The organism is Streptomyces sp. NPDC058326, assembly GCF_042879855.1.
Taxonomy (GTDB): Bacteria; Actinomycetota; Actinomycetes; order Streptomycetales; family Streptomycetaceae; genus Streptomyces.
This window is the reverse complement of record NZ_JBHVZO010000026.1, coordinates 1-45922: the sequence shown is the minus strand read 5'-3', so window position 1 is coordinate 45922 and position 45922 is coordinate 1. Positions and strand designations below refer to the sequence as shown.

The window sequence follows — 45922 nt, the reverse complement described above, 5'->3', positions numbered from 1 at the left end:
CGACCGCCGGCTCGGCCGACAGCAGGGTCACCTGCCCGTCCGGTGCCGGCGGCGTGCCGCCCCCGCCGGGGGGGGGGCCCCCCCGTCCGCTGCCTCACTCACCCGCGTACCGAAGCGTCAGGACGCTTCCGGTGCCGCGGGAGCCTCCTGGGCCCGAGGGGTCCCCGGCGACTCGGGAGACCCGGAGGCCTCCGGGTCGCTCGACCCGTGCCCCTGCCCCTCCCCCGCGACCTCGCCCTCCGAAGCCGGCCGCTCGCGCTGCCCGACCCCGCGGCCCGCCGGGCCGACGCCCGTCGAGGTGTCCATCCGGCGGTCCAGGATCTCCAGGGCCCGCCGGGCCATGCCGTTCGAGCGGACCATGCCGCCGAGCGTCGCCGAGCCCCGGGTGATGTCCGCGAACGCGTTCCAGGCGGGCCGCAGGCCCGTGATCGTCGCGTGCAGCAGTCCCGGCCGCCGCTCGAAGAGAGCCAGCATCCGCCGCCCGACAGCCATCTCGACACCGAGCCCGGCCTTGATGGCGAAGGCGTAGTTGAGGGCCTGGCGCCGGGCGTCGACCGCGTCGCCGGCCTCGGCGACCCGTACCGCCCACTCGCCCGCGAGACGGCCCGAGCGGAGCGCGTACGAGATCCCCTCACGCGTCCACGGCTCCAGGAGGCCCGCCGCGTCACCGCAGACGAGGACCCGGCCGCGGGAAAGCGGCGAGTCGTCGGTGCGGCAGCGCGTCAGATGACCGGAGGAGATCGTGGGCTCGAAGCCGGACAGGCCGAGCCGGGCGACGAAGTCCTCCATGTACCGCTTGGTGGCGGCGCCCTCGCCGCGCGCCGAGATGACACCGACGGTCAGCGTGTCGCCCTTGGGGAAGACCCATCCGTAACTTCCGGGCATCGGGCCCCAGTCGATGAGGACGCGGCCCTTCCAGTCCTCGGCGACGGACGGCGGGACCGGGATCTCCGCCTCGAGGCCCAGGTCGACCTGTCCGAGCTTCACCCCTACATGGGCCCCTATGCGACTCGCGCTGCCGTCGGCACCGATGACCGCGCGGGCCAGCACCGTCTCGCCGTCGGCGAGGACGACGGCGACGGTCCGCCGGTCGGGGACGGCCGGGCCGTGCTGCTCCACCCGGGTCACCGTGGCACCGGTCCGCAGTTCGGCGCCGGCCTTCTGGGCGTGCTCGACGAGCTGCGCGTCGAACTCCGGGCGGTTGATGAGCCCGAAGAGCATCCGGCGCGAGCGGCGGGTACGGGCGAAGCGTCCCTGCAGGGAGAAGGTGACGGCGTGCACCCGGTCCTGGAGGGGAAGTTCGAAACCGGGCGGCAGCGAGTCGCGGGACGGGCCGATGATGCCGCCGCCGCACGTCTTGTAGCGGGGCAGCTCGGACTTCTCCAGGAGCAGCACCCGGCGCCCTGCGACGGCCGCCGCGTAGGCCGCGCTCGCGCCGGCGGGACCCGCGCCGACGACCACGACGTCCCAGACGTCCGCCTCCCCGTCCGCCTCCGCCGAGTTCCCGTGCCCGTCGGCCTCCGCCGGGTTCCCGTCCGCGTCCGCCGTCGCGTCCTGGTCCGCTGCCCCGTCCACACCGATGCCCTCAGGAGCCGCGCCTTCGGGCGCGGTGTTCTCCGGACCGGCGTTCTCTGCGTGCTCGCTGCTCACGATGTGCTTCTGCTCCTGATCCGACCGGTGGTCTGCTCCTGACGCATCCTACGGCGCGGTAGCCAGGGCCCCGCGCCGTAGGATCGGCGGTGCGTTCGTCGTACCACGACATACGCCGATCGCCGTCCCAACGTCGTAACGTCGCACCCATCAGGAGCGTGCCCATGACCTCGAATCCGATCGCCGAGACCGTCCGGTCCCTGATGCCCCGGGCCAAGGCCGAGCTCACCGAGCTGGTGGCCTTCGAGTCGGTGGCGGACGAGGCGGTGGCGCCCCGCAGCGAGTGCGAGGCGGCGGCGAACTGGGTCGCGGACGCCCTGCGCGCCGAGGACTTCCAGGACGTGGCGCTGCTCGACACCCCGGACGGCTCCCAGGCGGTGTACGGCATACTGCCCGGCCCGGCCGGAGCGCCGACCGTCCTCCTCTACGCGCACTACGACGTGCAGCCGAAGCTGGACGAGTCCGCGTGGCTCACCCCGCCGTTCGAGCTGACCGAGCGCGACGGGCGCTGGTACGGGCGCGGCACCGCCGACTGCAAGGGCGGCTTCATCATGCACCTGCTCGCGCTGCGCGCCCTGAAGGCGAACGGCGGGGTCCCCGTGACGGTCAAGGTGATCGTCGAGGGCTCGGAGGAGCAGGGCACCGGCGGTCTCGAGCGGTACGCCGAACAGCACCCCGAGCTGCTCGTCTCCGACGCGATCGTGATCGGCGACGCGGGCAACTTCCGGGTGGGCCTTCCGACGGTGACCGCGACCCTCCGCGGCATGACGATGATCAGGGTCCGGATCGACACCCTGGGGGGCAACCTGCACTCCGGACAGTTCGGCGGCGCCGCGCCGGACGCGCTGGCCGCGCTGATCCGCGTACTGGACTCGCTGCGCGGCCCGGACGGCTCCACCGTCATCGACGGCCTGCCGTGCGACAAGGTGTGGGAGGGCCTGCAGTACCCGGAGGAGGACTTCCGTCAGGACGCCAAGGTCCTCTCGGGCGTCGGCCTGCCGGGCAACGGCACGGTCGCCGACCGGATCTGGGCCCGGCCGGCCGTCACCGTGATCGGCATCGACTGCCACCCGGTGGCCGGTGCGACCCCCTCCATCCCGTCGTCGGCCCGCGCCCAGATCAGCCTGCGGGTGCCGCCGGGCCAGGACGCGGCCGAGGCGACGAAGCTGCTCTTCGCGCACATCGAGAAGCACACGCCGTGGAACGCCCGTGTCTCCCTGGAGCAGGTCGGTCAGGGCCAGCCGTTCCAGGCGGACACGTCGAGCCCTGCGTACGCGTCGATGGCCGAGGCGATGCGGATCGCGTACCCCGGTGAGGAGATGCAGACGGCGGGCATGGGCGGTTCGATCCCGCTGTGCAACACGCTGGCCGAGCTGTACCCGCGGTCGGAGATCCTGCTGATCGGTCTGAGCGAGCCGGAGGCGCAGATCCACGCGCCCAACGAGTCCGTCTCGCCCGAGGAGCTGGAGCGGCTGTCGGTCGCCGAGGCGCACTTCCTGGTCAACTACGCACGCTCGAAGCAGGTCTGACCGGGGGTCGGGTTCAGCGCTCGGCGAAGCTCGCCGAGAGCGTAGAAGCATACGGCGGACCTGCGGGGATGCGTAGGTTCGCCGTATGGAACTCCTCCCGGTCACCCCACGGCTGCACCTCCTCGACTTCTCCATCGGCCAGGCCTACCTCTGGCGGGACGAGGAGGAGCTGACCCTGATCGACGCCGGCTGGACCGGCACGGCGGCCGGGACAGCGGCGGCGATACGAGCAGCGGGCCTGGACCCCGGCCGGCTGCGCCGCATCGTGCTGACCCACTGCCACCGGGACCATGTGGGCTCGGCGCAGGAGCTGGCCGACCGGCACGGCGCCGAGATCCTGGCGCACCGGCTCGACGCTCCGGTGATCCGGGGCGAGGCGCCGGTGCCCGAACCGGACCTCCTCGACTGGGAGGTCCCGCTGTTCGAGAACGGCCTGACCGTGCCGGACGCGCCGCCGACGCGGGTGGACCGGGAGGTCGAGGACGGCGAGGAACTCGGTTTCGGCGACGGCGCGCGGGTGGTCCACACGCCGGGGCACACGCCGGGCTCGCTCGCCGTGCATCTTCCGCGCCACGGCGTGCTGTTCACCGGGGACACGGTGGCGTCGGTCCAGGGCGTGACCTTCGGCGTGTTCCATGTCGACCGCGCGCTCGCCCTGGAGTCGATGCGGCGCCTCGCGAAGCTGGCCCCGTCGGTGCTGTGCTGCGGACACGGCGCTCCGGTGACCGCGGACACGGCGGCCCTGTTCGCCGCCGCGGCGGAGCGGTGACGCCGTCCACGGTGCCACGCGCGAGGGCAGCCGGGGCGCGGCGGCTCGACGGGGCGGCGCCCGTCAGCCCACCGGGACTCCGGCCTCCAGGTTGAGGACCGTCCCGCGTTCCCGGGCGCGCAGGGCCCAGCGGAGGCGGTGGTAGCGGACGGGCGGCAGGAGCTCTGCGGCCTCCTCCTCGGTGACGAAGCGCCAGCCGCGCAGTTCGGCGCCGGGGAGGCGGAGGCGCGCGGTGTCCTCGGCGCCGAGCCTGCCGCCGTCGAAGAGGAGCCGCAGTCCGCCGCGGCCGGGGTGCTGGGGGCGTTCCCAGTCGACGAGCAGGAGGCGGGGTACGGCGTCGAGTTCGAGGCCTGTCTCCTCGGCGACCTCGCGCATCCCGGCGCGGGCCGGGGGTTCGCCCGGTTCGACGACGCCGCCGGGGAACTCCCAGCCCGGCTTGTAGGTGGGGTCGACGAGCAGGAAGCGGTCCTGTTCGTCGAAGAGCAGGACGCCCGCGGCGAGGGTCTCCCCGGTCGGTTCGGGGGTCTGGACGATGCCGCGGGGGGTGACGAGACCGTCCCGGACGGCGTCGGCGACGGATCGGGCGGCCTCGGCGACGGTGAGCGCCGAGGTGTCGACGCGGTACGCGTCGGCGGCGAGCCAGCCGAGGGCGGCGCGGTACGGAGCGAGGTGCCCGTGGCACCACTCCCGGACACGTGCGTCCACCTCGGGGTCGCCGAACTCCGAACGGCCGTCGATACGCCCCCGCAGGATCGTTTCCTCCGGGGCGAGCAGGACATGGCACACCTCGATGCGGCGCGCCGCGAGCCCTCCGAAGATCTCGTCGCGGTACTCCTGCCGCAGCAGGGTCATGGGGACCACGAGCACGCCACCCACCTCGGCGAGCAGGGCGGCGGCGGTGTCGACGACCAGGCGCCGCCAGATCGGCAGGTCCTGGTAGTCCTCGACCTCGGCGAGCCGCTTGGCCGGGAGGAGTCGTCTCATGGCCGTGCCGATGAGCTCGGGGTCGTACAGCGTGCTGTTCGGGATCAGATCGACCAGCTCACGCGCGGTGCTGGACTTCCCCGCGCCGAACGCACCGTTGATCCAGACGATCACGTCTTCCCCCTCTTCGGTAGCCCCCAGTGGCTTGCCCGCAACACCCTGCCACGGAAACCCACGAACACATGTCTCGGCATGTGCGTGACACTTCCGCGCGAGCGTCGTTGAGAACGGCAAGCACGAGGGGGTGCGGAGTTGAGTCGTACGGTTCTCGAACGTTTTCCGGCCGGCGGCCCGCGGGGCAGCTTGCCGGCGGAGGAGTTCGCCGTCGCGCGGCGCGGCGAGGGAGTGCCGGCCCGGGTCGTCATGGACCTGGAGTCCGACACGTTCCTGGTGATCGTGGAGCAGCGGACGCCGGAGCGGCTCCGGAGGGAGTGACGGGCCGAAGAGACGCCCGCCGCCCGGAAGGCCGGCACTCGGCGGCCTTCGGCCCGACCGGACCCTGACCGACCACCGGATCCTGACCGACCATCGGATCCTGACCGACCACCGGTTCGTGACCGACGTGGTCCCGGCCCGACCGGATCCTGGCCCGACCGGGTCCTCCGTACCGTCACCCGCCGGCGTCCCCCGTACGGCCGCCGTGGCCGGGCTCGGAGTGGCGCTCGTGGCCGCGTCCCCCACCGGCAACCGCACCCATGTGGAACTGGACCGATGGGTCCCGGTCCTCGTGGCCTGCGCCGTCGCCGTGGTGGTGCCGGCCGCCGCCGGACTGCGCCGACCGCCTGGACGGGCAAGGGCCGGCTGCCTCGGCGCCGCGACGGCGGTCTGTTACGCACTCACCGCGGCCCTCATGAAGACGTCCATGCACATCCTCGGCGACGGCGGCATCGGCGCCTTCCTGACGGCCTGGCAGACCTATGCCTTCTGCGCGGCGGGGACCGGAGCCGTCCTGCTGCTCGAACACGCCATGCAGGGCGGACCGCTCGTCGCCTCCCAGCCCGCCCTGGCCCTCGGCGACGCCGGCGTGGGCCTGGCCCTCGGCGTCCTGCTGTACGAGGAGCACGTACGGGCGGGCTGGTGGCTGTTGCCCCAAGTGGCGGGCGTCGCGCTCATCGTCCTCGGGGTGTTCGCGCTGGCCCGCGAGGGGGCCGGCGCGTCCTGACCCCGCCGTCCACCGCCAAGGGCAGAGGACGCCCTCGGGGTCGGTCCGGCTGGAGGGTGGCCTCCACCAGGGCGAGTGGTGACCGGACCCGGAGGAGCATGCTTCCTCCGGGGTGTCCGGGTCCGTCGGCGGCGGGCCCCTGGGGGGCCGCCGTGGTGCTCATTCCGGGCGGTTGAAGCGTCGCGCTGCCCACAGCAGGGCGAGGGTGCCACTGATGACGAGCAGGCCCGCTTCGAGCGGGAGGGGCGGTTGCCGGCCGGCCCATTCGATGCCGGTGGCGGCCTGCTGGTCGGGGGCCCGAAGGGTGATGCAGCGGCGGAGGAGGTCCACCGCGTAGGCGAGGGGGTTCACGCCGGCGAGGGCGTGGGCCCAGCCGGGGAGCGACTGCAGGGGGAAGAAGCCTCCGGAGAGGAACAGCAGCGGCATCATGATCAGGCCGAGGAGGGTGTGGAACGTCTCGGGCCTGCGGAGGGTGACGGCCAGGGCCAGGGACAGGGAGGTGATGGTGAACGACGCCAGGATCATGCCGCCGAGGAGCAGGAGCAGGAGGACCGGATCGTAGGGGAGCCCGACCGTGCCGGCGAGGCTGAGCAGGACGGCCCCTTGGACCGTGGCGGTCAGGGTGCCGCCCGCGCAGTTGCCGAGCAGGAGGGTGGAGCGGCTGACGGGGGCCATGAGGAGCTCGCGGAGGTAGCCGCTCTGCCGGTCGGTGATCAGGCGGATGCCGACCATGATGGCCGGTGCCTGCACCGTCATCATCAACATGCCGGGGAAGAGATACGTCTGGTAGCCGACGCCCAGGGAGGAACGGGGGATGAGGGCGGCAAGTCCGCCCCCGAGGATGAGGAGGTAGAGCACCGGCTGGAGCATCATCAGCGCGGTGTGGGCGCGTTGGCCGGCCAGGCGCAGCATGTCGCGGTGGATCAGGGCGTGGATCGCGCGCAGTTCCCGCCGCAGGCGTGCGGGACGTCCGTCGTCGGACGGGCCGAAAGCGTCCGCGGTGCCAGGGGTCTCAGGGGCGCCAGGGGCCTTCAGGGTGACTGAGGTCATCGGACGCCCCCCGTCTCTGACGTGGTTTCGGTCTCGCACGGGGCCGGGACGGCCGGTGCGTGGCCGCGCTCGGTGGCGTCGAGGCTGCGGCCGGTGTGGTGGAAGAAGACGTCGTCGAGCGTGGGCGGGGCCGCGGAGGCGGCGTGGACGGCGATGCCTTGGCGCTCCAGTGCCGCGCAGAGGCGCGGGATCCAGGTGCTGCCGTCCGGAATCCGCAAGGAGATGCCGGCCGGGTCCACGGTGACGGCGCGGTCGGGCTGGACGACGGCGCGCACGACCCGTTCCGCCGTCGTGTCGTCGCTGGTTCGCAGGACGACCCGGTCGTCTCCGATCGCGGCCTTCAGCGCGTGGGGCATGCCCTGGGCCACCACGCGACCGCCGTCGATGATGGCGATGCGGTCACAGTTCTCCGCTTCCTCCAGGTAGTGGGTGGTGACGAAGAGGGTGCTGCCGTGCCGGTCGCGCAGGGCTCGGAGGTGATCCCAGACCTGGACGCGGGCGTGGGGGTCGAGGCCGGTGGTCGGCTCGTCGAGGAACAGCACGCGGGGGGAGTGCAGCAGGGCGCGGGCGATCTCCAGGCGGCGCCGCATACCGCCCGACAGGGTGCGTACGGGGGCGCTCCTCCGGTCGGTCAGCCCGGCCGTCTCCAGTAGCTCCGCGGCGCGCAGGCGGGCGTGTCGGCGGGGCAGCCCGTAGAGGCGGGCGTGGATGCGGAGGTTCTGTTCGGCTGTCAGCTCCGCGTCCACAGCGCTGTTCTGGAAGAGCATGCCGACGTGTCGGCGTACCTCGTGGGGTTGGGTGAGCACGTCCGCGCCGGCGACCGTGGCGTGACCGGCGGTGGGGCGGGCCAGGGCGCACAGCATGGCGATGGTGGTCGACTTCCCGGCTCCGTTCGGGCCGAGGAAGGCGAACGTCTCGCCCTGCGACACGTCCAGGTCCAGGCCCCGTACCGCGTGGGTCGTGGTGCCCTGCGGACCCGGGTAGCTCTTGGCCAGGCCACGCATGCTGATGGCGTACCCCGGCTCGGGTCCGCGCCGCGCGGCGGGCGGGCTGGGGACGGCGGTGGTCATGGGGGCTGCCGGGGCAAGGTCGTCGCCGGCGGGTAGCTGCATGGTTCTGGTCCTCGTCTGGGGGTACGCCCTCCGCGGCGGGCGGCCCTGCCTCGTACAGGACGGTGAGATCCGGCCGGCGGCTTCCCGGGTTCAGCCGCCGACCGGATGGTGGTGCCTGAGTTACGCGCAGCTGATGCCGATGCAGATCGTGTTGAGGAGGGTCAGCAGACCCACGCAGTCACACGTCGCGGCGTACGGCGCTCCGTCCACGCCGACGGGGTCGGTCTCCGGAAGGGCGTGGAGACGGGCGAGCAGTTCGAGGTCCTTGTTCTCCATGGACGTGCTCCTTCTTGCGTTGAGCGGGCGGCAGACTTCCTGCCGCTCAGACCGGCGGCTGGACCATCCAGTGCCGGGGGTCGGTGTGGTGGGTCCGCAGGAGGAAGGCAAGGATTCCGGCGGATCCGTCGCTCCAGCTGGTCGAGACGTCCCCGTACTCGGTGGGGAAGACCACGTGGGCGTCGCGCTGGGCCCGCTCGCAGACGATGAGACGGGCCAGGTCGTCGGCCATGGCGCGGTGGACGGGATCACCCGTGGCGGCGGCCATGTCGAGGAGGAAGTCGCCGTTGCCCGCGAGCCCGTGGCACTGGGCGAGTGCGGCGCGGGAGGCGCGTTCGGTGACGGCGTGCGTGGCGCGGCGGCTGAGATCGCCGAACCTGTCGTCCCCGGTCGCCTGCCACAGGCGGACGAGGAAGGTCCCGATGCCCGCCGCGCCGTGGCACCAGTACGGGGCCGTGGGGACGTCAGAGGCCTGTGACGGCCACTGGGCCGTCTCGCCGACGCGTACGGCGGCGGACAGCAGGTGTTCGCCCACCTCCACGGCGAGCTCCCTGTGCTCCGCGCGCCGCGAGACGTCCGCGGCGGCGAGGAGGAAGCAGCCGATGCCGGCTGACCCATGGGCGAAGCCGAGGTAGCGCTTGCCGCTCTCCGGGGAAGCGGCTTCGCCGGGCACCGGCCAGCCCACCCCGTGCTGATCGCGCTGTGCGGCGGCGGCCAGCCGGTCGGCCGCGTCGACGGCCAGTTCTGCGAAGCGCGGATCACCGGTGCGGTGCCACAGGTGGAGGGCGGCCAGTCCGCTGCCCGCGCTGCCGTGGGTGATGTCGTGGTGGGGCGTCGCCTGCTGCGGGGCGAGGGCCAGGGCCAGCGCGCGGTCCATGAGTCCCTGGTCGTCGATGGCGCGTCCGGCGTCGTACAGGGCCCAGGCGGTGCCACGGCCGCCGAAGTGCAGACCCGGACGTGTGGAGCGGAGGTCGGTGCGGTCCGCGATCCAGTGGCCCGCGGTGGAGAGGAGGCCGGGCAGCCGGGCGTCACCGGTGAGCTCCCAGTACCGCGTCAGTACGGCGAGGACACCGGCCGCGCCCTGCTGCACGGTGCACGGGTCGGCCTCCCCGGCCATGGTGGACACGGGCCACAGCCGCCGCTCGTCCGCCGGATTCATCGAGTCGATGAGGTGCTCGACGATTCCGGAGACCGCTTCGTCCCGGCCGTCGCTCCGGTCATCGGCCGGCTCATCGGCCCGGTGGTCGCCGCGGCCGTCGCTCCGGCCGTTGTCCCGCGCCGCGCGGGGTGCGGCGTGGTTCTCCGCCCGCCCCGGGGCCGCCCTCCGAAGGGCCTCGCGGGCCCTGGCCGGGTCCCACCGCTCGGCGGGATCGTCCTTCATCAGCCCGAGAACCATCTCCGCCAGGCCGTCCGGCAGCCGAAGCGGCCCGGTACAGGCGGCAAGCCACGCGGCGAGCCGTTGCTCCGTGGCCCTGGTGTCGGGCTCCTCGGGCAACAGGTTGGGCACCTTGCCCGCCAGGACGAAGCACAGGGTGGCCCCGAGGCTGTAGTAGTCGCCCGTCGGACTGACAGGAGCGTCGGCCAGGCGCTCGGGGGGGCTGAATCCGGGGGTTCCCACCCGGGTCGGGAGGGCCGTCTCGTCTTCCAGGACGGCGAGTTCGAGGTCGATGAGGCGCAGCTCGCCGTCCGGGCGGACCATCACGTTGGCCGGGGTAAAGTCCCGCAGGACGCAGCCGCGGGCGTGCGCCGCCTCGACCAGGTCCACCAGGCGGCCGGCCTGCGCCAGCGCGTCGGCGCGGTAGCTCTCCCCTCCGACATCGCGGAAGTGCTCGGCGACCCAGGTCCGCAAGGTGACACCCGGCACTTCGTCCTGGGCCAGGAACAGGTGCCCGGCATGATCGAACAGCCCCAGCGGTTCCGGAGCCAGCCCCGTGCCCCTGAGCTTCTCCAGCGTCCGGGCCTCGGCGCGCAGCCAGTCGCGGACGTCGCAGCCGGAGGCGTCGGCCTCCACATGCGGCCGGGCTTCCTTGATCACCACGGGGGCGCTCGTACGAACGTCGCTGCCCCGGTAGACGCCGCCCTTGTTCGTGTGCCGGATCGCCTCCCGTACCGAGAACCGGCCACCGAGCAGCACGGGGCCGCTCGCCTTCTCCGCCGCGCGCGGCGCCTCGGGCACCGAGGCGGGGAAGGGGCAGACCGCCCAGGAGGGGGGACAGTACTGGCCGGTGCGCTTGTCCTCCACGGGATTGCCGTCGGGGTCCTCGATGAACCACACCAGCAGTCCGTCTTCCGACAGCCGGCGCCGGCCGACGAAGGCGCCGTAACGGTAGTGGACCAGAGAGTGCGGGGCGTAGGCCTGGTCGGAGAGGATCCGGGGGCCGGCGAGCCCTGCCGTGGCCCGGTGCAGATCCTGGGCGATCCGGGCCGCCTCGTCGTCGGAACGCGGGTAGACGGTGATGAACTTGCCCGAGCTTCCCCGGGGCGTGGCGCGGGAGTTGAGCGCGCTCACCTGGTCGAGCGACCGGGCGAACTTGAACGCCGACTCCTCCCGCAGCAGCACGTCCAGGGCCTTCTCGAGGACCGTCGGCGCGGAAGCCGCCGTCGCCGAGAGGTGCAGCTTCCACCCCTGCTCACGCCGCACGGCGGAGCGGGGCGTGACACGGCACCACATCTCGTCGGTGTCGGCCGTCCAGCGCGCATCCGTCCCCGTGGCGAGCAGCGCCTGACGGAGAAGGCCTTCCAGTTCGACTTCGGTAGCCTGGCTCGTCATCCATGTCCCTCTCAACGGTGTGACCGCTGATCGAGACGTTGCCCGGTGACATAACCGGACCAACACATACGCATCCGGATTCACTGGATTCGCCGAGCGCACAGCGCCCCTTGGCCCCTTCGCAGGTGCGCCCGGCGCGGACATGGGCGCACAAGACCCTGGGTGGGAGCGGGAGGACGTACCGCCGCATCCGGCTCCGCCGGGGCACCACGCTCAGGGTGCCTCGCCCGCGCTCGCGGCCGCCGCCGCGCCCAGGAGGCCGGCGTCCGTGCCGGTGACGGCCGGGACGACGCGCAGGTTCCGGACGAAGGAGAGCGTGGCGTACGAGGCGAGGCTCCGGCGCAGCGGGGCGAAGAGGACGTCACCGGCGCCCGCGACCCCGCCGCCGACCACGGCGATGTCGATCTCCACGAGGGCCGCCGTCGCGGCGATGCCCGCCGCGAGCGCCTGGGCCGCCCGCTCGTACGAGGCGACGGCGATCGGGTCCCCCGCGTGGGCGGCCGCGGCCACGGCGGCGGCGGAGACGTCCCCGTCGGGGCCCGGACGCCAGCCGTTCTCCAGGGCTCGGCGGGCGATGTGCGGCCCGCTGGCGACGCGTTCCACGCAGCCGCGTCCCCCGCAGGCGCACGGCTCGCCGTCCATGTCCACCACGATGTGGCCGATGTGTCCGGCGTTGCCGGTGGGGCCAGGGTGGAGCCGGCCGTCGAGGACGAGGCCGCCGCCGACGCCCGTGGAGACCACGAGACAGAGGGCGTTGTCGTGGCCCCGGGCGGCTCCGAGCCAGTGTTCGGCGGCCGTCATGGCGACGCCGTCGCCGACCAGGGTGACCGGTCGTCCGCCCGTCGCCCGGTGGACCCGGTCGACGAGCGGGTAGTCGCGCCAGCCGGGCACGTTGACCGGGCTGACGGTCCCCCGGTGCGCGTCGACGGGGCCGGCGCTGCCGATGCCGACGGCCCCGGCGGCCTGCCAGAGGGGCGAGGAGGCGAGTCCGGCGAGGACCTCCTCGACGGCGCGCATCACCGTCTCGCCGTCCTCACGCGCGGGCGTGGGCCGCTGGGAGCGGACACGGATGCGGCCCTCGCCGTCGACCAGGGCGCCGGCGATCTTGGTGCCGCCGATGTCGAGGGCGACGACGAGACCGTCGGCGGGGCCCGGGGCGGGATCGGTCTGCATGAGCGCGGGGTCTCCAGTCGACGGTGGAGGGGACGAGGAGGAGGGTGAGGGGCGAGGGGCGGGGAAGCTGTGTTCCGTACAGTCTCCCGCCCCGTGACAACGTTGTCCAGGCCCTATGCTTCCCTCCAGAGGCACGACACCGATCTTGACGGAGGAACCGCACCCCGTGGCCGACATCGCCCGCCGCCCCGAGCACCGCTACGGCAACCGGCCCACGATGAAGGACGTCGCCGCACGCGCCGGCGTCGGGCTCAAGACGGTCTCCCGGGTCGTGAACGGCGAGCCGGGGGTCACTCCGGACACCGAGCGCCGGGTCCAGGAGGCCATCGAGGCCCTCGGGTTCCGCCGCAACGACAGCGCGCGCGTGCTGCGCAAGGGCAGGACCGCGACCGTCGGCCTCGTCCTCGAGGATCTCGCCGACCCGTTCTACGGACCGCTCAGCCGGGCGGTCGAGGAGGTCGCGCGGGCGCACGGCGCCCTGCTCATCAACGGCTCGAGCGCCGAGGACCCGGACCGCGAGCAGGAGCTGGCGCTCGCCCTGTGCGCGCGCCGCGTCGACGGTCTGATCGTGATCCCCGCAGGTGACGACCACCGGTATCTGGAGCCGGAGATGAGGGCGGGTGTCGCCACCGTCTTCGTCGACCGTCCCGCGGGGCTCATCGACGCCGACGCCGTCCTCTCCGACAGCTTCGGCGGGGCCCGCGACGGCGTGGCCCATCTGATCGCCCACGGGCACCGCCGCATCGGGTTCATCGGCGACCGGCCGCGTATCCACACGTCGGCCGAGCGCCTGCGGGGCTACCGCGCGGCCATGGAAGACGCGGGCCTTCCGGCCAGGGACGCCTGGGTCTCGCTGGGCTCCACGGACCCCGAGCGGGTAAGCACGGCGGTACGGGAGATGCTGACCGCGCCGGAGCCGGTGACGGCACTGTTCGCGGGGAACAACCGGGTCACGGTCACCGTGGTCCGGGCCCTCGCCGGCCTGCCGCGTCCGGTCGCACTGGTCGGCTTCGACGACATCGAGCTGGCCGATCTGCTCGGGGTCTCGGTCATCGCCCAGGACGCCGCCGCGCTCGGCAGGACGGCGGCGGAGCGCCTGTTCCGGCGCCTCGACGGGGCCGACGAGGCGCCGCGGCGGGTGGTGCTCGGCACGAGGCTCCTCGCCCGCGGGTCGGGAGAGATCGCGCCGCCGGGCGACTGAGCCCGGCCGGCGGCCTGAGGACCGGGGGACGGCGGCCGGCCACCGTCCCCCGGCCTTCCGCCTACTCCGCGGAGGCCGTCAGGTCGCCCCGGCGGGGGGCGGCGAAGCGGTCGAGTGCCGCGCGGTCCATGCCGGTGAGCGCGTCGACCTCGGCGGTGTCCAGGGCGCCGCAGTCGATGCCGCGCAGCAGGTAGGAGCTGAGGGCCTTGGCGGTGGCGGGCTCGTCCATGACGTCGCCGCCCGCGTGGTTGGCGTAGGCGGAGAGGCGCTTGGCGGCGGCCTCGAAGCCCTCGCGGTAGAACGCGAAGACGGCGGCGTAACGGGTGGGGATGTGGCCCGGGTGCATGTCCCAGCCCTGGTAGTAGGCGCGGGCCAGGGCCCGGCGGGTGAGGCCGTAGTGGAGCTTCCAGGCCTCGTGGACGTGCTGGGTGGAGCCGACGGGAAGGACGTTGGTGGAGCCGTCGGAGACCCGTACGCCCGTGCCGGCGGCGGCGACCTGCATGATCGCCTTGGCGTGGTCGGCGGCCGGGTGGTCGCTGGCCTGGTAGGCGGCGGAGACACCGAGGCAGGCGCTGTAGTCGAAGGTGCCGTAGTGCAGTCCGGTGGCGCGGCCCTCGGCGGCGCCGATCATGCGGGCGACGGCGGCGGTGCCGTCGGTGGCGAGGATGGACTGGCTGGTCTCGATCTGGATCTCGAAGCCGAGGCGTCCGGCGTCGAGTCCGTGGGCCTTCTCGAAGGCCTCCAGGAGGCGGACGAAGGCGGTGACCTGCTCGGGGTAGGTCACCTTGGGAAGGGTGAGGACGAGTCCGTCCGGGAGCCCGCCGTTCTCCAGGAGGCCGGTGAGGAAGACGTCGGTGGTGCGGATGCCCCGGTCGCGTACGGCGGCCTCCATGCACTTCATCCGGATGCCCATGTACGGGGCGGCGGTGCCCTTCGCGTACGCCTCCGAGATCAGCCGGGCGGCGCGGGCGGCGTCCTGGTCCTCGTCCTTGCCCGCGTACCCGTCCTCGAAGTCGACCCGGAGGTCCTCGATCGGCTCGCGCTCCAGCTTGGCCCGTACGCGGCCGTGGACGTCCTCGGCGAGGCCGTCGGAGAGGCCCAGGACAGCGGCGAAGGAGGCGGCGTCGGGGGCGTGCTCGTCGAGGGCGGCGAGGGCCTGGTCTCCCCAGGAGCGGATGGTTCCGGCGTCGAAGAGGTTGCCGGGGACGTAGACGGTGTGGACGGGCTGGCGGGTGCCGGGGTCTCCCGGGTAGCGGCGGTCCAGTTCGGCGTCCACCGATGCGAGGGAGGCGCTGATGCCCTCGCTGACCGCGCCGGCGAGGCTCGTCGACACCTTCTCCTGCTGACCCATCCCACATCCTCCTGTTTTCCGCTTCACGGAATCAACAATCCGTATGGCGAAGTTAGTAGTCCGTCGGGACCTGAGTCAATGGTTGTCCGAAACGGCTCGGGGCCGCACGGTGAGGGATCACCGTGCGGCCCCGGCCGCGACAGAACCGCAGGTCAGCCCTTGCGGCTCTTGACCTCTTCGGTGAGCTGCGGGACGACGTCGAAGAGGTCGCCCACCACGCCGTAGTCGACGAGGTCGAAGATCGGGGCCTCGGCGTCCTTGTTGATCGCGACGATCGTCTTCGAGGTCTGCATGCCCGCGCGGTGCTGGATCGCGCCGGAGATGCCGGAGGCGATGTACAGCTGCGGGGAGACCGACTTGCCGGTCTGGCCGACCTGGTTGGAGTGCGGGTACCAGCCGGCGTCGACGGCGGCGCGGGAGGCGCCGACGGCCGCGCCGAGGGAGTCGGCGAGCGCCTCGATGAGTCCGAAGTTCTCGGCGCCGTTGACGCCACGGCCGCCGGAGACCACGATCGCGGCCTCGGTCAGCTCCGGGCGGCCGGTGGACTCGCGCGGGGTGCGGGAGACGACCTTGGTGCCGTGCGCCTGCTCCGAGAAGGAGACGGCGAGCGCCTCGACGGCGCCGGCGGCCGGGGCGGCCTCGACGGGCGCCGAGTTCGGCTTGACCGTGATGACCGGGGTGCCCTTGGAGACACGGGACCTGGTGGTGAAGGAGGCGGCGAACGCGGACTGGGTCGCGACCGGGCCCTCGTCACCGGCCTCCAGGTCGATGGCGTCGGTGATGATGCCGGAGCCGATGCGGACCGCGAGACGGGCGGCGATCTCCTTGCCCTCGGCGGAGGACGGGACGAGCACGGCGGCCGGGGAGACGGCCTCGTACGCGGCCTGCAGGGCCTCGACCTTCGGGACGACGAGGTAGTCGGCGAACTCGGCGGCGTCGGCGGTGAGGACCTTCACGGCGCCGTGCTCGGCGAGCGCGGCGGCGGTGTCGGCGGCGCCGTTGCCGAGGGCCACGGCGACCGGGTCGCCGAGGCGGCGGGCGAGGGTCAGCAGCTCCAGGGTGGGCTTGCGGACGGCTCCGTCGACGTGGTCGACGTAGACGAGAATCTCAGCCATGGGACTTCAATCTCCTGCGAACGAAAGGGGCAGCGGTCGGGGAGGCTCGCGCGAGCCCTAGATGAACTTCTGGCTCGCGAGGAACTCGGCCAGCTGCTTGCCGCCCTCGCCCTCGTCCTTGACGATCGTGCCGGCGGTGCGCGCCGGACGCTCGGCGGCGGAGTCGACAGCGGTCCAGGAACCCTCCAGGCCCACTTCCTCGGCGTCGATCCCGAGGTCGTCGAGGTCCAGGGACTGCACCGGCTTCTTCTTGGCGGCCATGATGCCCTTGAAGGACGGGTAACGCGCCTCGCCCGACTGGTCCGTCACGGACACGACGGCGGGAAGCGACGCCTCCAGCTGCTCGGAGGCGGCGTCGCCGTCACGGCGGCCCTTCACGACACCGCCCTCGATCTTCACCTCGGAGAGCAGCGTGACCTGCGGGACGCCCAGACGCTCGGCCAGGATCGCCGGGAGGACACCCATGGTGCCGTCGGTGGAGGCCATACCGGCGATGACGACGTCGTAGCCGGTCTTCTCGATCGCCTTGGCGAGCACCAGCGAGGTACCCATGACGTCGGTGCCGTGCAGATCGTCGTCCTCGACGTGGACGGCCTTGTCGGCGCCCATGGAGAGCGCCTTGCGCAGCGCGTCCTTGGCGTCCTCGGGGCCGACCGTGAGCACGGTGACCTCGGCGTCGTCGGCCTCTTCGGCGATCTGCAGGGCCTGCTCGACGGCGTACTCGTCGAGCTCCGACAGCAGGCCGTCGACGTCGTCGCGGTCGACCGTCAGGTCGTCCGCGAACTTGCGGTCTCCGGTCGCGTCGGGCACGTACTTCACACAGACAACGATCCTCAAGCTCACGCCGGCTCTCCTACTGCATCGTCATAACTGGGCTGCCTTGTTGCTCGCAGCATAGGCGCCTGAAGGGCGGGTTTCCGGTCGGGGCACCGGAGGCCACGACCGAAATATTACTCGCCAGTACATCCATTCCGTTACCAGTAAGCAAGCGCTCAGGAATGTGATCTGCCCAACGCCGGAAGAGCGGCGCGCCCGGGAACTCTCAGTCGCGCAGCGCGGTGAAGCGGCCGTGGTGGTAGACGAGCGGCCGGCCCGCCCCGTCCGGATCTCCCGCGACCGCCTGCGCGATCACGATCCGGTGGTCCCCGGCAGGCACCCGGGCCACCACACGGCAGACCAGCCAGGCCAGCACGCCGTCGAGTACGGGCACGCCCTCGGGTCCGACGCTCCAGCGGGTCCCGGCGCCGAAGCGGTCCGCACCGCTGCGCGCGAAGGTGGCGGCGAGCTCCTGCTGGTGCTCGCCGAGTATGTGCACGCCGATGTGCTCGGCCTCGGCGATGACGGGCCAGCTGGACGAGGTCGTGCCCACGCCGAAGGAGACGAGCGGCGGGTCGGCGGCGACGGAGTTGAGCGAGGTGGCGGTGAAGCCGACGGGGCGCTCGCCGTGCGCGGTGACGACCGCGACGCCGGCGGCGTGCCGACGGAAAACGGAGCGGAGCAGATCGGGAGAGGCCTGCCGGGGGGCGCCGATCGTGGGAACCGTACGGAGCTCGGGCGAAACCGTCATCGAGTCGTCCTTCTGCGGGGGCAGCATGAGAAAGGTCCGGGGGCGGTCAGGCACCCGGACAGCGCGCGCTCGCGTTGCGGGCCAGGTCCACGTGGGCCCGGCCGTGGAGAAGGAGTTCTGGGATCACTCGGCCAGGGTGACGATCGTTGCCGCGTGCAGTCAAGTGCGTACCGGGATGTGGGAGAAGTGTCACGGCGTCAGACCGCGCGCCCCAGGGCGGCGATGACGTCGGCCCTGCGCGGCTGTCCGGCGGCCCGCCGGACGACGCGGCCCGTCCGGTCGAGGACGAGGACGGTGGGGGTCCGCGCGATGCCGAGTTCGCGTACGAGGTCGAGCCGGTCCTCGGCGTCGATCTCCACGTGTGCCACGCCCGGCACCATCGCGGCCACCTCGGCGAGGGTGCGGCGGGTGGCCCGGCAGGGCTGGCAGAAGGCGGTGGAGAACTGGACGAGGGTGGCCCGCTCCCCCAGCCCGGCGCCGAGCGCCTCCGGTCCGAGCACCTCGGTCACGCCTCTCCCCTTCCTCTCGTCATGGCACCCGTTTCCTCGCGGCATGCCGTCTCGTGCAGCGTCGCACGGGAGCGATCGATTCCCGCCACGGCCACCGCGAGTGACGAGAATCTCCCCGTACGAAGCCACATGGGGTGGTCACGGCGGCCCACATGGGGCACGATCGGCCCAAAGCCGAAAACCTACGGCTGCGTAACTTCGCGGGGAGACCCTCCCCAGGCACACGAAGAAGAGGTTCCTCTCCGATGGCAGAACTCGTCTATCGACCGGTCGTCGGCGCCGCGCGCACCCTGTTCAAGGCACTCGACCTGAAGATCGACACCCAGGGTTCCGAGAACATCCCGCGGACGGGCGGGGCGGTCCTGGTGAGCAATCACATCAGCTACCTCGACTTCATCTTCACGGGCCTCGCCGCGCTGCCCCAGAAGCGCCTGGTGCGCTTCATGGCGAAGGACTCCGTCTTCCGGCACAAGGTCGGCGGGCCCCTCATGCGCGGCATGAAGCACATCCCGGTGGACCGCGCGCAGGGCGAGCACGCCTACAAGCACGCGCTCGAGTCGCTGCGGGCCGGCGAGATCATCGGTGTCTTCCCCGAGGCGACCATCTCGCAGTCGTTCACGCTCAAGGGCTTCAAGACGGGTGCGGCGCGCCTCGCGCAGGAGGCGGGCGTCCCCCTGATCCCGATGGCGCTCTGGGGCACCCAGCGACTGTGGACGAAGGGCCGCCCCCGGAACTTCAAGCGGAGCCACATCCCGGTGACGATCCGCGTCGGTGAGCCCGTGGAGGCGCCCGCCGACCAGTACGCGGGCGCCATCACGCGGCGGCTGCGCGAGCGCGTCCAGGAGCTTCTGGAAGCGGCGCAGCGCGCCTACCCCGTGCGTCCCAAGGACGCGAGCGACACCTGGTGGGTGCCGGCGCACCTGGGGGGCACGGCTCCGACGCCGGCCCAGGTCAAGGAAGCCGGCTGACGGCAGGACACGAGCGGGGCCCGTGAGGGCCGGCCGCCCGTGAGGTCCCAGCCACCCCGCGAGGTTCCGGCGGCCCGTGAGGTTCCGACGAAGAATCGTTACTCCGGGTCCCGGACGGTGATCCGGGCCCCGGGGCTGAGCTTCTCCAGCGACTCGGCGAGCTCGGCGCCCGCCGTGCGGAGCTCGTCCCCGGTCATGGGGGCGAGCGACTCCAGGAGGAAGACCGCGTCGACGGTGTCGTCGCCGATGCGGGTACGGGGACCTTGCCGCCAGTTCCAGCGCCGGCAGGTCACGCCCTCCTCGTCGCACCAGACGACCTCGCCCGGCTCGGGGTGCTCGACCGTCTCCACGCCGCCCGCCACGGTGACGAAGGGCTCCTCTCCGGTCGCCCGGACGAGACGCATGACGCCCCGGATCCGGCCCAGGTCCTCGCCGCCGACGGGGACGAGGTGGGCGACGCTGATCGCGTTGTAGGCGTCGACGAGCCGGTTGATCCGGGGCAGCCCTCCGTCGGCGAGCGCGCGCCGGGCCAGCGCCTCGGCGGAGTTACGGGTACGGGAGGGCTTGGCGCCGAACGCGGTGTACGCGGCTCGCCAGGCGGCGATGTGCGGGTCCTGGTCCGGGGTCCGGCCGTCGAGGCGCTCGGCGAGCCGCCGGGCGGCCTCGTCGAGGAGCGCCGAACTGGCTTCGTCGCTGGGCCCGTTGACCAGGCCGTGCGCCTCGACGACGAGTGCGGTGAAGCCGGGTACGAGGGTGCGCACCTCGTCGGAGACGGTGAGCGTGAGGGTCATGGTCCGCCGTTCGCTGGGTACGGGGTCAGAGCTCCGCGGGGAGCGTCCGCCAGAGGGCCGGCCGGTCGGGTGCGGCGCGCAGCGCGTCGAGAACGGCCGGATGCGGTTCAGTGTAGAGCACCGGATAATCCACTTCATTGAACTCGGGCCGTACGGTCCAGGCCAGCCGCTCCTCCGCCAGGGAGAACTGGGCGTCGATGCCGGGCTTGTTGCCCCGTACGTCCTGACGGGCCCAGCCCCGCCCGTCGGGCAGCAGGACGGCGACGAGGCCGTGGACCACGGGGTCCGAGCCGTCGTCGTCGGCGAGCTTCTGGTAGCAGAGCGCGGCCGGGATGCCACGAGCCCGCAGGAGGGCGGCGTAGGCGTGGGACTTGGCGTAGCAGATGCCGGTCCCCTGCTCCAGGACGTCGGAGGCGCGCCAGGTGACGCGGAGGTCGCCCGAGTCGGCGGAGTGCGGGACCGCGTCCCGTACATACCGATAGGCCGATTCGGCGTATGCGTATGCGTCGGGATGCACACGGGAGAGATCGTCGGCGACGGCCCGTACCACCGGATGCTCATGGTCGACCGACTCGCTCGCGGCCAGATAGGCGGCGAGGTCGGGGTTCTGCTGAATGAGTTCCATGCCGGTCGAGCATAGGGAAACGGCCGGGTGGATTCAATAACTTTCCACCCGACCGTATATCCATGCGGCACTGCCCGTCCCGCGGCGATCGCTAGCGGGACAGCTCTTCCTTCAGGGCCTGGAGGAAGGCGTCCACGTCGTCCTCCGTGGTGTCGAAGGCGCACATCCAGCGCACGTCGCCGGCCGCCTCGTCCCAGAAGTAGAAGCGGAAGCGCTCCTGGAGCCTTCTGCTCACCTCGTGCGGCAGTCGGGCGAAGACCGCGTTGGCCTGCACCGGGTAGAGGATCTCCACCCCGTCGAGCTCGCGCACCCCGGCGGCGAGGCGCTGCGCCATCGCGTTGGCGTGGCGGGCGTTGCGCAGCCACAGGTCCTTCGCGAGGAGGGCCTCCAGCTGCACCGACACGAAGCGCATCTTCGACGCGAGCTGCATGGACAGCTTGCGCAGGTGCTTCATGTGGCTGACCGCGTCGGGGTTGAGGACGACCACGGCCTCACCGAAGAGCATGCCGTTCTTCGTACCGCCGTACGAGATGACGTCGACGCCCACCGCGTTGGTGAACGCCCGCATCGGTACGTCGAGCGAGGCGGCGGCGTTGGCTATGCGGGCGCCGTCGAGGTGCACCTTCATGCCCTTGGAGTGGGCGTGCTCGACGATCGCGCGGATCTCCTCCACCGTGTAGACGGTGCCCAGCTCCGTGTTCTGGGTGATCGAGACGACCTGGGGCATCGCCCGGTGCTCGTCGTCCCAGCCCCAGGCCTGCCGGTCGATCAGCTCGGGGGTGAGCTTGCCGTCCGGGGTCGGCACGGTGAGCAGCTTGAGGCCGCCCATCCGCTCCGGCGCACCGCCCTCGTCCACGTTGATGTGCGCGGACTCGGCGCAGATGACGGCGCCCCAGCGGTCGGTGAGCGCCTGGAGCGCGGTCACGTTCGCCCCGGTCCCGTTGAAGACCGGGAAGGCCTCGGCGCCGGGGCCGAAGTGGCTGTGCATGATCCGCTGGAGGTGCTCGGTGTACTGGTCCTCGCCGTAGGCCACCTGGTGGCCGTCGTTGGCGAGGGCGAGGGCCGCGAGGACCTCGGGGTGGGCGCCGGCGTAGTTGTCGCTGGCGAAGCCCCGGACCGACGGGTCGTGATGCCGACGCGCGTCGGTCCTGGGGCCGAGAGCCGCGGTCACGGCTTGGGGGTCAGCCACAGACGCTGTCCATTCACTTCCTGGGCGGGCCTGTCCCACAGACCGGCGATCTCGTCGGCGAGGTCCTTGACGTCGGTGAAGCCCGCGAACTTCGCGTTGGGGCGTTCGGCGCGCATGGCGTCGTGCACCAATGCCTTGATCACCAGGATGGCAGCCGCCGCCTGCGGGCCGTCGTCGCCCCCCAGTCTGCGGAACGAGTCCCCCATGGCGAGGGTCCAGGCCTCCGCGGCGGCCTTGCCCGCGTTGTACGCGGCGTTGTTGGCCTGCGGCTTGTGTGCGCCGACCTGGCTGATCAGGGCGTACCGGCCGCGTCCGCCGGCACGCAGCAGCCCGTCGTGGAAGGCGAGCGAGGTGTGCTGGACGGTGCGGATGAGGAGCTTCTCCAGGAAGTCCCAGTCCTTGAGGTCGGTCTCCATGAAGGAGGCGCTGCCGCGCCAGCCGCCGACCAGGTGCACCAGGCCGTCGATGCGGCCGAACTCCTTCTCGGTCTTCGCGGCCCAGTCGCGCGTGGCGGCCAGGTCGAGGAGATCGACCGTGTCGCCGATGACGGTGGCACCGCCGTGCGCGTAACGGGCGGCGTCGACGGCCTCCGCGAGACGAGTCGGGTCGGCGTCGGAACCCACCACCGTCGCGCCCGCCTCGGCGAGGCGCAGCAGGGCGGCGCGCCCCGCGGGGCCGGCCGCGCCGGCGACGGCGATGACGGCACCTTCGAGCGACCCGCCGTTTACGTCGGTCTTCATGGGCGACGCCTCCTCCGTGTTCTCCGTACGAGCACTCACGCGGCGGCCCGCTCGGTCCGCGAGACGTCGGCGGCGGTGATCCCCTTGGTGTCGGCGATCACGCCCTTCAGCTTCTTGGCGAGGGCCTCGAAGAACATGCTGAGGGGAAACTCGTCCGGAAGCACGTCGTCGACGAGCTTGCGCGGCGGAAGCGACAGGTCGAGGGCGTCGGGGCCCTTGGCCCACTTCGATCCGGGGTGCGGGGCGAGGTAGGTGGAGACGAGCTCGTACGCCTTGAACCAGTGGACGAGCTTCGGGCGGTCGATGCCGTCGCGGTAGAGCGTCTCGATCTCGGCGCAGAGCTGGTTCGTGACCTGGGGGGCCCGCTCCCAGTCGATCTTGAGGGTGTTGTCCGTCCAGCGCACCACGTCGTGCTTGTGGAGGTAGGCGAAGAGGAGCTGACCGCCGAGACCGTCGTAGTTGCGGTTGCGGTCGCCGGTGAGCGGGAAGCGGAACATGCGGTCGAAGAGGACCGCGTACTGCACGTCGCGGCCGTGCCCGTTGCCCTCGGCCTCCAGCTTCACGGCCTCCTTGAAGGCGGTGAGGTCGCAGCGGAGCTCTTCCAGGCCGTACATCCAGAAGGGCTGGCGCTGCTTGATCATGAAGGGGTCGAAGGGCAGGTCGCCGTGGCTGTGGGTGCGGTCGTGGACCATGTCCCAGAGCACGAAGGCCTTCTCGCAGCGCTCCTGGTCGTCGATCATCGCGGCGATGTCGGCGGGCAGCTGGATGCCCAGGGTGTCGACGGCGGCCTCGGTGACCTTGCGGAAGCGGGCGGCCTCGCGGTCGCAGAAGATGCCGCCCCAGCTGAAGCGCTCGGGGGCCTCGCGGACCGCGATGGTCTCCGGGAAGAGGACGGCCGAGTTGGTGTCGTACCCGGCGGTGAAGTCCTCGAAGGTGATGCCGCAGAAGAGCGGGTTGTCGTAGCGGGTGCGCTCGAGCTCGGAGAGCCACTCCGGCCACACCATGCGGAGCACGACGGCCTCGAAGTTGCGGTCCGGGTTGCCGTTCTGCGTGTACATCGGGAACAGCACCAGGTGCTGGAGCCCGTCCACGCGGTCGGCGGCCGGCTGGAAGGCGAGCAGCGAGTCCAGGAAGTCCGGGACGGTGAAGCCGCTCTCGGCCCACTTGCGCAGGTCCGAGACGAGGGCGCGGTGGTAGGCGCCGTCGTGCGGGACGAGCGGGGAGAGCTGCTCGACCGCGGCGATGACGCGGTCGAGGGTCAGCTCGACGAGGGAGCGGGCGGGAGCGCCCTCGGCCTCGAAGTCGATGGAGCCGTCCGCGCTCTGCCAGGCGCGGATCTCCTCCACGGCATCCTTGAGCTCGGGCCAGGCGGGGTGGTCTATCACCCGGGCGTCGAGGGATATCCCCCCACCGGTCACGTCCTGCACAAGAATTTCCGTCATTCCTCTTCCTTCACAGGAGAACCTCGCGTCAAGACACCGTAACCATCGAGGCTTCTCCACCACAAGGGGAGCAAGAGAAATTATCCTGTGCGACCCCCCTGTCGACGGAAGTTTTTCCTGCCGGGAGGGTTTGAGGCCACCCTTCCGGTACCCGGGTCAGATCAGCGGCTTCACCAGGAGCTCGAACTCCAGGTCGTCGCGCTGGGGCACGCCGAAGCGCTCGTCCTCGTACGGGAACGGGAACATCCGGCCGGTCCGCCGGTAGCCGCGCCGCTCGTACCAGGCGATGAGCTCCTCCCGTACGGAGATCACCGTCATGTGCATCTCCCGCGCGTCCCAGAGATCCCGCGCCCGGCGCTCGGCCTCCGCGATGATCTGCTTGCCGAGGCCGGCGCCCTGCAGTTCGGGGCGGACCGCGAACATGCCGAAGTAGGCGGCCTCCTCCCGCTGCTCCAGCTGGCAGCAGGCGACGATCTCGCCGTCGCGCTCGACGACCAGGAGGCGGCTGCCGGGCGTGGTGATCACGGCGGCCACCCCGTCGGGGTCGGTGCGCTGCCCCTGGAGGATGTCCGCCTCCGTGGTCCAGCCGCCCCGGCTGGCGTCGCCCCGGTAGGCCGACTCGACGAGCGGGACGAGCGCCGGGACGTCGTCCAGGACCGCTTCGCGGTAGCTGATCCGGCCGGTCTCCTGCGACGTGGCGGTGTCCATGTGAACGGGGCTCCCCTCGGGCGCTGACGATCGCCGTACGCGATCGTCCCGAGCCTAACGCGCGCTCCGTTCACTCCCCTTCGTACACCTGTGCGCGGCCGTGCGCCCGCGTGCGCACGGCCGACGGCGGGGAATCCTCCCGGGAGGGGACTGCGTGGAGGGCGGCGAGGGGGAGGTGTGGCGTGCACGGTCCGGCCCTGTCCGGGTGGTTGATGGTGGTGCTGTGCGGGGCGACGGGCGTGTACTGCCTGCTGCGGATGCGCGTGTGCGCCGGGGAGGAACGGCGGGCGGCGGGCGGTGAGGCGGTGATGGGCTTCGGGATGGCGTCCATGGCGCTGCCCGCGGCGGTGCTCACGCCGCCGGAGTGGAGCTGGGCGGTGTACGCGGCGGTGTTCGGCGGCGCGACGCTGCACGGCCTGCTCACGGTCCGGCGCGGCGGTCACCATCTGCACCATCTGGTCGGCTCGCTCGCCATGGTCTACATGGCGGCGGCGATGGCGGCGCCCGCGGCGGGGGCGCACGCGGGGCACACGGTGGGCACGGCGGGCGGCATACCCGTCCTCACGGGCGGGCTGCTCCTCTACTACATGGGGTACGTGCTGCACGCGGGCGCGAGACTCGTCCCGGCGGCGGCCGCCACGGCGGGGGGTCCGGTGCGGAGCTGGGCAACCCGGCCGGAGCTGACGCTCGTCTGCCGGCTCTCGATGGCCCTCGCCATGCTGGCCATGCTCGTGGCCTTGTGAGGCCGGGGCCAGGCAGGAGGGCGGGGGCGGGACCGAGACAGGGGCAGGGGCAGAGGCAGGGGGGCAGGGGGGCAGGGGGCAGGGGGCAGGGGGCAGGGGGCAGGGGGCAGGGGGCAGGGGGCAGGGGGCAGGGCAACGAAACCGTGGCGTACGTCACTTGAGCCGCGCTGCCATACCCCGGGCCCGTACCGCCTCATAGGCTGTCGCCCATGTGGGTCTCCCTCGCGCTGCTCCTGCTCGGCGTCCTGACCGCCCTCGCGGCCCCCCGGCTGCTGTCGCGGGCCGACTGGGTGGAGCGAGAACCCGTGGTGGCCCTCTGGGTGTGGCAGTGCGTGGTCGCCGCCATGCTCCTGAGCTTCGCGCTCTCCATGACGTTCAGCGCGTCGACCGCCTGGCAGGCCGTACGGGGACAGCTCTTCGCGCCCGCCCCGCGCGCGGTGATCGAAGCGTACGAACTCGGGACGACCGGGCCCTGGTCCGCGGTCCTCGCGGTGGCCCTCGCCTCCGGCGGCGTCTGGTCGGGGGCGATGCTGGGCCGGGAGATCAGCCAGGCCCGCGCCCGGCGCAGGAAGCGGCGGTGCGATCTGCTGGTCCGCTCCCCCCTGCTGCCAGGGGAAGCGCCCGGCAGTGAGCCGCTCGTCGTCCTGGAGGGCGAGCGGGCGAGCGCCTGGTGGCTTGCGGGGCCCACGCCCCAGCTGGTGATCACCACCGCGGCTCTGCGGCGGCTGAAGGGGCGCCAGTTGGACGCGGTCCTCGCCCACGAGGAGGGGCACGCGCGCGCCCGGCACGACTGGCTGCTGCACAGTTCGGCGGCGCTGGCCGCCGGATTCCCCGGGATCCCGGTCTTCACGGCCTTCCGCGAGGAGATGCACCGCCTGGTGGAACTGGCCGCCGACGACGTGGCCTCGCGCCGGTTCGGGCGCCTGACGATCGCGCTCGCCCTCGTCGAACTGAACGAGGACCGGGGCGTGTTCGGACCCGGCTCCGCGCCGTACGCGGACCTTCCGCGGCGGGTGAACAGGCTGCTGACCGCGGCGCCGCGGCTCACCGCGGGGCGACGGCTCCGACTCACCACCGCCGCGGCCCTCGTGCCCCTGGTGCCGGTGCTCGTCGCCTTCGTCCCCGCTCTCAGCGCGCTGGGGTAGCGGCGGGTGACGGCCCACGCGCCGGCCGGAACGCCCTCGGCAGGGCACGCGGGGCACACGGGGGCTCATACGGAGCTGATCGTCGGGCAGGATCGACGCATGCGCTCCTCCCTCCTGATCTCCGGCGCCCTCGCCGTGCCGCTGCTCGTCCTCGTGGCCGTGGGGTGGGGGCCCCTGGCCTCCCTCGACCGCTCGGTCGCCGAGGCGCTCCATCGCGAGGCCGTCGCCCACCCCGGCCTGACCCATCTCCACCGCGTCCTCAGCGACTGGGTCTGGGACCCGGTGACGATGCGCGCCCTGGCCGCCGCGACCGTCGTCCTTCTGTGGTGGTGGCGGGAGCGGCGGACGGCCCTGTGGGTGGCCGGCACGACGCTGCTGGCCCTGGGGCTCCAGCAGGCGGTGAAGGCGCTGGTGGGACGGGAGCGGCCGCGGTGGGTCGATCCGGTGGACTCGGCGATGTACGCCGCCTTCCCGTCCGGGCACGCGATGGCCGCCACGGTCACCTGCGGGCTGCTGCTCTGGGTGCTGGCGCTGCACTGGAGGCCCGAGTGGCGCGGCTGGGGCACGCTCGCGGGCGTCGCGCTCGTCTCGGTGCTGGGCGTCGGCTGGACGCGGGTCTATCTGGGCGTGCACTGGCCGTCGGACGTCGTCGGAGGCTGGCTGCTCGGCTGGTGCTGTGTGGCCGCGGCGGTCCTGACGTACCGGTGGAGCGAGCGGCGCCGGGTTCCGGCCGGGCACCGGGCGGCCGAGCTCGACGGGAGCAGAATGGGAGGGACACGATGAAGCCGCCTGTTCTGGACGATCCCCCGTGTCGCCCAGAACAGACGGCATCCCCGGCGGTATGCCACACGGGCATGCCGACGGGATGCGCCGAGTATATTGGCCGGCAGCCAGTCAACGCAGGAGTCCAGCATGTCCCCGCGTAGCCCATCGGTCAATGAAGAACTGCGGCGACGGTCGCGGGAGCGCATTCTGCAGGCCACGGTGGAGCTGGTCGACGCACACGGATACGAGGCGACGACGCTCGGCGACATCGCGGAGCGGGCCGGTACGGCGCGCGGGCTGATCTCGTACTACTTCCCGGGAAAGCGGCAGCTCCTGCAGGCGGCGGTGCACCGTCTGATGCACCTCACCCTGGAGGAGGCGCTGGAGCGGGAGCCGCGCACGGAGGACGGCCGCGAGCGGCTGGCCCGGGCGATCGACGCGGTCCTGGGGCTCGCCGCCGAGCGGCCCACGCTGATGCGGACGCACATGGCGGGCATCCTGCAGGCCGAGGGGTTCGTGCAGTGCGAGGAGCAGCAGCGCCTGGCGTTCCTGCTGCGGGACACGGTCACCCGGTACGGCTCCGAGGACGTGGAGACGGACTATCCGCTGCTGCGGGCCCTGCTGATGGGCGCGGTGGTGGCGGTGCTGCTTCCGGGCGCCAGGATGCCGCTCGCACGGCTGCGGGCGGAGCTGTTCCACCGGTACGGCCTCGACTGGGAGGCCGGTGTGCCGCCGGGCGGGGGTCCGCCCGACGGCACACCGGCGCTCAGGCCGTCAGCCGGCCGTCACGGTCCCGGTCAGTCGTCGAAGTCGAAGTAGTCCGGCTGGGTCTGGACGTTGAGCTCGTCCATCCGGATCCGCTTCGCGGGGTCGGTACGGCGGTCCGAGAGCTTCAGTACGTCGAAGCCCTTGGCCATGTCGTTCGAGTAGATGTGGCCGTTGTAGTAGTACGCGGACCACGAGCCGCCGCTGGAGATGGTGGTGGCGGACAGCGGGCCGCGCTCGAAGAAGGCGATCTCCTTCGGCTTGGCCGAGTCGGTGAAGTCCCAGACGGAGACACCGCCCTGGTACCAGGCCTGGACCATGAGGTCCTTGCCCTTGACCGGGATCAGCGAGCCGTTGTGGGCGACGCAGTTCTCGGTGTCGGCCTGGTGGCGCGGGATCTTGTAGTAGCTGCGGAAGACGAGATCGCGGTGCTTGCCCTTGCCGACGATGTCGTAGATGCCGTTGGCACCGCGGTTCGGGCCGACGACGGCGTTGCAGGTGGCCGAGCCGCCGCCGCCGAGCTCGTCGGTGAAGACGACCTTGTTCGCCTTCTGGTTGAAGGTCGCGGAGTGCCAGAACGCGAAGTTGACGTTGTCCTGGACCTGGTCGATCACCCGGGGGTGCTCGGGGTCCTCGATGTCGAAGAGGATGCCGTCACCCATGCAGGCGCCGGCCGCGAGGTCCTTCTCCGGCAGCACGGTGATGTCGTGGCAGCCGGTGGTCTTGGAGACGCCCGGGTTGACGGGACCGCCCGGGTTGCCGCCGCCGTCCGCACCGTCGCCCGGGAAGAGGACGGGGAAGCTGACGACCGCGGCCTGCTCGGGCGCCTTGCGGGGCACCTTGATGACCGAGATGCCGTCGTGGGGGCGCTGGCAGTCCGGGAACGCGTCGTTGGGCGAGTACGAGGAGACGTAGACGTAGACGTTCTTGCCCTTGGGCACCAGCGTGTGGGTGTGCGAACCACAGGCGGTCTCGACGGCGGCGACGTACTTCGGGTTGGCGATGTCGCTGATGTCGAAGATCTTCATGCCCTCCCAGGATTCCTTGACCGAGGCGGGCTGCGAGGTGCTGGCGCAGGAGTTGTCGCTCCGGGAGGAGTCCGTCGAGAGGAACACGAGGTTCCCGGAGACGGAGATGTCGTTCTGGGAGCCCGGGCAGAGGACCTGGGCGACGGTCTTCGGGGCCTTCGGGTCGCTGATGTCGAAGATCCGGAAGCCGTCGTAGTTGCCGGCGAAGGCGTACTTGCCCTGGAACGCCAGGTCCGAGTTGGTGCCCTTGAGGGCGTCCTTCGGGATGTTGGCGAGGTGCTCGATGTTCGAGCTGTGGACGATCTCGTCCACGCCGGGTATCTCACCGCTCTGGATGGCGGCGCGCGCGTCGGCCGCCTGCTCCGAGGAGACCTTGCCCTGTACGGGGGCGTCTCCGGGGTCGGGCGTGGCGGCCGCGGGGCCCGCCGCGAGCAGTGTGGCGAGCAGTCCGGCCGCGGCGGATGCCACGCCCAGGCGTCTGCGCCGTGCACGCGGGTCACGCGTGATGGACGAGGTATGCGGGGTACGCAACGAAGTCACTCCGTCCTCCCTGGTATCCGTTCAGCGTTGAACGGGTGTTGGACCCCGGCAGTATCTTCCTTGCCGTGCACATCTCAACAGATGGCAACGCAGACGTAATGAAGGTTTTTGATCGGCAGCCCCGAGAAAAGTGCTAGGAACGGACACTGTCCACGCAAAAATGACCTGGAGGTCGCGTTGTTGATCCGCCGTCAGCGTGCCGTCATCGCCGCGGCCCTGTCCGCCGTCGCCGTCCTCGCCCTGTCCGCCTGCGAGTCGGGACCGGAGAAGGGCGCCCCGAAGGCCGGGGCCTCGACCGGGACCACGGTGGTGGCGCCGGGGAAGCCCGGCGAGCCGGCCCGGCGGATATCCCCGGAGGAGGCCGCGCGGCTGCTCCCGGACGAGAGCCCGAACAGCGCCGACTTCCGCTACGCGCAGATGATGATCGTGCACCACCGGCAGGCCCTCACCATGACGGCACTGGCCCCGCAGCGGGCGAGTTCCTCACAGGTCAAGAAGGTGGCCGAGCGGATCGCGGCGGCCCAGCAGCCGGAGATCAGCGCGATGGAAGGTTGGCTGAAAAACAACGGTGGTCCGCGCGAACAGACCGGCCACGATCACCACTCGATGCCGGGCATGGCGACCGGGACGCAGCTGGAGGAGCTGAGGAACGCGAAGGGCGAGGCCTTCGACGAGCTGTTCCTGAAGCTGATGATCACGCACCACGAGGGGGCGGTGACGATGGCCGCGGAGGTGTTGAGCGAGGGCAACAACGTCCTCGTGGAGGAGATGGCGAACGACGTGATCGCACAGCAGACCTCGGAGATCAACCGGATGCGGTCGATGTAGGCGGGCACGATCGGACGCGCGTGCCCCCCGGCCACCTGCTCCCAGGCTGCCCCGCCTAGGCCGCCCCGTCCTCGCGGGCGGCCTGGGCGGCCGCCGCCGACAGGACGGTGTCGAGCAGACCCGGGAAGAGGGCGTCGAGGTCGTCCCCGCGCAGGGCGTTGAGCTTCGCCGTACCTCGGTAGACCTGCTGGATGACCCCGCTCTCGCGCAGCACCCGGAAGTGGTGGGTCGTCGTGGACTTGGTCACCGGGAGGACGAAGTACGAGCAGCTCAGCTCCGTGCCCTCGCGCGCCATGTCCCGCACGATGCTCAGGCGCACCGGGTCGGAGAGCGCGTGCAGCACCGCCTCCAGGCGGATCTCTTCGCGTGTGGGGTGTTCGAGGGCGCGGGGGGTGGCGAGGGTCGTCACGGCGGCGGCTCCACTTCGTCCGGGGTACCGCCCATTGTACGAGAACCCTCGTAGTTTGACAGATGCCGTACTACGAGGGTTATCGTACTAGTGTCCTTCGAGGCACCCCGAAACGGAGTCCGTCATGAGCGTCGCCCTGTTCGAGCCCTACACGCTGCGGTCCCTGACCGTGCCCAACCGGGTCTGGATGGCACCCATGTGCCAGTACTCGGCGGAGATGACCGGCCCGAACGCGGGTGTCGCCACGGACTGGCACTTCGCCCACTACGCCTCCCGGGCCACCGGCGGCACCGGACTGATCCTGGTCGAGGCGACGGCCGTCGCCCCCGAGGGACGGATCAGCCCGGCGGACCTCGGCCTCTGGAACGACACCCAGACCGAGAGCCTGCGCCGGATCGCCGGCTTCCTCAAGGAGCACGGCACGGTGCCCGGCATCCAGATCGGGCACGCCGGCCGCAAGGCCTCGACCAAGCGCCCGTGGGAGGGCCGCGGACCCGTCCCCGACGGCGGCCCCGGCTGGCAGCCCGTCGCGCCGAGCCCCGTCGAGTTCGCCGAGGGCTACCCGGTGCCGACCGAGCTGACCGTGGAACGGATCCGGGAGATCACCGGGCAGTTCGCCGACGCGGCCCGCCGCGCGCTCGACGCCGGCTTCCAGGTCGTCGAGGTGCACGGCGCCCACGGCTACCTCATCGGCGAGTTCCTCTCCCCGCACAGCAACCACCGCACCGACGCGTACGGCGGCTCCTTCGAGAACCGGACCCGCCTCGCCCTCGAGGTCGTCGACGCCGTCCGGTCCGTATGGCCTGAGGAACTCCCCGTCTTCTTCCGCATCTCGGCCACCGACTGGCTGGAGGAGCAGGGCTGGACGGCCGACGACACCGTACGGTTCGCCGCTCTCCTGCGCGAGCACGGCGTCGACCTCCTCGACGTCTCCAGCGGAGGCAACGGCGGACCGGCCGAGATCCCGGTGGGCCCCGGCTACCAGGTGCCCTTCGCGGCCCGCGTCAAGGCGGAGACCGGGCTGCCGGTGGCCGCCGTCGGCCTGATCACCGAGAGCGCGCAGGCCGAGAAGATCATCGCCAACGGCGAGGCCGACGCGGTCCTCCTCGGCCGCGAGCTGCTGCGCGACGCCTCCTGGGCCCGGCGCGCCGCCCGCGACCTCGGGGCGCGGACGCACGCGGCCCCGGACCCGTACGCCTGGGCGATCTGACCGGCGCGTCACGGCGGCGCCGGAAGCGGGCCCCGCACGCCGGGTCTTCCGCTCCTTCCCGGCCCGGGGCGCGGGTCCTTCACGGCGCGGGGCGTGGGGCGCGGGAGTGTCCAGGGGCCGTTGTCAGTGGCCGGGTGCAGACTGGCCCGTATCCGCGACAACGGCGTCCTGGAGGTCGCAGCCATGCCCGACGTACTCCTCACCGTAGGCACCCGCAAGGGACTCTTCATCGGCCGCAGGCACGACGGCCGGTGGGAGTTCGACGATCCGGCCTTCCCGGCGCAGGCGGTCTACTCCGTCGCCATCGACAAGCGGGGCACGACACCCCGCCTGCTCGTGGGCGGGGACAGCGCCCATTGGGGGCCGTCGGTCTTCCACTCCGACGACCTCGGCAGGACCTGGACCGAACCGGCCCGGCCCGCGGTGAAGTTCCCCGAGGACACCGGGGCCTCGCTCGAGCGCGTCTGGCAGCTGCACCCGGCGCCGGACCACTCCCCCGGCGTCGTGTACGCCGGGACGGAGCCCGCGGCGCTCTTCAGGTCGGCGGACGGCGGTGAGTCCTTCGAGCTCGTCCGCCCGCTGTGGGAGCACCCGACCCGGTCCCAGTGGGTGCCCGGCGGGGGCGGCGAGGCCGTGCACACCGTGGTGACCGACCGGCGCGACCCGGATGCCCTGACGGTCGCGGTGTCCACCGCCGGGGTGTTCCGCTCACGCGACGGCGGGGCCGCGTGGGAGCCCTCCAACCAAGGGGTGTCGGCGGTGTTTCTGCCGGACCCGAACCCGGAGTTCGGGCAGTGCGTCCACAAGATCGCCCAGGACGCGGGCGACCTGGACCGGCTCTACCTCCAGAACCACTGGGGCGTGTTCCGCAGCGACGACGCGGGCACCAGCTGGAACGACATCGGCGCCGGCCTGCCCTCCGACTTCGGCTTCGCGGTCGCCGCGCATCCGCACCGCCCGGACACCGCCTACGTCTTCCCCATCACCGCCGACTCCGACCGGGTCCCGGCCGGACGCCGGTGCCGGGTCTACCGCACGACCGACGCCGGAGCCACCTGGGAGCCGCTGGACCGGGGGCTGCCCGAGGGCGACCACTACGGCACGGTGCTCCGGGACGCTCTGTGCACGGACGACGCGGACCCGGCGGGGGTGTACTTCGGCAACCGCAACGGCGAGGTGTACGCGAGCGAGGACGACGGCGACAGCTGGCGGCTCCTCGCCGGACACCTGCCGGACGTCCTGTGCGTGCGGGCCGCGGTGATCTGAGCCGGGCCGCCCGGCGGGCACGGGGGGCACGGGCCTTGGGGCCCGTCCGGGACTTCCGGACAGGCCCTAGGGCAGGCTCCAGTCCACGGGCTGGGCGCCCTGCTCCAGGAGCAGTTCGTTGGCGCGGCTGAAGGGCCGGGAGCCGAAGAAGCCGCGGTCCGCCGACATCGGGGACGGGTGCGCGGACTCGATCGCCGGCAGGCCGCCGAGAAGCGGACGGGCGTTGCGGGCGTCGCGGCCCCACAGGATCGACACCAGCGGCTTGCCCCGGGCGGCCAGGGCGCGGATGGCCTGCTCCGTCACCTCTTCCCAGCCCTTCCCGCGGTGGGCGGCCGGCTTGCGGGGGGCGGTGGTCAGCGCCCTGTTGAGCAGCAGGACGCCCTGCCGGGTCCAGGGGGTCAGATCGCCGTTCGAGGGCCTCGGCATCCCGAGGTCGGTGTGCAGCTCCCGGAAGATGTTCTCCAGGCTTCCGGGCAGCGAACGGACCTCCGGCGCCACCGCGAAGCTCAGCCCGATCGCCATCCCCGGCGTCGGGTAGGGGTCCTGACCCACGATCAGGACCCGCACCTCGTCGAAGGGTTGCGAGAAGGCCCGCAGCACGTGCTGTCCGGCCGGGAGATACGTCCTCCCCGCGGCGATCTCGGCGCGCAGGAAGTCGCCCATCTCCGCCACACGGCCCGCCACGGGGCTCAGGGCCTCGGCCCAGCCGGGCTCCACCAGTTCCTTCAACGGTCGCGCTGTCACAGTCCGTCACTCTACCGGCCTACAGTGACACCCGGCCCCGGCTCTCCCCGCCGCACTCCGGACACGGCCTAGACTCCGCCCACTCCCCCGCCCCACCCCTGCGAGGACGGTGCACCGTGGTTTCCGTGAACAAGCCCTCCGGCCCCTCCGGCGTCTCCGACGGGCTGGTCGTCGGTGTCGACTCCGGTGGTTCGGGGCTTCGGACCGTCCTGGCCGACGCGGCGAGCGGCGCCGTCCTCGGTACCCACGTCTCCCGTACGCCGGTGCGGACGGGGCCCGGCGGGATCTCCGCCCGGCACTTCCTCGACCAGGTCCTGCCCGCCGTCCGCGGCCTGACGGAACCCCACGGCGCGCGGCCGGTCGTCGCCGTGGCCGTGGGCGCCGCCGGGATGGCGACCCTCGGGGACGAGCTGCGGGCCGAACTGCCGGGCGCTTTCGCCGAGGCGTGGGGGGTGCGGCGGCTCGCGCTCGCGGCCGACGCGGTCACCGCGTACACCGGGGCGCTCGGACAGCGCCCGGGCGCGGTCGTCGCGGGCGGCACGGGCATGGTCGCGCTCGGCACGGACCTGACGTCCTGGCGGCGGGCCGACGGCTGGGGGCACCTCCTCGGTGACTGCGGCAGCGGCGCCTGGATCGGCCGGGCCGGCCTGGAGGCGGCGATGCGCGCGTACGACGGGCGGCGCGGCGGCTCTCCCGCGCTCCTGGTCCGTGCCGAGAAGCTCTTCGGGCCGGCGGCCGGGCTCCCCGGCACGCTCTACCCGCGGACGGACCGGCCCGCCGTGCTGGCCTCCTTCGCCCCCGAGGTGGGGCGGTGCGCCGGGGAGGACCCGGTGGCGGCGGACATCCTGGTACGGGCGGCCGAGCACATCGCGGAGGCCGCCGGCGCGGTGTGCCCGGCCGGTCCCGGGGCGCTGGTGGCGCTGACCGGCGGCCTGTTCAAGATGGGCGACCCCCTGCTCGTACCGCTGCGTGCCGCGCTGGAGGAGACGATTCCGCACGCCCGGGCCGTGGACCCCGCCGGGGATCCGTCCGCCGGAGCGGTCGCGCTCGCCGCGGCGCTCGCCACCGGCACCCTGCGGCTGCCGGAGGATCCCGCGCTGCTCCGTCTGTTCGGCGGGGTGGCACCATAGCCGGTGGCATCCGCCCAGGTCGGAGGTGGTGCGGGGCGCGGGAGGCGCGTGGGGCGGGCGCCAGGGGGGAACTCAGGGGGGACATAGGGGGGCAGAAGGCGCGTGACCGCACCTCAGCCGACGCCGAGCCGGGTGAAACCAGTAGCATGCGGCGCCATGAGCTCCCCCACTGGGCCTGCTTCCGGCCTGCCTGTACGAATGCCTCGACCCCGTCAGTCCGGGCGGCACCGTCGCCCCGAACCCGCGGCGGCGCCCGAGGGCGCTCCCGCACTGGTTCTCGCTGTGCCCGGCGTGCCGTCCGCCGCCATACGCTCGCTCGCCGAAGAGGTCGTGAGCATCGCCCGTTCCGAGCTGCCCGGCCTTGAGGCCCTCATCGGCTTCGTCGAGGGTGACGACACCGAGTACCCCTCGCTCGCGACGGTGATCGCGGCCGCCGCCTCGCTGCGCACCGAGCGGTACGAGTTCGCCGTGGCCGCCGGCCGCGAGGTCAGCGCCCCCACGGGCCCCGCCGCGGTCGTCGTGCCGCTGCTGGCCGGTCCGGACAGCGCCCAGACGCGCCAGGTGCGCCAGGCCGTCATGGACGCGGGGAACACCGCCGAGCTGACCGACGTCCTCGGCCCGCACCCGCTGCTCGCCGAGGCGCTGCACGTGCGTCTCTCCGAGGCGGGCCTGGCCCGTGCCGACCGTGCCCGGCTGTTCACCGTCGCGACCGCCGCCGACGGCATCATCCTGGCCACGGTCGGTGGCGAGGAGGCCGTGCAGGCCGCGGGGATCACCGGCATGCTGCTCGCCGCGCGCCTCGCCGTCCCGGTGATGGCCGCCGCGCTCGACCAGGAGGGTTCGATCACCTCCATCGCCGAGCAGCTGCGTGCCTCCGGCTCGGAGCAGCTGGCTCTCGCCCCGTACCTGATCGGCCCGGAGCTCGCCGAGGGTCTGCTCGACGAGGCCTCGAAGGAGGCCGGGTGCGCCGCGGCCGAGCCGCTGGGTGCCTACCCGGCGATCGGCAAGCTGGTGCTCTCGCAGTACACGGCGACGCTCGGCATTCCGTCGCAGGGCGCGCCCTCGCTCTGAGGCCGCTCGACCCCGCCCGTACGCGGAAGGGCCCGCACCGGTTGTCCGGTGCGGGCCCTTCGGCGTACCCCGTGCGGGTCGACACAGGTCTCGGGGGGGGGCCGGTCTCAGCCGAAGACGACGCAGGAGGCCGCGGGGGCCTCGATCGTCCCCGCGCGCGCGGGGATCCCGGTCTCCGGGTCGAGGGTGAACCAGGTGACGTCACCGGAGCGCTCGTTGGCCGCGTACAGATGCCGTCCGGACGGGCCGAGGGTCAGGTCGCGGGGCCAGGTGCCGCCGCAGGGCACGGTGGCGACGAGGGCGGCCCCGGTGCCTTCGGGGTCGAGAGCGAGCACGGCGAGGGTGTCGTCGCCGCGTACGGCGGCCCAGAGGAACCGTCCGTCGGGGGCGACCACGACCTCGGAGGGGTAGCTGGGGCCGGTGGTGCCCTCGGGAACGACGGGGGTCTCGCCGAGCGGTTCGAGCACGCCCGCCGCCGCGTCCCAGCGGCAGACGGTCAGGGTGGGTTCCAGCTCGTTCAGGACGTACGCGTGCGTGCCGGCCGGGTGGAAGGCGAGGTGGCGGGGGCCGGTGCCCGGACGCAGCGCGGTCTCGCGGTGGAGGGTGAGCGTCCCGGTCTCGGGGTCGAGGGCGCAGATCCGTACGGAGTCGGTGCCGAGGTCCACGCTGAGGACCCAGCGGCCGCTGGGGTCGGGGAGCACCTGATGGGCGTGCGGGCCGGCCTGGCGGGCGGTGACGGGCCCGCCGCCCTCGTGCCGCAGGACGGACGTGGCGGGGCGGGCGGTGCCGTCCCGGCCCAGGGGCAGGGCGGTGACGCTGCCGGAGGTGTAGTTGGCGGTGAGGAGGTGGCCGGCGGCGAGGGCGAGGTGGGTGGGGCCCGCGCCGTCGACGGGGACGGGCGCGCCGAGGGGCCGGGGCGCGGGCCCGGTGACGTCGAAGGCGGCCACGGCTCCCGGCTCGGTCTCGGAAACGGCGTGGAGCACGGGCCCCGCGAGAACGAGGAACGAGGGGTCGGGGAGGGCGTCGCTGCCGCCGGTGACGGTCAGGGCGCCTGTCGCCTCGTCCACGTCCGCGGCCAGGACACCGCGCCCGCCGGCCGAGGTGAACGAGCCGATGTAGGCCCGCACCGCGTGCCGCCCCTGAACCGTCCCTGTGCCGCCCACGACGCCTCCCCTGTCCGCGGGGCCGGTCGCGGTCGACCGGCCTGCCGTCGGGCCGACGGTAGCAGCCGGTCTAGACCAAATCCGGTGGGGCGGCGGCGCGCGGCCGACGAGGGTCTGTTCGAGGCCGTACGGATGGCCGGCCCCGGACGGTCCCTTCTCAGGAACGGACCACCCAGGCGCCGGGCGGAGTCCTCAGCGGAGCGTCCAGCTCCGTGAGGACGCGAGCGAGTCCCCTCGCGTGGATGAGCGCGGGCGCGCCGACGTGCGCGTCGCCCTCGGGCTTGAGGAGGGCTGGCGTGCCGGGGTGCGCATCGCCCTCGGACTTGAGGGGGGCGGGCGTGCCGGGGTGCGCATCGCCCTCGGACTTGAGGGGGGCAGGCGTGCCCGGGTGCGCATCGCCCTCGGGCCTGAGGTGAGCAGGCGTGCCCGGGTGCGCATCGCCCTCGGGACTGAGGTGGGCGTCCAGGTCCGCCGCCGCGGGCCCTTCGCGCGAGGTGAGGGCCTCCACCGCGGCCTCGACTCGCCAGCAGGCCGCGGCGAGGCGCGCATCGTGGCTGGCGTCCGCGTCCGCGGCGACAGCGACGAGTCCCCGTACCTCCCCGGCCGCCTGATCAAGCAGCACCAGGACCCTGCGTGCCCGCTCCTTCCTGGCCCTCAGGGGGTTCAGGGGGTGCACGAGGGGAGCCAGCGAGAGCCGCACTCGCCCGAGTAGCGCCTCGAGCTCGGCAGCGTGCGGCGCCGGGTCGGCTTCCTCGCCGGCGAGACGCCGGACGGCAGCCGAGGTCGCCGACCGGACGCAGAGCAGCGCCCGCTGGATCCACGCGTCGTTCGTCGTGTGTGTCCGGACGGGGAGGACGAGCGTCACGGCGAGAACGGCGCAGACGGCCCCGACGCCGGTCTCGGCGACGCGCAGGAGGAGCAGCGCACCGTCCAGCACCCCGAGGAGGCCGTAGAGCAGGCTGGCCATCACGGTGACCGCCAGGATCATCCAGCTGTAGGACACGGCCGCGGTGTAGAAGATCCCGAACACGCACACGGCGACCAGCAGCGCGGTGAGGACGGGCGCACCACCCAGCGGGATGGCGACGAGGAATCCGGCGGCGATGCCGGTGGCCGTGCCGAGGACGCGGCGGAAGCCCCGTACGAGCGTCTCGCCGCGCGACGCGGTGTTGACGAAGATCCACCACACCGTGCCGACAGCCCAGTACCAGCGCTCCCCCGAGAGGAGCTGTCCCACGACGAGCGCCACCCCCGAGGCGACGGCGACCTGGACGGCCTGGCGGGTGGTGGCCCGGGCGAACCCCGTCCCGGGCAGGGCGGCGGGCACCGCCGGGGGCGGGACCCGTCGCTCGATCGGCCACAGCACGAAGCGCACGGCCGCCGCCGCGGCCAGCGCGATGCCGGTGGCCGCGTACAGCTCGGGGAGCTGGGCGGGCAGGGCGTGGAGGAACTGGGTGACGAAGAACTGCATGAAGGCGAAGATGCCGAGGGCGTGGCCGCGCGGCCCCCAGCGGCGGGCGTACACGCCTGCGAAGGCGATGAGCAGCCAGGTCGCGTCGCGCAGGAGCGGCGCGTCGTGCAGGAGGGTCGCCAGGGCGAGTACGGGGAAGCCGACCGTCGGCAGCAGGGCGGTGGTGACGGCCTGGCGGCGCACCGTGGGGTCGCCGACCGTGAAGAGGGCGAGCAGCGCGGCGAGACCGGCGGTGATGGAGGCGACGAGGGACAGGCCCAGCAGCTCGGCGACGGCGACGGCGAGCGCGATGCCGAGGACGGCACGCAGCGAGATCCTGAGCCGGACCAGCCCCGGGTCCGGAGCCATGAAGTACTTCCGCACGGCGGCCAATCCGCCCCCCTTGATCTGTTCCTCACCGCGTACGAGGCTCCCCTGGGGTGGTGGGGGCTCGGACACGACGAAGGCACCGCGGGCCGGTCCGGCCTCGTCGCCGGACGGCGCTGCGCGGCGCCGAAGGTGTGTGATGGCTACAAGGATAGACCGAAGGGGGTACAGCGGCTCAACCGCCGAGCGGAACGCTGGGCCATTGGCCCGGCGTTCCGGCGGGGCTGGTGACCGGACGGAGCCATTGGCCCACGCCACCCGCCGACGTCGTCGTAGGTGCTTTCAGGGGCCGTCAGACGGGTGGCATCAGATCGCTCTCGCTGAGGGTGTACGTCAGCAGGGGGTAGACGAAGTCCGTCTCCTGGTTCTCACGGCGCCGTAGCCGGTAGAACTCGTGCTGCTGCTCGTCGTCGGCCGGCGTGAGGCGCGCGCCCTGCGGAAGGTGCGCATGCCCGTCGCGGAACCGTACGAGCGTCCTGGACGTTCGAAAGGTCACACCCACCCATGCGTTGTCCATCGTCCGGTCGGGCGCTTCCAGGACGATTTTGTGTCTGAGTCGCCGATTCGAATCGACAGAGAAAGCGACGACACTGTGGTGGGTGAGGGGGATCTCGAACTTCTCGTCAGGGGTCCCCTTTGATGCGAAGATCAGCTTCCTCGGCGGGCTCGCTTCGGCATTCTGGTAGCAGGAGAAGACGGCGATGAACGACTCGTCGGCAAGATCGAGCGCCTGGTCGGAATGGCTGCCCATGGTGGTGCAGGCGTTCGTGTAGCTCTCGATGAGAGCGTTGTTGAAGCCGACCGGAAGCGCCGCCCGTTCCCGAATCTGTTGCGCCAGCCGTTCGTGCACCGCCCGGAAACGCTGCGCCGGGATGCCGTACCGAGTGGTCGTACGTACGAGAGGCACATCACCCGACTCGTCGACCCTGGTGAGCACGGCGCCTCGCCTGCCTTTTCCCACGTCTTCCCAACGAACCGACGCGGACAGTTCCGCGAAGAGATTCTCCTCGGCCGGCAGAGCGTACGAGAGGATTTCATCCGAGATCCTGGAATCGCGGGGCAAGGTAGTCTCCCGTGTTCATACTGAAGAGGAATTCGTCGCCGTAATCGATGAAGGACGAGGTCCTGTTCTCCTCGGCGTACAGTCTGCGCAGTTCGTCCATGCCGGCCGGTGTGGGTGGCGCCAGCTTCACCGGACCTCCGGCCGTTTTGAGGAACGTGTTGCCGTTCTTGTGAACGGCTTCGGTGCTCGAACAGCGCACCACGTATCCCAGGCGGGTCGGAAGGAACTCGGCGTCCAGCGCCGAGGGCCGGATCTCGTGCGTGTAGAGGCGGTTGGTGGACAGCGGCATGAAGAACACGGAGCCGGGATGGAGGGTCACGGTGAACTGCGGGGGGAGCGCGGCCCCGGCGCGTTCTTCGGTGGGCTCCTTGAGGCGGAAGTGAAGTCTGGTCAGCCCACTGACACCCTTCACGCCATGGTCGAAGGCGTCGCCGGCGAGGGGCTGGAGCTTGTCGAGCCCGTCATAGAAGGTGCAGAAGGCCATGATGCCGTTGACGGGCATGTCCTTGGTCTTGTCGGCATGGGACGAGATCCTGGCCTTGGACTGCTTGCGCTCGGGCGTGGCAAGGGTGTTGTGGTAGACCTGAGCGAGGACGTGATTCAGCGGTGCCTGGTGCCGGAAGACGGCGGCGGCCTCTCGGTTCAGGGCCTCGACGATGCGCGTGTCGGTCGGGCGAAAGCTCTCGGTCGGCCCCGAGAAATTCGTGGAGCACCGGAGCAGGCGGAAATGCAGTTCGTCACCGTTCCGTGTGACGGGCGTCAGATAGATTCCGCTGCGGTGCGCCGTTCCGGGCTTGGTGGACTCCGTCAGGGACTGGAACACGTGCTCCGCACGGATCCGTCCGAAATGATTCGCGCCGAGTTCGAAAAAGCGGCGGTAGTACACGCCGACGCCGTGCACGCGGAGGGGAACTCGGCCGAGGCCGACGAGAGGCCACGGTGTGCCGGGGTCCTCGCGGTAACCGTGCGACAGCTCCCGGACAACGCATACCCGGGCAGCCGCACGCAGAGGGCGGCCGTTGATGCCCGATATGTCTCCACACAGATAGACGGTCTTCTGTGCGAGGTCGAGCGAACCGGAGGAAAGGTCCTCCGGAGCCATGACGGACCCGAAGAAGTCCCTGACCGTGTCATTGTCCCGCAGCGTCGAGGGCGCAACCAGAACGTTGTTCTCATCCTCGATGCGGGCTTCTGTCAGCCCTGTTGTGTCCATCGAACACTACCCGCCCATTCACAGACTTCGGTGGATTGTTCACAACCGTTTGATCTTGATGCTCTCACGGGGGCTCCAGAGCGAGCAACGGGGTTCCACGCAGGGTTCGGCACCCCGTCGCGGCTGCCGCAGCCGGTGCCGGACCGTCCGCTCACGCGCAACGCCCGGCCGGGAATTTCCCGGCCGGGCACTTCGGTGCGACGGATCAGTCAGCGAGGAACGGCTACTTCGGGTACATGGTGATCGGCACGCCGTAGATGGACACGACCACCTCGACGAGACTCGTCGGGTCGTTTCCGTCGGCGCTCTTCCTGCCGATGGTCCCGAGACCGGGATCGAACACACAGACACGGTTGTTCGCCACGGACTGCGACGTCTGCCACCTTCCGGCGCACTTCGCCGCCGCCATCATGAAGACCTGCACCAGATCGGCGTCGCTGAACTCGTCCCTCCAGATGCCCTTGCCCGGCTGGACAGCGCTACCGCCGTCGAAGTGGGTGTCCCTGATCTTCTTGGTGAACCACGGGTCGATCTCGACCTTCTTGCAGAGGCCCGGCATCGAGGCCCAGTCGCCGAGGTCCACGACCTCCCCCTCCGAGTCGTCCCAGCCCTCGGGCCAGAAGTCCTTGGGGTCGACCGTGTTCTCGTTCCAGTCGTCGGGCCACCAGTCGTCGCTGCTGGACGAGACGGCGCTGAACGACGCCGCTCCGGACGACGGGGCGGTGTACAGAGCGGTGCTGTACGAACCGCTGCCGTACGACGCCGTGCTCGACGTCCCGGACTTCGGCTTCACCAGGCAGACCGGAGACTTCCGGACCATGTTCAGCAGGCCCTGGTACTTGTCCATCAGCTGCTTGGCGAACTTCGACGCGTCGAAGAACGTGTCGAGCGCCATGCCGATCCGGTACAGGGCCTTCGCCACCGCGGGGATCTTCAGGACCGGGACGAGATACCCCGCCACGTCGACGAGGGCCCAGACGCAGGCCTCGAAGTCCCAGGTGGACAGACACTCCTTGATGTTGGCCACACCGAACAGCTCAAGCAGGATCGCGCCGCCGTTGGCCTTGACCCACTCGACGATGTCCCCGGACGCCAGCTCCCTGGCCGACTTGTACTCGTCGACGCACGTCTGACCGCACATCCGCAGAAGCATGGACTCGAGTTCCGGCGTGAGCCCCTGCCCGATGACCAGGGAGCCGTCGTCGACGTGGCCGGCCCGCTCCTCCAGGAGGCGCTTGCGCTCCTCCTCCTCCGCCCGGGTGGCGGCCGCGTCGGCCTCCTCCGCGAGCGCGTTCGCGTTCGCCGCGGCGGTCTCGGCCGCGTCCGCGTCGCTCTCGGCCTGGGTGGCCGTGGAACGGGCGGCCGCGGCGTCGTTCTCCGCCGAGGTCGCGGCGGCACGGGCGCTGGAGGCGTCCTTCTCCGCCTCCGTGGCCGCACTGTCGGCCGCGGCCGCGTCCGCCTCGGCGTCACCGGCGGCGAACGACGCGTGCATGGCGTCGTTGCCCGCCTGCATGGCATAGCCGTCGGCCCGCTTGGCGGCGGCACTGGCGGCCGTGGCCGCCTTCTCCGCCTCCGCCGCGGCTGCCTGCGCGCGCTGCGACGCGAGCGCCGCACGCTCCGCGTCCTTGGCCGCCGCCGCTGCCGCCTCCGCGGCCAGCTTGTCATCGGCAGCCGCCTGCGCGGCGAGGCGCTGCGCCTCGGCCGAGTACGCGGCCGCCTGGGCTGCCTTGGCCTCGGCCGCCGCGGCCTGCTGCTGCGAGAGCGTCAGCGCGTTCTGGCCGGTGAGCACCGCGAACGCGGCGGACGCGTCGGTCTCCTGGTAGGGAGAGCCGATGGCGATGGCTTCCTTGGCCGGCTTGACGGTCTGGGTCGCGGTGTCCCGCGCCGCGCTCGCCGCCTGGGCGGTGGCGTACGCGTACCCGGCCGTCTTCGCCGCCCACTGGGCGGTCAGGACGGCCTCGGCGTGAGCTGCCGCGGCCTCCCTCTTGGCGAGAGCCGCCGCGGCGGACGCCTTCTTGGAGTCCTCCTCGGCCTGCTTCGCGTTGAGCGCCGCCGCCTCGGAGGCGTCGATCGCCTCGGCGGCCGCGGCGTGAGCGGCCGCCGCCGAACCGGCGGCGGTCATGTAGGCGGCCCAGGCGTTGTCCGCCGCCGCCCTGGAACGTTCGGCGGCACCCTGCGCGCGCGTCGCCGCCGCACGGGAGTTGACGGCGGCCGTGGTCGCCTCGTTCGCGGCGGCGCGGGCGTTGGTGGCCGCGGTGGTCGCCGTGTTGGCGGCCGCACGCGCCTCCGTGGCCAACTGCCGTGTCTCGGCGGCGGCCTCGGTACCCTCGGCGGCCGCTGCCGCGGCTTCGAGAGCCGCGGCACGGGAGTCCGCCGCCCTCTTGGTGCGCTCCGCCTCGACTGCACGGTCACGGGCCAGTCCGGCCTGCGCCTCCGCCTCCTCCGCGTCGCGTCGCTTGATCGCGGCCCCGTCACCGGCGGTCGTCGCGTCGGCGCGGGCGGAGGCGGCCTTGCCCTTCTCCTCCTGCGCGCGTGCCTCGGCCGCACTGGCCTTGTCCCGCTCCGACTCGGCGGTCGCCCGCTCGGCGGCGGCGACGGCGCGCTCCATCTCGGCCTCGGCACGCTCCGCCTGGGCGGTGGCCGCGGCCTGCTTGGCCTCCTGTTCCTCCCTCTCCGCGGTGGCCCGGGCCTCCTGGGCGATCTTCAGATTCGCCTCGGCCTCGGCCGCCTGCCTGTCCGCGCTGTCCGCCGCGGCCTTCGCCTGAGCGGCGGCCTCCTGCGCGGCGATACGGCGGAACTCCGTGTTCACCGCGTGCGCCTGGGTCTTCGCCAGGGCAAGCAGCGTCTGCGACGTCGAGACCGTCGCGGTGGTCGCGTTGTACGCGGTCTCCGTCGCCTTCGCGGCGGCCGTGGCGGCCGCGCCGGAGGCGCGGGCGACCTGCACCGACTGCTGGGCGTACATCAGGCCACGGCCGCGCGGCACCTCGGAGGCGTCCGCGATCGTCCAGGCCTGCTGCTGGGCGGTCACCGCGCGCTGCGAGGCGGCGGTGGCCAGTGCGGCCTGCTCCTTGGCCTTGGTGGACAGCGCCTGGACCTTGCCCCGGGCGTTCGCGAGGTCCGTCTTCGCCTTGTCGAAGAGCGCCTGCTTCGGCTTGAGGATGTGGTCCGGGTCGTTCCTGAGCTGGTCGTGCCAGTACTTCTGCCAGAGCAGGATCTGCTCGGCGCGCCACGCCTGGCCGATGGCCTCGACCATGTTGTCGGCGGCGGCGCGGGTCGCGGCTGCGGCGTCGGCCTCGGCCTGCATGATGACGGCGCGCGGGGCGGCCTGACCGGCGTACTCCGCCTCCCACTCGGCCGAGGCCTGGGAGACGGCCTCGCTCAGGGCGTTGCGCGGGTCGACCGGGTCCTTGTGGTTGCACGTGGCCCAGGCCTGCTTGAGGTTCTCGACCTCGACGCGGAAAGCGGCGGAACCCTCGGTGACCTTCTTGTCGAGGAAGCCGCCGTGCCGCAGATAGGTGGCGATGTCGGCGGAGGTGGTACCGCCCGAGAACCGGGTCTCGCCGACGTACCGCAGCATGAAGTCCGCCGCGAAGTCGTCCCAGCTGTCCTTGCCGCGGTTCTGCTCGGTGACGGCCTTCGCCTGGGCGACCGCCTCCGCGCTGGCGTTGGTGTGGGCGTCCCAGCCGATGCGCTGGGAGAGCCTGGCCTGCGTGGCGAGGGTGAATCCGAGGATGTCCGCACTGAACTCGGGCGCGTGCAGCGTGATCTCGTCGCTGAACGAGCTCATCGCGTACGGCCGGTTGGCGTCCTCCAAGATGGCTTCACGTGCGGCGGCCGCGTCCATGTAGGCGTAGCCCGCCTCGCGGTCCTGGTCGCTCGCCTGCCCGAGGGGCATGAACCCGATCCAGCCACGGTCGCCGATGACGGCTTCCAGCTGGGCGTTTCCGCCGGTCAGGCCCTGGATGGCGATGGCCTTCGTCTTGGCGCCGCCCGCGTGCAGGGCGACTCCGGCGAGACACCGGTTGAGGCGCGGGGTGGAGCGGACGTCACGGAGGACGGCCGTCAGCTCGTTGAGCCGGCGCAGCGCGTTGTCCGCGTCGGTGAAGATCGTCCGCATGCCGTCGGCGACCTTCTCGATCGCCGTGGCGAGCGCGGGCATACGGCCCACGATCACGGCGGACGAGGGGATGTCGACCAGCTCCCAGAGGCAGTCCTCGACGTCGTAGCCGGCCAGGCACTCCTTGACCTTGGCGGGGTCGAGCTGCTCGAAGAGGATCTGCCCGCCGTTGGCGCCGGCCCACTCGACGACGTTCACCGATAC

The 45922-nt window shown here is 72.3% G+C and carries 39 protein-coding genes and 2 pseudogenes; 15 read left to right on the top strand and 26 right to left on the bottom strand.

All coding sequences use genetic code 11. The annotated features are described in order from the left end of the window. Positions 1–117: 117 nt before the first annotated feature. Positions 118–1461, bottom strand: coding sequence for a geranylgeranyl reductase family protein (locus ACFVYX_RS33020; protein ID WP_389685166.1), 1344 nt, complete (start codon positions 1459–1461; stop codon positions 118–120). A 353-nt stretch (positions 1462–1814) separates the two neighbouring features. Here ACFVYX_RS33020 and ACFVYX_RS33015 point away from each other — a divergent pair, with 353 nt between their 5' ends. Together ACFVYX_RS33015 and ACFVYX_RS33010 are read left to right on the top strand one after the other, a co-directional pair. Continuing rightward, the gene (locus ACFVYX_RS33015; RefSeq protein ID WP_389685163.1) at positions 1815–3179 is read left to right on the top strand and encodes a dipeptidase; all 1365 of its coding nucleotides are present in this window, start codon (positions 1815–1817) and stop codon (positions 3177–3179) included. Between the two features lie 85 nt (positions 3180–3264). After that, positions 3265–3948: an MBL fold metallo-hydrolase gene (locus tag ACFVYX_RS33010; RefSeq protein ID WP_389685162.1), complete on the top strand. Its 684-nt coding sequence runs from the start codon at positions 3265–3267 to the stop codon at positions 3946–3948. 63 nt (positions 3949–4011) lie between these two features. Here ACFVYX_RS33010 and ACFVYX_RS33005 read toward each other — a convergent pair whose 3' ends face one another. Beyond that, a complete protein-coding gene (locus tag ACFVYX_RS33005) occupies positions 4012–5046 on the bottom strand; it encodes an NUDIX domain-containing protein (protein WP_389685161.1) in 1035 nt (344 codons plus the stop codon). A 138-nt stretch (positions 5047–5184) separates the two neighbouring features. On the opposite strand from ACFVYX_RS33005, the gene ACFVYX_RS33000 reads away from it, so the two are divergent. Together ACFVYX_RS33000 and ACFVYX_RS32995 are read left to right on the top strand one after the other, a co-directional pair. Further along, positions 5185–5367, top strand: coding sequence for a hypothetical protein (locus ACFVYX_RS33000; protein ID WP_389685160.1), 183 nt, complete (start codon positions 5185–5187; stop codon positions 5365–5367). 199 nt (positions 5368–5566) lie between these two features. Further along, positions 5567–6094: pseudogene (locus ACFVYX_RS32995) on the top strand (hypothetical protein); the annotation flags it as partial. A gap of 159 nt (positions 6095–6253) precedes the next feature. On the opposite strand, the gene ACFVYX_RS32990 reads toward ACFVYX_RS32995, so the two are convergent. From ACFVYX_RS32990 to ACFVYX_RS32970, 5 genes are all read right to left on the bottom strand, one after another. After that, entirely contained in the window at positions 6254–7144 is an 891-nt protein-coding gene (locus ACFVYX_RS32990) for an ABC transporter permease (RefSeq protein ID WP_389685159.1), read from the bottom strand. Further along, positions 7141–8256: an ATP-binding cassette domain-containing protein gene (locus ACFVYX_RS32985; RefSeq protein ID WP_389685158.1), complete on the bottom strand. Its 1116-nt coding sequence runs from the start codon at positions 8254–8256 to the stop codon at positions 7141–7143. Before ACFVYX_RS32985 ends, ACFVYX_RS32990 begins: the two co-directional genes overlap by 4 nt. Before the next feature lie 120 nt (positions 8257–8376). Beyond that, positions 8377–8532, bottom strand: coding sequence for a VenA family class IV lanthipeptide (locus ACFVYX_RS32980; protein WP_351212245.1), 156 nt, complete (start codon positions 8530–8532; stop codon positions 8377–8379). A 46-nt stretch (positions 8533–8578) separates the two neighbouring features. After that, a complete protein-coding gene (gene lanL, locus ACFVYX_RS32975) occupies positions 8579–11302 on the bottom strand; it encodes a class IV lanthionine synthetase LanL (protein ID WP_389685157.1) in 2724 nt (907 codons plus the stop codon). A gap of 213 nt (positions 11303–11515) precedes the next feature. Continuing rightward, positions 11516–12475, bottom strand: a complete 960-nt coding sequence (locus ACFVYX_RS32970) for an ROK family protein (protein WP_389685156.1) — start codon at positions 12473–12475, stop codon at positions 11516–11518. 166 nt (positions 12476–12641) lie between these two features. Here ACFVYX_RS32970 and ACFVYX_RS32965 point away from each other — a divergent pair, with 166 nt between their 5' ends. After that, entirely contained in the window at positions 12642–13676 is a 1035-nt protein-coding gene (locus tag ACFVYX_RS32965) for a LacI family DNA-binding transcriptional regulator (protein WP_389685155.1), read from the top strand. Positions 13677–13737: 61 nt separating this feature from the next. Here the strand turns inward: ACFVYX_RS32965 and ACFVYX_RS32960 are convergent, their stop codons facing one another. The 5 genes from ACFVYX_RS32960 to ACFVYX_RS32940 all read right to left on the bottom strand — a co-directional run bounded on the left by ACFVYX_RS32960 (position 13738) and on the right by ACFVYX_RS32940 (position 18263). Next, positions 13738–15027 carry a DUF6986 family protein gene (locus tag ACFVYX_RS32960; protein WP_389685154.1) on the bottom strand — a complete coding sequence of 430 codons (1290 nt, stop codon included), beginning with the start codon at positions 15025–15027 and terminating at the stop codon, positions 13738–13740. Between the two features lie 152 nt (positions 15028–15179). Beyond that, positions 15180–16142: an electron transfer flavoprotein subunit alpha/FixB family protein gene (locus ACFVYX_RS32955; RefSeq protein ID WP_389685153.1), complete on the bottom strand. Its 963-nt coding sequence runs from the start codon at positions 16140–16142 to the stop codon at positions 15180–15182. A gap of 57 nt (positions 16143–16199) precedes the next feature. Further along, positions 16200–16985: an electron transfer flavoprotein subunit beta/FixA family protein gene (locus ACFVYX_RS32950; protein ID WP_389685152.1), complete on the bottom strand. Its 786-nt coding sequence runs from the start codon at positions 16983–16985 to the stop codon at positions 16200–16202. A 199-nt stretch (positions 16986–17184) separates the two neighbouring features. Beyond that, entirely contained in the window at positions 17185–17709 is a 525-nt protein-coding gene (locus ACFVYX_RS32945; protein ID WP_389685151.1) for a flavin reductase family protein, read from the bottom strand. 197 nt (positions 17710–17906) lie between these two features. Continuing rightward, positions 17907–18263, bottom strand: a complete 357-nt coding sequence (locus ACFVYX_RS32940; protein WP_389685150.1) for a TlpA family protein disulfide reductase — start codon at positions 18261–18263, stop codon at positions 17907–17909. Positions 18264–18463: 200 nt separating this feature from the next. Here ACFVYX_RS32940 and ACFVYX_RS32935 point away from each other — a divergent pair, with 200 nt between their 5' ends. Next, positions 18464–19186, top strand: a complete 723-nt coding sequence (locus ACFVYX_RS32935) for a lysophospholipid acyltransferase family protein (RefSeq protein WP_389685149.1) — start codon at positions 18464–18466, stop codon at positions 19184–19186. A 98-nt stretch (positions 19187–19284) separates the two neighbouring features. Here ACFVYX_RS32935 and ACFVYX_RS32930 read toward each other — a convergent pair whose 3' ends face one another. The 6 genes from ACFVYX_RS32930 to ACFVYX_RS32905 all read right to left on the bottom strand — a co-directional run bounded on the left by ACFVYX_RS32930 (position 19285) and on the right by ACFVYX_RS32905 (position 24681). Next, the gene (locus ACFVYX_RS32930) at positions 19285–19977 is read right to left on the bottom strand and encodes a B3/4 domain-containing protein (RefSeq protein WP_389685148.1); all 693 of its coding nucleotides are present in this window, start codon (positions 19975–19977) and stop codon (positions 19285–19287) included. A gap of 25 nt (positions 19978–20002) precedes the next feature. After that, on the bottom strand, positions 20003–20602 hold the full coding sequence (locus ACFVYX_RS32925) for a transglutaminase family protein (protein ID WP_389685147.1): 600 nt from the start codon (positions 20600–20602) through the stop codon (positions 20003–20005). Positions 20603–20693: 91 nt separating this feature from the next. Then, on the bottom strand, positions 20694–21773 hold the full coding sequence (locus tag ACFVYX_RS32920) for a threonine aldolase family protein (RefSeq protein ID WP_389685146.1): 1080 nt from the start codon (positions 21771–21773) through the stop codon (positions 20694–20696). After that, positions 21770–22531, bottom strand: coding sequence for an SDR family NAD(P)-dependent oxidoreductase (locus ACFVYX_RS32915; RefSeq protein ID WP_389685145.1), 762 nt, complete (start codon positions 22529–22531; stop codon positions 21770–21772). The genes ACFVYX_RS32920 and ACFVYX_RS32915 overlap by 4 nt, the downstream gene beginning before the upstream one ends. A 35-nt stretch (positions 22532–22566) precedes the next feature. Then, complete coding sequence (locus ACFVYX_RS32910; RefSeq protein WP_389685143.1) at positions 22567–23973, bottom strand: DUF6421 family protein; 1407 nt, start codon at positions 23971–23973, stop codon at positions 22567–22569. Between the two features lie 156 nt (positions 23974–24129). Continuing rightward, positions 24130–24681, bottom strand: a complete 552-nt coding sequence (locus ACFVYX_RS32905; RefSeq protein WP_389685142.1) for a GNAT family N-acetyltransferase — start codon at positions 24679–24681, stop codon at positions 24130–24132. Between the two features lie 182 nt (positions 24682–24863). Between ACFVYX_RS32905 and ACFVYX_RS32900 the strand changes: the two genes are divergently transcribed. From ACFVYX_RS32900 to ACFVYX_RS32885, 4 genes are all read left to right on the top strand, one after another. Continuing rightward, positions 24864–25424, top strand: a complete 561-nt coding sequence (locus ACFVYX_RS32900; protein ID WP_389685141.1) for a DUF5134 domain-containing protein — start codon at positions 24864–24866, stop codon at positions 25422–25424. Positions 25425–25633: 209 nt separating this feature from the next. After that, entirely contained in the window at positions 25634–26569 is a 936-nt protein-coding gene (locus ACFVYX_RS32895) for a M56 family metallopeptidase (RefSeq protein ID WP_389685140.1), read from the top strand. 99 nt (positions 26570–26668) lie between these two features. Then, positions 26669–27352, top strand: coding sequence for a phosphatase PAP2 family protein (locus ACFVYX_RS32890; protein ID WP_389685139.1), 684 nt, complete (start codon positions 26669–26671; stop codon positions 27350–27352). 129 nt (positions 27353–27481) lie between these two features. Further along, positions 27482–28153, top strand: a complete 672-nt coding sequence (locus ACFVYX_RS32885; protein WP_389685138.1) for a TetR/AcrR family transcriptional regulator — start codon at positions 27482–27484, stop codon at positions 28151–28153. Here ACFVYX_RS32885 and ACFVYX_RS32880 read toward each other — a convergent pair. Beyond that, entirely contained in the window at positions 28132–29667 is a 1536-nt protein-coding gene (locus ACFVYX_RS32880) for an LVIVD repeat-containing protein (RefSeq protein WP_389685137.1), read from the bottom strand. The genes ACFVYX_RS32885 and ACFVYX_RS32880 overlap by 22 nt on opposite strands. A 180-nt stretch (positions 29668–29847) precedes the next feature. Between ACFVYX_RS32880 and ACFVYX_RS32875 the strand changes: the two genes are divergently transcribed. Next, a complete protein-coding gene (locus ACFVYX_RS32875) occupies positions 29848–30495 on the top strand; it encodes a DUF305 domain-containing protein (protein ID WP_389685136.1) in 648 nt (215 codons plus the stop codon). 55 nt (positions 30496–30550) lie between these two features. Here the strand turns inward: ACFVYX_RS32875 and ACFVYX_RS32870 are convergent, their stop codons facing one another. Then, complete coding sequence (locus ACFVYX_RS32870; RefSeq protein ID WP_389685135.1) at positions 30551–30904, bottom strand: ArsR/SmtB family transcription factor; 354 nt, start codon at positions 30902–30904, stop codon at positions 30551–30553. Between the two features lie 124 nt (positions 30905–31028). Between ACFVYX_RS32870 and ACFVYX_RS32865 the strand changes: the two genes are divergently transcribed. Together ACFVYX_RS32865 and ACFVYX_RS32860 are read left to right on the top strand one after the other, a co-directional pair. Further along, positions 31029–32114, top strand: a complete 1086-nt coding sequence (locus ACFVYX_RS32865) for an NADH:flavin oxidoreductase/NADH oxidase (RefSeq protein WP_389685134.1) — start codon at positions 31029–31031, stop codon at positions 32112–32114. Between the two features lie 183 nt (positions 32115–32297). Further along, positions 32298–33380, top strand: a complete 1083-nt coding sequence (locus ACFVYX_RS32860; RefSeq protein WP_389685165.1) for a WD40/YVTN/BNR-like repeat-containing protein — start codon at positions 32298–32300, stop codon at positions 33378–33380. 66 nt (positions 33381–33446) lie between these two features. Here the strand turns inward: ACFVYX_RS32860 and ACFVYX_RS32855 are convergent, their stop codons facing one another. Further along, positions 33447–34124, bottom strand: coding sequence for a uracil-DNA glycosylase (locus ACFVYX_RS32855; protein WP_389685133.1), 678 nt, complete (start codon positions 34122–34124; stop codon positions 33447–33449). A 125-nt stretch (positions 34125–34249) separates the two neighbouring features. On the opposite strand from ACFVYX_RS32855, the gene ACFVYX_RS32850 reads away from it, so the two are divergent. Continuing rightward, complete coding sequence (locus tag ACFVYX_RS32850; RefSeq protein ID WP_389685132.1) at positions 34250–35254, top strand: N-acetylglucosamine kinase; 1005 nt, start codon at positions 34250–34252, stop codon at positions 35252–35254. A 156-nt stretch (positions 35255–35410) separates the two neighbouring features. Beyond that, on the top strand, positions 35411–36325 hold the full coding sequence (locus ACFVYX_RS32845) for a sirohydrochlorin chelatase (RefSeq protein WP_389685131.1): 915 nt from the start codon (positions 35411–35413) through the stop codon (positions 36323–36325). A 107-nt stretch (positions 36326–36432) separates the two neighbouring features. On the opposite strand, the gene ACFVYX_RS32840 is transcribed toward ACFVYX_RS32845, so the two are convergent. From ACFVYX_RS32840 to ACFVYX_RS32820, 5 genes and pseudogenes are all read right to left on the bottom strand, one after another. Beyond that, the gene (locus ACFVYX_RS32840; RefSeq protein ID WP_389685130.1) at positions 36433–37488 is read right to left on the bottom strand and encodes a lactonase family protein; all 1056 of its coding nucleotides are present in this window, start codon (positions 37486–37488) and stop codon (positions 36433–36435) included. Positions 37489–37645: 157 nt separating this feature from the next. Then, positions 37646–39307 carry an FUSC family protein gene (locus tag ACFVYX_RS32835; protein ID WP_389685164.1) on the bottom strand — a complete coding sequence of 554 codons (1662 nt, stop codon included), beginning with the start codon at positions 39305–39307 and terminating at the stop codon, positions 37646–37648. Positions 39308–39617: 310 nt separating this feature from the next. Beyond that, entirely contained in the window at positions 39618–40388 is a 771-nt protein-coding gene (locus ACFVYX_RS32830) for a hypothetical protein (protein ID WP_389685129.1), read from the bottom strand. Continuing rightward, the gene (locus ACFVYX_RS32825; protein ID WP_389685128.1) at positions 40360–41601 is read right to left on the bottom strand and encodes a hypothetical protein; all 1242 of its coding nucleotides are present in this window, start codon (positions 41599–41601) and stop codon (positions 40360–40362) included. Before ACFVYX_RS32825 ends, ACFVYX_RS32830 begins: the two co-directional genes overlap by 29 nt. A gap of 223 nt (positions 41602–41824) precedes the next feature. Further along, positions 41825–45922: pseudogene (locus ACFVYX_RS32820) on the bottom strand (hypothetical protein); the annotation flags it as partial.

Excerpts from the sequence above, each read along its gene's own strand:
- ACFVYX_RS33015 (WP_389685163.1), top strand. The coding sequence starts at position 1,815 with ATGACCTCGAATCCGATCGCCGAGACCGTCCGGTCCCTGATGCCCCGG.
- ACFVYX_RS33010 (WP_389685162.1), top strand. The coding sequence starts at position 3,265 with ATGGAACTCCTCCCGGTCACCCCACGGCTGCACCTCCTCGACTTCTCC.
- ACFVYX_RS32990 (WP_389685159.1), bottom strand. The coding sequence starts at position 7,144 with ATGACCTCAGTCACCCTGAAGGCCCCTGGCGCCCCTGAGACCCCTGGC.
- ACFVYX_RS32985 (WP_389685158.1), bottom strand. The coding sequence starts at position 8,256 with ATGCAGCTACCCGCCGGCGACGACCTTGCCCCGGCAGCCCCCATGACC.
- ACFVYX_RS32980 (WP_351212245.1), bottom strand. The coding sequence starts at position 8,532 with ATGGAGAACAAGGACCTCGAACTGCTCGCCCGTCTCCACGCCCTTCCG.
- lanL (WP_389685157.1), bottom strand. The coding sequence starts at position 11,302 with ATGACGAGCCAGGCTACCGAAGTCGAACTGGAAGGCCTTCTCCGTCAG.
- ACFVYX_RS32970 (WP_389685156.1), bottom strand. The coding sequence starts at position 12,475 with ATGCAGACCGATCCCGCCCCGGGCCCCGCCGACGGTCTCGTCGTCGCC.
- ACFVYX_RS32960 (WP_389685154.1), bottom strand. The coding sequence starts at position 15,027 with ATGGGTCAGCAGGAGAAGGTGTCGACGAGCCTCGCCGGCGCGGTCAGC.
- ACFVYX_RS32955 (WP_389685153.1), bottom strand. The coding sequence starts at position 16,142 with ATGGCTGAGATTCTCGTCTACGTCGACCACGTCGACGGAGCCGTCCGC.
- ACFVYX_RS32945 (WP_389685151.1), bottom strand. The coding sequence starts at position 17,709 with ATGACGGTTTCGCCCGAGCTCCGTACGGTTCCCACGATCGGCGCCCCC.
- ACFVYX_RS32940 (WP_389685150.1), bottom strand. The coding sequence starts at position 18,263 with ATGCCGCGAGGAAACGGGTGCCATGACGAGAGGAAGGGGAGAGGCGTG.
- ACFVYX_RS32935 (WP_389685149.1), top strand. The coding sequence starts at position 18,464 with ATGGCAGAACTCGTCTATCGACCGGTCGTCGGCGCCGCGCGCACCCTG.
- ACFVYX_RS32930 (WP_389685148.1), bottom strand. The coding sequence starts at position 19,977 with ATGACCCTCACGCTCACCGTCTCCGACGAGGTGCGCACCCTCGTACCC.
- ACFVYX_RS32925 (WP_389685147.1), bottom strand. The coding sequence starts at position 20,602 with ATGGAACTCATTCAGCAGAACCCCGACCTCGCCGCCTATCTGGCCGCG.
- ACFVYX_RS32915 (WP_389685145.1), bottom strand. The coding sequence starts at position 22,531 with ATGAAGACCGACGTAAACGGCGGGTCGCTCGAAGGTGCCGTCATCGCC.
- ACFVYX_RS32910 (WP_389685143.1), bottom strand. The coding sequence starts at position 23,973 with ATGACGGAAATTCTTGTGCAGGACGTGACCGGTGGGGGGATATCCCTC.
- ACFVYX_RS32905 (WP_389685142.1), bottom strand. The coding sequence starts at position 24,681 with ATGGACACCGCCACGTCGCAGGAGACCGGCCGGATCAGCTACCGCGAA.
- ACFVYX_RS32895 (WP_389685140.1), top strand. The coding sequence starts at position 25,634 with ATGTGGGTCTCCCTCGCGCTGCTCCTGCTCGGCGTCCTGACCGCCCTC.
- ACFVYX_RS32890 (WP_389685139.1), top strand. The coding sequence starts at position 26,669 with ATGCGCTCCTCCCTCCTGATCTCCGGCGCCCTCGCCGTGCCGCTGCTC.
- ACFVYX_RS32885 (WP_389685138.1), top strand. The coding sequence starts at position 27,482 with ATGTCCCCGCGTAGCCCATCGGTCAATGAAGAACTGCGGCGACGGTCG.
- ACFVYX_RS32865 (WP_389685134.1), top strand. The coding sequence starts at position 31,029 with ATGAGCGTCGCCCTGTTCGAGCCCTACACGCTGCGGTCCCTGACCGTG.
- ACFVYX_RS32860 (WP_389685165.1), top strand. The coding sequence starts at position 32,298 with ATGCCCGACGTACTCCTCACCGTAGGCACCCGCAAGGGACTCTTCATC.
- ACFVYX_RS32845 (WP_389685131.1), top strand. The coding sequence starts at position 35,411 with ATGAGCTCCCCCACTGGGCCTGCTTCCGGCCTGCCTGTACGAATGCCT.
- ACFVYX_RS32835 (WP_389685164.1), bottom strand. The coding sequence starts at position 39,307 with ATGGCTCCGGACCCGGGGCTGGTCCGGCTCAGGATCTCGCTGCGTGCC.
- ACFVYX_RS32825 (WP_389685128.1), bottom strand. The coding sequence starts at position 41,601 with ATGGACACAACAGGGCTGACAGAAGCCCGCATCGAGGATGAGAACAAC.